The organism is Ruegeria sp. CL6, assembly GCF_056536465.1.
This window is the reverse complement of sequence record NZ_JBQFPR010000006.1, coordinates 1-56,121: the sequence shown is the minus strand read 5'-3', so window position 1 is coordinate 56,121 and position 56,121 is coordinate 1. Positions and strand designations below refer to the sequence as shown.

The 56,121-nt window shown below is 59.9% G+C and carries 56 protein-coding genes and 1 tRNA gene (1 of these 57 only partly in view); 28 read left to right on the top strand and 29 right to left on the bottom strand.

Translation table 11 applies throughout. From position 1 onward, the window contains the following. A protein-coding gene (locus ACR0LH_RS16505) for a hypothetical protein (protein ID WP_170388822.1) crosses the window boundary here: on the bottom strand, positions 1-172 show its start. Its footprint begins 173 nt before the window's first position; only the first 172 of its 345 coding nucleotides appear in the window; its start codon is at positions 170-172; its stop codon lies beyond the left edge, outside the window. A 97-nt stretch (positions 173-269) separates the two neighbouring features. Between ACR0LH_RS16505 and ACR0LH_RS16500 the strand changes: the two genes are divergently transcribed. Beyond that, positions 270-605, top strand: a complete 336-nt coding sequence (locus tag ACR0LH_RS16500) for a cupin domain-containing protein (RefSeq protein WP_480721718.1) — start codon at positions 270-272, stop codon at positions 603-605. A 51-nt stretch (positions 606-656) separates the two neighbouring features. On the opposite strand, the gene dapD is transcribed toward ACR0LH_RS16500, so the two are convergent. Together dapD and ACR0LH_RS16490 are read right to left on the bottom strand one after the other, a co-directional pair. Then, positions 657-1,484 (bottom strand): 2,3,4,5-tetrahydropyridine-2,6-dicarboxylate N-succinyltransferase, encoded by an 828-nt coding sequence (gene dapD / locus ACR0LH_RS16495; RefSeq protein WP_480721717.1) that lies wholly within the window; start codon positions 1,482-1,484, stop codon positions 657-659. 107 nt (positions 1,485-1,591) lie between these two features. Beyond that, entirely contained in the window at positions 1,592-2,509 is a 918-nt protein-coding gene (locus ACR0LH_RS16490; protein ID WP_480721716.1) for a threonine/serine dehydratase, read from the bottom strand. Positions 2,510-2,588: 79 nt separating this feature from the next. Between ACR0LH_RS16490 and ACR0LH_RS16485 the strand changes: the two genes are divergently transcribed. Further along, positions 2,589-3,431, top strand: coding sequence for an LOG family protein (locus tag ACR0LH_RS16485; protein WP_170485812.1), 843 nt, complete (start codon positions 2,589-2,591; stop codon positions 3,429-3,431). A 3-nt stretch (positions 3,432-3,434) separates the two neighbouring features. Continuing rightward, entirely contained in the window at positions 3,435-4,532 is a 1,098-nt protein-coding gene (locus ACR0LH_RS16480; RefSeq protein ID WP_480721715.1) for a cystathionine gamma-lyase, read from the top strand. On the opposite strand, the gene ACR0LH_RS16475 is transcribed toward ACR0LH_RS16480, so the two are convergent. Continuing rightward, complete coding sequence (locus ACR0LH_RS16475) at positions 4,533-4,919, bottom strand: hypothetical protein (protein ID WP_170388828.1); 387 nt, start codon at positions 4,917-4,919, stop codon at positions 4,533-4,535. 154 nt (positions 4,920-5,073) lie between these two features. On the opposite strand from ACR0LH_RS16475, the gene ACR0LH_RS16470 reads away from it, so the two are divergent. Next, complete coding sequence (locus ACR0LH_RS16470; RefSeq protein WP_480721714.1) at positions 5,074-5,991, top strand: DnaJ C-terminal domain-containing protein; 918 nt, start codon at positions 5,074-5,076, stop codon at positions 5,989-5,991. After that, the gene (locus ACR0LH_RS16465; protein WP_170388830.1) at positions 5,988-6,332 is read left to right on the top strand and encodes a hypothetical protein; all 345 of its coding nucleotides are present in this window, start codon (positions 5,988-5,990) and stop codon (positions 6,330-6,332) included. The genes ACR0LH_RS16470 and ACR0LH_RS16465 overlap by 4 nt, the downstream gene beginning before the upstream one ends. Before the next feature lie 4 nt (positions 6,333-6,336). On the opposite strand, the gene ACR0LH_RS16460 is transcribed toward ACR0LH_RS16465, so the two are convergent. The 5 genes from ACR0LH_RS16460 to ACR0LH_RS16440 form a co-directional block, all read right to left on the bottom strand. Beyond that, complete coding sequence (locus tag ACR0LH_RS16460) at positions 6,337-6,963, bottom strand: cytochrome P460 family protein (protein ID WP_170567315.1); 627 nt, start codon at positions 6,961-6,963, stop codon at positions 6,337-6,339. Between the two features lie 228 nt (positions 6,964-7,191). Beyond that, positions 7,192-8,382 (bottom strand): dual-specificity RNA methyltransferase RlmN, encoded by a 1,191-nt coding sequence (gene rlmN, locus ACR0LH_RS16455; protein ID WP_170570853.1) that lies wholly within the window; start codon positions 8,380-8,382, stop codon positions 7,192-7,194. A 79-nt stretch (positions 8,383-8,461) separates the two neighbouring features. Next, positions 8,462-8,839 carry a lysozyme inhibitor LprI family protein gene (locus ACR0LH_RS16450; protein ID WP_170567320.1) on the bottom strand — a complete coding sequence of 126 codons (378 nt, stop codon included), beginning with the start codon at positions 8,837-8,839 and terminating at the stop codon, positions 8,462-8,464. A gap of 149 nt (positions 8,840-8,988) precedes the next feature. Then, entirely contained in the window at positions 8,989-9,156 is a 168-nt protein-coding gene (locus tag ACR0LH_RS16445; RefSeq protein WP_170485818.1) for a hypothetical protein, read from the bottom strand. 134 nt (positions 9,157-9,290) lie between these two features. Beyond that, complete coding sequence (locus ACR0LH_RS16440; protein WP_170388835.1) at positions 9,291-9,827, bottom strand: invasion associated locus B family protein; 537 nt, start codon at positions 9,825-9,827, stop codon at positions 9,291-9,293. Between the two features lie 179 nt (positions 9,828-10,006). Between ACR0LH_RS16440 and ACR0LH_RS16435 the strand changes: the two genes are divergently transcribed. After that, on the top strand, positions 10,007-11,005 hold the full coding sequence (locus ACR0LH_RS16435; protein ID WP_480721713.1) for an asparaginase: 999 nt from the start codon (positions 10,007-10,009) through the stop codon (positions 11,003-11,005). A 3-nt stretch (positions 11,006-11,008) separates the two neighbouring features. Here ACR0LH_RS16435 and ACR0LH_RS16430 read toward each other — a convergent pair whose 3' ends face one another. The 8 genes from ACR0LH_RS16430 to hutI all read right to left on the bottom strand — a co-directional run bounded on the left by ACR0LH_RS16430 (position 11,009) and on the right by hutI (position 18,322). Continuing rightward, a complete protein-coding gene (locus tag ACR0LH_RS16430; RefSeq protein ID WP_170388837.1) occupies positions 11,009-11,329 on the bottom strand; it encodes a YciI family protein in 321 nt (106 codons plus the stop codon). A gap of 20 nt (positions 11,330-11,349) precedes the next feature. Next, complete coding sequence (locus ACR0LH_RS16425; RefSeq protein ID WP_480721712.1) at positions 11,350-11,778, bottom strand: SRPBCC family protein; 429 nt, start codon at positions 11,776-11,778, stop codon at positions 11,350-11,352. Beyond that, entirely contained in the window at positions 11,766-12,095 is a 330-nt protein-coding gene (locus ACR0LH_RS16420) for an ArsR/SmtB family transcription factor (RefSeq protein WP_170388839.1), read from the bottom strand. The genes ACR0LH_RS16425 and ACR0LH_RS16420 overlap by 13 nt, the downstream gene beginning before the upstream one ends. 44 nt (positions 12,096-12,139) lie before the next feature. After that, the gene (serB, locus tag ACR0LH_RS16415; RefSeq protein WP_480721711.1) at positions 12,140-13,018 is read right to left on the bottom strand and encodes a phosphoserine phosphatase SerB; all 879 of its coding nucleotides are present in this window, start codon (positions 13,016-13,018) and stop codon (positions 12,140-12,142) included. A gap of 72 nt (positions 13,019-13,090) precedes the next feature. Then, the gene (gene hutU, locus ACR0LH_RS16410) at positions 13,091-14,773 is read right to left on the bottom strand and encodes a urocanate hydratase (RefSeq protein ID WP_480721710.1); all 1,683 of its coding nucleotides are present in this window, start codon (positions 14,771-14,773) and stop codon (positions 13,091-13,093) included. Beyond that, the gene (gene hutG, locus ACR0LH_RS16405; RefSeq protein WP_480721708.1) at positions 14,770-15,588 is read right to left on the bottom strand and encodes an N-formylglutamate deformylase; all 819 of its coding nucleotides are present in this window, start codon (positions 15,586-15,588) and stop codon (positions 14,770-14,772) included. The genes hutU and hutG overlap by 4 nt, the downstream gene beginning before the upstream one ends. Then, positions 15,588-17,117, bottom strand: a complete 1,530-nt coding sequence (hutH, locus tag ACR0LH_RS16400; RefSeq protein WP_480721706.1) for a histidine ammonia-lyase — start codon at positions 17,115-17,117, stop codon at positions 15,588-15,590. The genes hutG and hutH overlap by 1 nt, the downstream gene beginning before the upstream one ends. Continuing rightward, positions 17,114-18,322: an imidazolonepropionase gene (gene hutI / locus ACR0LH_RS16395; RefSeq protein WP_480721705.1), complete on the bottom strand. Its 1,209-nt coding sequence runs from the start codon at positions 18,320-18,322 to the stop codon at positions 17,114-17,116. Before hutI ends, hutH begins: the two co-directional genes overlap by 4 nt. Positions 18,323-18,403: 81 nt before the next feature. On the opposite strand from hutI, the gene ACR0LH_RS16390 reads away from it, so the two are divergent. From ACR0LH_RS16390 to ACR0LH_RS16380, 3 genes are all read left to right on the top strand, one after another. Beyond that, entirely contained in the window at positions 18,404-19,759 is a 1,356-nt protein-coding gene (locus ACR0LH_RS16390; protein WP_480721704.1) for a formimidoylglutamate deiminase, read from the top strand. A 25-nt stretch (positions 19,760-19,784) separates the two neighbouring features. Further along, positions 19,785-20,489, top strand: coding sequence for a GntR family transcriptional regulator (locus tag ACR0LH_RS16385; protein ID WP_480721702.1), 705 nt, complete (start codon positions 19,785-19,787; stop codon positions 20,487-20,489). Between the two features lie 90 nt (positions 20,490-20,579). Further along, positions 20,580-22,097 carry a malonate--CoA ligase gene (locus ACR0LH_RS16380; RefSeq protein WP_480721700.1) on the top strand — a complete coding sequence of 506 codons (1,518 nt, stop codon included), beginning with the start codon at positions 20,580-20,582 and terminating at the stop codon, positions 22,095-22,097. On the opposite strand, the gene ACR0LH_RS16375 is transcribed toward ACR0LH_RS16380, so the two are convergent. From ACR0LH_RS16375 to ACR0LH_RS16365, 3 genes are all read right to left on the bottom strand, one after another. Next, positions 22,084-22,839, bottom strand: coding sequence for a metallophosphoesterase family protein (locus tag ACR0LH_RS16375; RefSeq protein ID WP_480721698.1), 756 nt, complete (start codon positions 22,837-22,839; stop codon positions 22,084-22,086). The two genes, ACR0LH_RS16380 and ACR0LH_RS16375, sit on opposite strands and share 14 nt — an antisense overlap. Positions 22,840-22,927: 88 nt before the next feature. After that, positions 22,928-24,523: a phosphoglycerate dehydrogenase gene (serA, locus tag ACR0LH_RS16370; protein WP_170485830.1), complete on the bottom strand. Its 1,596-nt coding sequence runs from the start codon at positions 24,521-24,523 to the stop codon at positions 22,928-22,930. Positions 24,524-24,580: 57 nt separating this feature from the next. After that, on the bottom strand, positions 24,581-25,735 hold the full coding sequence (locus ACR0LH_RS16365) for a phosphoserine transaminase (protein WP_480721697.1): 1,155 nt from the start codon (positions 25,733-25,735) through the stop codon (positions 24,581-24,583). 285 nt (positions 25,736-26,020) lie between these two features. Here ACR0LH_RS16365 and ACR0LH_RS16360 point away from each other — a divergent pair, with 285 nt between their 5' ends. The 8 genes from ACR0LH_RS16360 (at position 26,021) to ACR0LH_RS16325 (ending at position 37,684) form a co-directional block, all read left to right on the top strand. Next, entirely contained in the window at positions 26,021-26,605 is a 585-nt protein-coding gene (locus tag ACR0LH_RS16360) for an ANTAR domain-containing protein (protein WP_170388851.1), read from the top strand. Then, positions 26,602-27,774: a CmpA/NrtA family ABC transporter substrate-binding protein gene (locus ACR0LH_RS16355; RefSeq protein WP_480721695.1), complete on the top strand. Its 1,173-nt coding sequence runs from the start codon at positions 26,602-26,604 to the stop codon at positions 27,772-27,774. The genes ACR0LH_RS16360 and ACR0LH_RS16355 overlap by 4 nt, the downstream gene beginning before the upstream one ends. 277 nt (positions 27,775-28,051) lie before the next feature. Next, positions 28,052-29,419 carry a CmpA/NrtA family ABC transporter substrate-binding protein gene (locus ACR0LH_RS16350; RefSeq protein ID WP_170485832.1) on the top strand — a complete coding sequence of 456 codons (1,368 nt, stop codon included), beginning with the start codon at positions 28,052-28,054 and terminating at the stop codon, positions 29,417-29,419. Between the two features lie 100 nt (positions 29,420-29,519). Continuing rightward, positions 29,520-30,605, top strand: a complete 1,086-nt coding sequence (locus ACR0LH_RS16345) for an ABC transporter permease (protein ID WP_170388854.1) — start codon at positions 29,520-29,522, stop codon at positions 30,603-30,605. A 5-nt stretch (positions 30,606-30,610) separates the two neighbouring features. Continuing rightward, on the top strand, positions 30,611-32,296 hold the full coding sequence (locus tag ACR0LH_RS16340) for an ABC transporter ATP-binding protein (protein ID WP_480721694.1): 1,686 nt from the start codon (positions 30,611-30,613) through the stop codon (positions 32,294-32,296). A 5-nt stretch (positions 32,297-32,301) separates the two neighbouring features. Beyond that, the gene (nirB, locus tag ACR0LH_RS16335) at positions 32,302-34,734 is read left to right on the top strand and encodes a nitrite reductase large subunit NirB (RefSeq protein WP_480721692.1); all 2,433 of its coding nucleotides are present in this window, start codon (positions 32,302-32,304) and stop codon (positions 34,732-34,734) included. Next, positions 34,731-35,063, top strand: coding sequence for a nitrite reductase small subunit NirD (nirD, locus tag ACR0LH_RS16330; protein ID WP_170388857.1), 333 nt, complete (start codon positions 34,731-34,733; stop codon positions 35,061-35,063). The genes nirB and nirD overlap by 4 nt, the downstream gene beginning before the upstream one ends. Next, entirely contained in the window at positions 35,060-37,684 is a 2,625-nt protein-coding gene (locus ACR0LH_RS16325) for a molybdopterin-dependent oxidoreductase (RefSeq protein WP_480721691.1), read from the top strand. The genes nirD and ACR0LH_RS16325 overlap by 4 nt, the downstream gene beginning before the upstream one ends. A gap of 2 nt (positions 37,685-37,686) precedes the next feature. On the opposite strand, the gene ACR0LH_RS16320 is transcribed toward ACR0LH_RS16325, so the two are convergent. Both ACR0LH_RS16320 and ACR0LH_RS16315 read right to left on the bottom strand, forming a co-directional pair. Continuing rightward, entirely contained in the window at positions 37,687-38,784 is a 1,098-nt protein-coding gene (locus ACR0LH_RS16320; protein ID WP_480721689.1) for a Gfo/Idh/MocA family protein, read from the bottom strand. Positions 38,785-38,796: 12 nt separating this feature from the next. After that, a complete protein-coding gene (locus tag ACR0LH_RS16315) occupies positions 38,797-39,507 on the bottom strand; it encodes a GntR family transcriptional regulator (protein WP_170485839.1) in 711 nt (236 codons plus the stop codon). Positions 39,508-39,614: 107 nt separating this feature from the next. Between ACR0LH_RS16315 and ACR0LH_RS16310 the strand changes: the two genes are divergently transcribed. From ACR0LH_RS16310 to ACR0LH_RS16285, 6 genes are read left to right on the top strand one after another with little or no spacing between them, the layout of a single operon-like run. After that, a complete protein-coding gene (locus ACR0LH_RS16310; RefSeq protein ID WP_170415826.1) occupies positions 39,615-40,769 on the top strand; it encodes an LLM class flavin-dependent oxidoreductase in 1,155 nt (384 codons plus the stop codon). Then, complete coding sequence (locus ACR0LH_RS16305) at positions 40,769-41,659, top strand: aldo/keto reductase (protein ID WP_480721687.1); 891 nt, start codon at positions 40,769-40,771, stop codon at positions 41,657-41,659. The genes ACR0LH_RS16310 and ACR0LH_RS16305 overlap by 1 nt, the downstream gene beginning before the upstream one ends. Then, positions 41,659-42,174, top strand: a complete 516-nt coding sequence (locus ACR0LH_RS16300) for a flavin reductase family protein (RefSeq protein ID WP_480721850.1) — start codon at positions 41,659-41,661, stop codon at positions 42,172-42,174. The genes ACR0LH_RS16305 and ACR0LH_RS16300 overlap by 1 nt, the downstream gene beginning before the upstream one ends. A gap of 53 nt (positions 42,175-42,227) precedes the next feature. Continuing rightward, positions 42,228-42,815: a TRAP transporter small permease gene (locus ACR0LH_RS16295; protein WP_480721685.1), complete on the top strand. Its 588-nt coding sequence runs from the start codon at positions 42,228-42,230 to the stop codon at positions 42,813-42,815. Then, entirely contained in the window at positions 42,816-44,105 is a 1,290-nt protein-coding gene (locus ACR0LH_RS16290) for a TRAP transporter large permease (protein ID WP_170485843.1), read from the top strand. It abuts the gene before it with no gap. 25 nt (positions 44,106-44,130) lie between these two features. Further along, positions 44,131-45,192, top strand: a complete 1,062-nt coding sequence (locus ACR0LH_RS16285; RefSeq protein WP_170415834.1) for a TRAP transporter substrate-binding protein — start codon at positions 44,131-44,133, stop codon at positions 45,190-45,192. 30 nt (positions 45,193-45,222) lie between these two features. On the opposite strand, the gene ACR0LH_RS16280 is transcribed toward ACR0LH_RS16285, so the two are convergent. After that, positions 45,223-45,693, bottom strand: a complete 471-nt coding sequence (locus tag ACR0LH_RS16280) for a tetratricopeptide repeat protein (RefSeq protein WP_170485844.1) — start codon at positions 45,691-45,693, stop codon at positions 45,223-45,225. A gap of 42 nt (positions 45,694-45,735) precedes the next feature. Here ACR0LH_RS16280 and ACR0LH_RS16275 point away from each other — a divergent pair, with 42 nt between their 5' ends. Continuing rightward, complete coding sequence (locus ACR0LH_RS16275; protein WP_480721683.1) at positions 45,736-46,977, top strand: cytochrome-c peroxidase; 1,242 nt, start codon at positions 45,736-45,738, stop codon at positions 46,975-46,977. Between the two features lie 29 nt (positions 46,978-47,006). Here ACR0LH_RS16275 and gcvP read toward each other — a convergent pair whose 3' ends face one another. The 3 genes from gcvP to gcvT all read right to left on the bottom strand — a co-directional run bounded on the left by gcvP (position 47,007) and on the right by gcvT (position 51,455). Next, positions 47,007-49,862, bottom strand: coding sequence for an aminomethyl-transferring glycine dehydrogenase (gene gcvP / locus ACR0LH_RS16270; protein ID WP_480721682.1), 2,856 nt, complete (start codon positions 49,860-49,862; stop codon positions 47,007-47,009). A 111-nt stretch (positions 49,863-49,973) separates the two neighbouring features. Further along, entirely contained in the window at positions 49,974-50,339 is a 366-nt protein-coding gene (gene gcvH, locus ACR0LH_RS16265; RefSeq protein ID WP_170388869.1) for a glycine cleavage system protein GcvH, read from the bottom strand. Positions 50,340-50,357: 18 nt separating this feature from the next. Continuing rightward, positions 50,358-51,455 (bottom strand): glycine cleavage system aminomethyltransferase GcvT, encoded by a 1,098-nt coding sequence (gcvT, locus tag ACR0LH_RS16260; protein WP_480721681.1) that lies wholly within the window; start codon positions 51,453-51,455, stop codon positions 50,358-50,360. 268 nt (positions 51,456-51,723) lie between these two features. Between gcvT and ACR0LH_RS16255 the strand changes: the two genes are divergently transcribed. Genes ACR0LH_RS16255 through ACR0LH_RS16240 form a run of 4 tightly spaced genes read left to right on the top strand, consistent with a single transcriptional unit; the run spans position 51,724 to position 55,214 of the window. Next, a complete protein-coding gene (locus tag ACR0LH_RS16255) occupies positions 51,724-52,374 on the top strand; it encodes a histidine phosphatase family protein (RefSeq protein ID WP_170485847.1) in 651 nt (216 codons plus the stop codon). A gap of 12 nt (positions 52,375-52,386) precedes the next feature. Next, positions 52,387-53,001: a glutathione S-transferase family protein gene (locus ACR0LH_RS16250; RefSeq protein ID WP_480721680.1), complete on the top strand. Its 615-nt coding sequence runs from the start codon at positions 52,387-52,389 to the stop codon at positions 52,999-53,001. 14 nt (positions 53,002-53,015) lie between these two features. Next, positions 53,016-54,068 carry a saccharopine dehydrogenase gene (locus tag ACR0LH_RS16245; RefSeq protein ID WP_480721679.1) on the top strand — a complete coding sequence of 351 codons (1,053 nt, stop codon included), beginning with the start codon at positions 53,016-53,018 and terminating at the stop codon, positions 54,066-54,068. Between the two features lie 3 nt (positions 54,069-54,071). Continuing rightward, positions 54,072-55,214, top strand: a complete 1,143-nt coding sequence (locus ACR0LH_RS16240; protein ID WP_480721678.1) for a saccharopine dehydrogenase family protein — start codon at positions 54,072-54,074, stop codon at positions 55,212-55,214. 87 nt (positions 55,215-55,301) lie between these two features. On the opposite strand, the gene ACR0LH_RS16235 is transcribed toward ACR0LH_RS16240, so the two are convergent. The 3 genes from ACR0LH_RS16235 to ACR0LH_RS16225 form a co-directional block, all read right to left on the bottom strand. Then, positions 55,302-55,505 (bottom strand): hypothetical protein, encoded by a 204-nt coding sequence (locus tag ACR0LH_RS16235; protein ID WP_480721677.1) that lies wholly within the window; start codon positions 55,503-55,505, stop codon positions 55,302-55,304. 41 nt (positions 55,506-55,546) lie between these two features. Next, positions 55,547-55,777: a DUF1127 domain-containing protein gene (locus ACR0LH_RS16230; protein WP_480721676.1), complete on the bottom strand. Its 231-nt coding sequence runs from the start codon at positions 55,775-55,777 to the stop codon at positions 55,547-55,549. A 233-nt stretch (positions 55,778-56,010) separates the two neighbouring features. Next, positions 56,011-56,087: transfer RNA gene (locus tag ACR0LH_RS16225), tRNA-Met, on the bottom strand. Between the last annotated feature and the right edge of the window lie 34 nt (positions 56,088-56,121).

The window sequence follows — 56,121 nt, the reverse complement described above, 5'->3', positions numbered from 1 at the left end:
GTTTCAGGATCGCCACGGTCTCGCGCACCGCCTCTGCCTCATCCACGCCGCTGGCAAAGCACATCAACGCCGCACCGGTGGCGCCTTCGGGCAAACCGTCACCGTCCTTGCGGCCGATCTGCACAAGCAGGGTGTAAACTTGCTGACGAGAGGGTTTCTTTTGCTTTTCCATGCGGGGGCCATAGCCCCGTGCACTGTCCCGGTCAAGCGATTGCGATAGCGTAAGCGCCTCGTCATAGTGGCCCTGCCGTCAGCCAAAAAGGTGCTTCATGACCTATCCAGATTTCATCACCGATTTTCCCAGCCTAGATGTCCCCTTCCCCGAGGATGTCGTGCAGACCTCCGTGATCCGGTCCGATGCCGGGCTGGTGGCGTTTTTTACCTTTCTGAAGGATTTTGAACTGCCCATGCATTCGCATAAGGCCCAATGGGGAACGGTGATCGAAGGTGAGGTTGAACTGACCATCGGTGATGAAACCAAAACCTACCGCCCCGGCGACAGCTACTCGATCCCCTCGGGCGTCGAGCATGGCGGCAAGATCAAGGCTGGATCGCGGGTGATCGACGTGTTCGAGGAACCCGACCGCTATCCGGTGAAAGGCTAACAAAAAAGGCCGCAGCGCGGTGCTGCGGCCCTTGTTCGGTTGGCGCGGGGTTTAGTCGCGCAGCAACTCGTTGATCCCGGTTTTCGAGCGGGTCTTTTCATCCACCCGCTTCACGATCACCGCGCAGTACAGGCTAACATTGTTCTTGGACGGCATCGAACCGGCCACAACCACCGAATAGGGCGGCACTTCGCCATAGGTGACCTCACCGGTTTCGCGGTCGACGATCTTGGTCGACTTGCCGATAAACACGCCCATGCCCAGAACCGAGCCTTCGCGGACGATACAGCCCTCGACCACCTCGGACCGGGCACCGATAAAGCAGTTATCCTCGATGATGGTCGGACCCGCCTGCATCGGTTCCAGCACGCCGCCAATGCCGACGCCGCCGGACAGGTGGACGTTCTTGCCGATCTGTGCGCAAGAGCCGACGGTGGCCCAGGTATCAACCATGGTGCCCTCATCCACATAAGCGCCCAGGTTCACGAAAGACGGCATCAGCACCACGCCCGGCGCGATATAGGCCGACTTTCGGACCACGCAGTTGGGAACCGCACGGAACCCGGCCGAGCGCCACTGGTTTTCACCCCAACCGGCGAACTTGCTGTCCACCTTGTCCCACCAGCCACCGGCCTGTGGGCCGCCGTCCTGGATTTCCATATCCTTGATGCGAAAGCCCAGCAGAACCGCTTTCTTGGCCCACTGGTTCACATGCCAGTCGCCGCTCTCCTGCTTTTCCGCCACGCGCAATGCGCCGCTGTCCAGCGCGTTCAGCGTATCCTCGATCGCCTCGCGCTGCTCGCCGGTGGTGGCGGGGGTAATTGTGTCGCGCGCGTCCCAGGCGGCTTCGATGGCGGATTCGAGTTGAGCGTTGGACATGGGGGGCTCCCTGCAGAATCTGTTTACGTTGGTCTTGCCTATACGCAAGCAATGGACTGGCCGCAATGCGACGCAGAAGGCGCAGTTTGCGTCCGATTGCGCCGGTTTCAGCCGCCCAAAGGGTCAGGAGAGATATTGCCGCCGCAGATAAGCACCGCCACGCGCTCTTGCGGTTCGGGTTTGTAAGCGCCCGACAGCAACGCGGCCAAAGCTGTTGCGCCCGCCGGTTCGACCAGAATGCGATGGGCGCGCCACAGCACGTGTTGCGCCTTGGCGATGGCCTCATCTGACACCAGAACCGATGTCATGCCCTGCGCCAGTCCGAAACAGATCGACCCAATCCGCCGCGCGCCCAGCGCATTGGCCGCTATGCCCGAGACGGTGACATCCACAGGTTCCCCAGCACTCAACGCGGCGTTCAGCGCACAGGATGTCTCGGGCTCGACCGCCACAACCTTGCGCGCCCCTTGCAGCCATGCCAACGCGCCCGCGATCAGACCGCCGCCGCCGACTGCGATCAGAATAGTGTCAGCCTGCAACCCCTGCGCGTCCCATTCGGCGAAACAGGTGCCCTGACCAGCCACCGTCGCAGGCGCGTCGTAGGCGTGTATCTGCATCGCGCCGGTCGCGTCCTCATGCGCCTTGGCCGCCGTCAACGCGTTGGCGTATTCGCCCGACACCACGCTCAAATCCGCTCCCGTTTGCCGGATCAAAGCGATCTTGGACGGGCCGGCCAGTTCGGGCACGAAAATCTTGGCCGGATATCCCAGAGTCTGAGCCGCGTAAGCCGCCGCAGCGCCATGATTGCCACCTGACGCCGCAACGACACCTGCCTCGGGGACAGCCATGTTGAGCAACGTGTTGAACGCCCCGCGTGCCTTGAAACTGCCAGTGTGCTGCATATGCTCCAGCTTCATCTCAACCGGATAATCCAGCCCCAACGCGCGGCTTTCCATCACGGGCGTCACCTGCGAATACCCGGCGATCCGGTCGGCGGCTGCTGAAATTTCGCTCTTCCAATTCATTCTTGTTCTTCCGTGACTGGCACTCTGACCGCGAACCCTATAGCTGTTTTGGAAACACGCAAGCAGGGAAGCTTCACCCATGAGAGAAGACCGCCACAATCCGTTCCGCGACGCGCAGACCGACCGCTCGACCGCGAGCGAGGTGCCGGACACGCCGCAGACCCGCTCGCCCGCTTATCGCCTTGCCTTTGCCGATGACGAGTTCCTGTGTCGGGACGAGTTGCGCCCGGTGCGCCTGCAACTGGAACTGCTCAAGCCCGAGATGATCATGTCCGAGCGTGAGATTACCTCGACCATCGTCATGTTCGGCGGCGCGCGCATCCCGGAACCGTCGCAGAAACACACCGCCCGGACCGAAACGCTGGCCGGTCTGTCGCAATACTACGACGAGGCACGTGAGTTTGCCCGGCTGATGACCGAGAAATCGAACCTGACAGGCTGCCGCGAGAACGTGATCGTCACCGGTGGCGGCCCCGGCGTGATGGAGGCCGGCAATCGCGGCGCATTGGATGCGGGTGGCTGTTCCATCGGGCTGAATATCGTGCTGCCGCATGAACAGGCACCGAATGAATTCGTGACGCCCGAACTCAGCTTCAACTTCCACTATTTCGCCATCCGCAAGATGCACTTTCTGATGCGCGCCCGCGCCATCACCATCTTCCCCGGCGGCTTTGGCACCCTGGATGAGCTGTTCGAGTCGCTGACCCTGATCCAGACCGGCCGGATGGACCGCGTGCCCTTCCTGCTGTTTGGTCGCGCGTTCTGGGAAAAGGTGATCAACTGGGAGGCGCTGGCAGATGCTGGCACCATCTCGGACGAAGATCTGGACCTGTTCCGCTTTGTGGACACCGCGCAAGAGGCGGTCGAGATCATCGAGAACTGGGAACCCGCCCCGCCCCGCGACGACATTCCGGGGCGCTGAGCCATGACCCCCAAACCCGGAGAGATGCTGCACTTGCGCGGCAATACCCTGAACGCCGGTGATCCCGTGGCGCTGCCCCTGACACAAAGCAGCATGTACCACCTGCCCGGCGCGCCGGACGGTTTGGCAACCTATGGCCGCGTCGACAACCCCACATGGGTGCATCTGGAACATGTACTGGCCCATCTGGAAGACGCGCCCTGTCTAGCCTTCCCCTCGGGCATGGCCGCGATCTCGGCGGCGTTCTTTGCCACCATCAAGGCCGGGTCGCGCATTCTGATCCCGTCCGATGGGTATTATGTCACCCGCGTTCTGGCGGATCGATTTCTATCGGGTCTGGGAGTATCGGTCACCGAACGCCCCACGACCACCTTTACCGAGGGCGGGTTTGACGGGTTCGACATGGTCTTTGTCGAAAGCCCCTCGAACCCCGGTCTCGACATGATGGACCTGCCCGCGATTGCCCAAGCCGTGCGCGCGGGCGGAGGGATCACGATTGCCGACAACACCACCATGACCCCGCTGGGCCAGCGCCCGCTTGATCTGGGGGTGGATGTGGTTGTCGCGTCAGACACCAAGGCGATGGGCGGGCATTCCGATCTACTGATGGGTCATGTGTCCAGCCGCAACGCACAGATCATGGAACGGGTCGAGGAATGGCGGCGCGTGTCCGGCGCGATCCCCGGCCCGCATGAGGCGTGGCTGCTGCATCGAGGGCTGGAAACGCTGGACGTGCGATTTGACCGGATGTGCGCCTCGGCGCAAGTGCTGGCTGAACGGCTGGCAGATCACCCGGCGGTGAAGGCCATCCGCTTTCCCGGCCTACCCTCTGATCCCGCGCACAAGCTGGCCAAGGCTCAGACCGCGCGGTTCGGGTTCCTGCTGTCAATCACGCTGGACAGCGAGGAACAGACCGAAACCTTCATCACCTCTTGCCCGATGCTGCGGCCCGCCACGTCCTTTGGCGGTGTCCACAGCTCGGCCGAGCGCCGCGCGCGCTGGGGCGATGATGTGGACCCGGCGTTCATTCGCCTCTCGGTCGGCTGCGAACCGGTCGAGGAGCTGTGGCAGGCCATCAACAGCAGCCTGAATGCACTGTGATTACTTCTTCTTTGGCTCGCGCAGCTCGGTGAACACATAGATCGGCAGCACGATGCTGGCGATCAGCGCCCCCAGCCAGACCAGCAGGGTCGCAGCCAACAGGTTCGAGATGCCGCCCACAGTCAGGCCGTTGGTAATCAGGTCGGTCAGCAGCAGGCCAACGAATGTCACGATCAACGCGATACCACCTTTGATCGCGGGGGCGCGTTTTTCGCCCATCTTCAGGATCAGCGGTTCGGCAATCCACTGAACCAGCGTGAAGACGATCACCACAACGATGAACGAGATCGGCCGGATCGCAAATTCGGGCAGCAAAATCGCGGCAAGCAACAACCCGATGGCGTTACCGACCAACAGGGCCAGAATGGACTTGAGTCTGCGCGTCATTGAGGTCTCCGTCAGCAATCAATTAGAAACATGAAGATATTAGCAGGATTAAGAGATTTAGCGAGGCGTTTCAAAAGCCCCTTCCTTTTGGCCTATTGAAATCGCATGATAAAACGGAACTATCAAGATCAGACCCCCACCGATGAGAGGTGAGATGAGCGACGATCCTTATTCCGTCCTTGGTGTTGCGAAAGACGCCACCGCCGCCGAAATCAAGAAAGCCTATCGGCGTATCGCAAAGGAATGTCACCCGGACCTGAAACCCGGCGACGCCGAGGCAGAGGCCAAGTTCAAGGCCGCCGCTGCTGCCTATGACCTGCTGAAAGACCCCGACACGCGCGCGCGATATGACAATGGTGAGATTGACGCCTCGGGTCAGGAACGTCCGCAGCAGCAATATTACCGCGACTATGCCGAGGCCGCCGGAAACCCCTATCGCGGACGGGCCGCGGACCCGGACGATATGTCCGACATCTTTGCCGAGTTCATGCGGGGACGCGGCGGCTTTGGCCAGCGCACACAGGACTTTCACGCGCCCGGCCACAATCGCGGCTACAGTCTGAAAATCAGCTTTCTGGATGCCGTGTTCGGGGCAAGCCAGAAGCTAACGTTGCCCGATGGCGACCGGATCGAGGTCAAAATTCCAGCAGGCATAACCGACGGCCAGACAATCCGTCTGCGGGGCAAAGGCGACCCCGGTTTCGGCGAAGGGCCGCCCGGTGATGCTCTGGTCACAGTTTCGGTCGCGCCACATCCTGTATTCAAGCGACAGGGGGACGACATCCACATCACACTGCCAATCTCGATCGACGAGGCCATACTGGGCGGCAAAGTCCCGGCCCCAACCATAGATGGCGGTGTAAATGTCAGCGTCCCTGCGCGAACCAGCAGCGGCAAAACTCTGCGATTACGCGGGAAAGGCGTCAAGAAACGCGGATCAAACGAGCGCGGAGATCAATTGATCGAGCTGACAATCTCGATGCCTGACCGAATTGACGATGAACTGAGGGGCTTTTTCGAGACTTGGCGCGAGAGCCACAGCTATGATCCGCGCAAAGGAATGCCGTCATGACCCGTTCCCTGACCGAAGAAGAACTGATCGAAACCGTTTCCCGACTGACTTCTCTGCGCTTATCCGAATACCTCGCCGCCGAGATCGTCATCCCCGAGCAAACAGACCGGGGGCTCGTCTATCACAGTCTGGACGTGGCGCGTCTTGAACTGGCCTGCGAACTGCACGAGCAGTACGATATGGAGGCGGATGCCCTGGCCATGATGATCTCACTGATCGACCAGATGCATGGGCTGCGTGCTGAACTGCGCGAGGTTTTGAGCGCGGTCGAGGCCCAGCCGGACCCTGTACGGCAGACGCTGATCGAAGTCATCGGAGCAGCGCGTTTCAGCCGGAAGTGAATGGTCAGTTCCCCACCACGTATTCCTCAGGCACGAAAAAGGTGTAATCCCGGTCCGCGACGGCTTCGTGGCAATCGTGACAATAGGAAACGGCGCTGGCGCGATCGCCCATCGTGTCCCCAAAAAGCGACCCATCCGGCATGACCATTATATATCGCCAGTCTGCCGTGTCGGGGCTGGCACCCTCGGCCAGTTTTTCCATTATGAACAACGCGCCCGGGTGCGTATTGCCTTCGTCCGTAACGGTCATGCTGTCCTTGGCCAGCACGGAACCCATCGGCAGTTTCTCACCGTCCTGCAGAGTGCCATAGTTGTGCGCCATGCGGTTTGCATAACTGTTTACAAACCGCTGCCCGTGGGTTGCCGAAATATACGGCGCATCATTGAACAAGGGCCAGTTCTGGTAATTTCTGAGTTGTTCAAGCTGCGCGGCGGCATATCCTTGCGCCATTCGCTTCTGCAAAGACTCATAAATACGCAGCGCCTCATCCTTGGAAAGCTCTGCAGGATTCTCAATCGCGAGATGCGCGTCCTCGTCGCTTGACTGAGCCGCCACCTGCTTCGCAGCAAAGCCCGCAACGGCCAAGATGCAGAGCAAATTGAGATTATGTGCTATCAACCGTGAAAACATAATGATCGCCCAACTGGTCAATTCCGTTCATTTGAAAGCCGCGCCAGGTAAAGGAAAATAATAGCGGCAAAGAACAATCTCGCCAAACTCGGTTCAATACATTCACCGCAATGTGCGCAGCCGTGAAAGAAATTCACCCGCTTTGACCAGACAAATATATCAAATTGCGCATGCAATAGACAGCGTTCAGCGCAGGAAATCTGGTATCTGGTCGCGCAAATTTTAGGCTTACTGCCCTTCCAGACCCGCTTCGGCGGCAATCTGCCTACGGGATTTCCGGGCACGCTCGGTTGCTGACTTCAACTGACCACAGGCGGCCATGATATCCTCACCGCGAGTCTTGCGGATCGGCGAGGCATAGCCCGCTTGGTAGATGATATTCGCAAAGGCCCGAATGCGGTTGTTCGAGCTGCGCTTGTAGGGCGCACCGGGCCATTCATTGAAGGGGATCAGATTGATCTTGGCCGGGATTTTGTGGCGTTTGATGTGATCAATCAGACGATGTGCGTCTTCGTCACTGTCGTTCACACCATCCAGCATCACATATTCAAAGGTGATCCGCTCGGAATTCGACACATTGGGATAACTGGCCAGCGCCTGCAGCAATTCCTCGATATTCCAGCGTTTGTTGATCGGCACCAGCACGTCGCGGGTTTCGTCGGTCGTTGCGTGGAAGGAAATGGCAAGCAAACAGCCAATCTCTTCGGCGGTGCGCGCAATTTCCGGCACCACGCCCGATGTGGATAGGGTGATCCGACGACGCGACAGGGAAATACCCTCGGGGTCCATCGCGATCTTCATCGCGTCACGGACATTTTCAAAGTTATAAAGCGGCTCGCCCATGCCCATCAGGACGATATTCGACAGAAGGCGGGTTTCGTCCTTGGGTGCGCCGGGGGTCGGCCATTCCTCAAGATCGTCGCGCGCCATCATCACCTGACCGACGATTTCCGCCGCAGTCAGGTTCCGCACCAGTTTCTGCGTCCCGGTATGGCAAAAGGAACAGGTCAGCGTGCATCCGACCTGAGACGAAATACACAGTGTCCCACGGTCTTCTTCCGGGATGTAGACCACCTCGACCTCGTGGCCTCCTGCGATCCGCACAAGGTATTTGCGGGTGCCGTCCTCAGAGATTTGCCGCGTCACCACTTCGGGGATTTCGATGACAAAGTTCTCGGCCAGTTGCGCGCGATACGCTTTGGCGAGGTTGGTCATTTCGGAAAAGTCGCGCACACCCCACTGATAGATCCACTGCCATATCTGGCCGGTGCGCATCTTGGCCTGCTTCTCAGGCGTGCCATGTTCAATCAGCACCTCACGCAAACGATCGCGGGTTAACCCGACAAGGTTCACCTTCCCCTCAGGCAACTTGCGAGGGATGGTCATGACATCTTGAGTGATCGGCGCTTTGGGCGACATAGGGCTATCTCGGCAGATTCTGGCTTGGGATGCGCCTCTATATAGGACACAGCGCAAAGATCAAAAGGAATCGTACGGATCAATTTGCAAGCCGCAACAATTCGTCCACGCGCGCCCGGCCAAGCTCAACCCGGCAGGAGGTGATGGCGATGCCTGTCCCGGACCCGCCCCCGAAAGAAGCACCCACAGCGTCGCACTGCGCGTCCCTGTATCCTAACCAAGCGTCTTGTGAGGCTTCCAAAGCGGGTTGGGCGACGACACGTTGCGTCACCTCGTCCAACTCTTTTGCGGCCTGCATCGCAATCGAAAAACTTGTCTCCAACGCCAGCCCGACACGCTTTTCCATGTCGCCGACACATGTTCCGATTTCGACCTGAGAACTGGCGTCTCCGCACTCCAAAGCAGGATCCGCTACGGCGGAGGACGAGAACAGCAAGACAAAAAAGACGAGACGCATAGCCAACCCCGGGGAAATCATTGATGCAACGGCAGCTACAATAGCACGCAACCGGCAATGACCCCAAACGCGGTTCGGTCGCATCAGCTTGGCTCATGCGACCGAAGCCCGTAGGCTAATTCAGACTGGATTCTGGTGCCGAAAGACGATCAGACCCCGGCAGGCAGGATATCACAATCCGTAGCGTCCAGCGTTTGCACCGGATCTTGCGGACCGCACTGCTCGCCGGATACCGGGTAGGTATCAGCTTCTTTTTCACACGCACTAAGAAATACGGCAGCCGTCATCAACAACGCGGCAAGAGATTTATTCAGCATATCAAGTTCCTTCGTTCTCACTGAACCGATTAGTTCAGATAATTCGGGCCCTCTCTTTGATACGGATCAAATTAAGGGTCAATATCCGACCAAAGGAATTCCCATTGAAAAACGGAACGCGCTTTTGGCAAGGTTTATTGGCTGGTACAGCGCTTTTCGGCATCTTCGATCGCAGCCGTGAACCCCAACAGCGAGAAGGTGTCCTTGGTCTGCGTACCACGCTCGGACCGGGCGGTCAGAACAGCTTCGGTGCCGCGCTTCATGGCGGCAACCACTTTCAGGTCTTCGCCTTCGGTCGCGGGCCATGCCCATTCGCCTTCGGTGATCAACTCGAACTTGGTGCCGTCAACGTCCAGATTGACTGTCGAACCGGCTGCAAAGGGATAGCCGCCAGTGAATGTGACCTGACCCTTCACTTCGGCGTTGGGGCGGTAGAAAACAAACAGCAGGATGTCGCTGCGGCGCACCGAAACAACGCGCCCTCCGCGAGTGTTCACCGTTTCCTTCGGGGCGGACACGCTCCAGCATTCGGTAGGATCATCCTCGACGAACACGCTCCAGTCCGTTTTGGCTGCCACCCGATTGGTGCTGGTCGCCTGCTGAGCGGTTGCTGTTGTGGCCATCCCTGCCACGCAAAGGCCCGCGATCACGCGGACAAGCTTTGATCCCATCTGTCCAGCCTCCTAGCTCGACCTAATACCTCATACCCACCGGAGTCGCCTGCGAACCCTGCCTAGTTCGTCTGTAAGTTGCGTATTCCGGTGATTGTCGACATACACACACTAACGCAGGTTTCGCCACAGGCGAAAGGGCGATTGGCAGAATTTTGCGCATGTTACGGAGGGTCCAGATGACGCAGCCAGTACCAATGACAGAACTGTGGCGCGGTCCCTTGCTGGAAAGCCTACATCTGGGCCACGCAGTGATCTGCGGTGACAGCGGCCAGATCGTGCAAAGCTGGGGCGATCCGAACGCGGTGATCTATCCGCGATCCTCGGCCAAGATGATCCAGGGGCTGCCGCTGATCACATCCGGGGCGGCGGCGAAATACGGGCTGAATTCCGAGCATCTGGCGCTGGCCTGCGCGTCCCACAGCGGAGCACATATTCACACAGATCGGGTGTCGGCCTGGTTGGATCATCTGGGCCTAACCGAACATGACCTGCGCTGCGGTCCGCAAGAACCGCAGGACATGGCGGCGCGCGATGGTTTGATATTGGCGGATGACACACCCTGCCAGATCCACAACAACTGCTCTGGCAAGCATTGCGGGTTCCTGACCGTGACCCAGCATATGGGGGCCGGACCGGAATACCTTGAGATCGACCACCCCGTGCAACAAGCCTGCCTGTCAGCCATCGAAGAAACAACGGGCGAAACCAGCCCGGCCTATGGGATCGACGGCTGCTCGGCCCCGAACTTTGCAACCTCGCTGACTGGGCTAGCGCGGTCGATGGCGTGGTTCGCCAGCGCCGCAGACAGGTCGGATCGGGCCAGCGATGCGGCGGCGCAACTGACGGCTGCGATGATCAAACATCCTGAACTTGTTGCCGGGGAAAGCCGCGCCTGCACCGAGCTGATGCGCGCCATGGAGGGCCGTGCAGCAATCAAGACCGGGGCCGAGGCCGTCTTTGTCGCCATCGTTCCCGAAAAACGCATGGGGGTTGCCCTAAAGATCACCGACGGCACCACGCGTGCAAGCGAATGTGCCATTGCCGCCATTCTGGTCAGCCTCGGCGTGCTAGAGGCCGATCACCCGGCCACCCGCAAGTTCATGAACGCCACGCAATACAGCCGTCGCGGTCTGGAATGTGGGCTGATCCGCCCAGCGCCGGGGTTCCCCGACTAGGCGTCACATCTCGATCTCGTGCACCTCGGCCACCTCGACCGAGCCAGAGCCGTTCACCACCATTGGGCAGCCCTTGGCCATCTCGGTTGCGGCATCCATGCTGTCGGCCTTGATGACGGTGAAGCCCGAAGCCGGGTTTGCGCCGCCATTGTCGACCACGCCGCTGGAACTGACCGTATAAGACTGGCCAACCGGGTTTCCGGGGATTTCAAGCGCTGCGCCCATATTCTGGAACCAAGCACCCCAGGCGGCCATGGTCGCTTCGATCTCGGCCGGGTCGGTCGGGGTATGGCCACCGTGATAAACAAATAGAAATTGCGGCATTTTTTCCTCCCTAATGAAATCTAATTCAACTGTGCAGCAAGCTTGTTGAGCGTCGACGTCCAGCCTTTTTCGTGGTTGGCCGCGATATCGTCGTCACCCAGATCGCGGTGATCAATGATCAGCCGTGCGCCTTGGCCAGCGGGTTCAACCAATAGCGTGACGTGGCTTTCGGCACCGCGCCGGTCCTGATCGTCATGCCAGCCCCACGTAAACCCAACGGATTTGGGCGGATCGACATGCGTGACCTGCCCCGATACCTTGAAACGCTGGCCCTCTGCGTTCTGCATCACCGAATACCACGGGCCAAGGCGTGAAAAATCCAGATTGTGTTCGGGCACATGCACGCCTTCCGGCCCCCACCACTGCAACAGCTTTTCTGCATCGCTGATCCAGGCAAACAGGTCTTTGGGGTCAATCGGGAACCCTCGTTCCAGTTTCAGGTCGGCCATGACTGCTCCTTTTCGATAGCGTCGCCCAACCGATCAAGGCTGCTTTCCCAGAATTGCCGTTTCGAGATGGTCCATTCGGCAACAGCCCGCAGCCCTTCGGCCCGGATGGAATACATGCGCTGGGTGCCGTGCACGCGTTGTTGCACCAGACCTGCCTCGCGCAGCACCTTCAAATGCCGCGAGATCGCCGCACCGGACATGCCTCGCCCCTCGATCAGATCACCGGCTGGCAATTCTCCGTCCTGCATCAACTGCTCGACGATCGAAAACCGGGTGGCATCGGACAATGCGGAAAAGGCGGTCAGAAGTGTGTTCATGACCGCTTATTAACATTTTTGTTAAATTAAGGAAAGCCTCGATGTCACGACCGGGCGAACTCGGACCGGGCGTATCCCTGCAAATATAGCAGAGCGGTCAGATCGCCATGGTTGACCCGAACATCGCATTTCTCGGCGACCGAGGGCTTGGCATGCAATGCGACACCCGTTCCGGCGCGACCCAGCATCCCAAGATCATTTGCTCCGTCGCCCACGGCAATCACATCCGCCTCGGACAAACCCAACCGTGCCGTGATCTGTTCCAGAGCGTCCACCTTGGCCTGCCGTCCCAGAATTGGCCGCTGAACGTCGCCTGTCAGTTCACCGTTCTCGGCCAGCAAGGTGTTGGCCCGGTTCTCATCGAAACCCAAGACCTCTGCGACCTTTGCTGTGAAGGCCGTGAACCCGCCTGAGACAAGCGCTGCGTATCCACCGGTTGTACGCATGGTCGCAACCAACTCTTTGCCACCGGGCATCAGGGTGATCCGTTCGGCCAGCACTTTGGCGATCACGGCCTCGTCCAGCCCCTTCAAAAGACCGACGCGTTCGGTCAACGCGCCCTCGAAATCCAGCTCTCCGTTCATCGCGCGGGCGGTGATATCCTTGACGCGGTCGCCTACGCCTGCTTCGTCCGCCAGCTCATCGATACATTCCTGCTGGATCATTGTGCTGTCCATATCGGCCAGCAGCATCTTCTTTCGCCGCCCTTCGGTGGGCTGCACAACCAGATCAACGCCCATTTTCTGCAAATCTGCCCAGACGTCCCATTGATTGTCCGGCGCCTGAGACACCGAAAACTCGGCCGCCTCGTCCGGGCTGAGCCAAACGATGTCACCCCCGCCCCACGCATTGCGCAACGACTCTGCCAGTGTCTGGTTCAGCGTCGGCGCGTCGGGGTTGGTGATCAGTGTGGCAACGTACATCTTCGGTCTCCTGCAAGTTGCCCTGCGCATATCGCAGGTGCAGCATTTTCACCAGAGACAGATTGATGCGGCCTAGCCCAGAATTCCCGGCAACCGCAGGCCATGTTCACGCGCACATTCCTTTGCGATGTCATAGCCCGCATCCGCATGACGCCACACACCTGAGGCCGGGTCGTTCCACAACACACGCTCCAACCGCCGCGCGGCGTCCTCGGTGCCATCGGCGCAGATCACGACACCGGCGTGCTGACTGAATCCCATGCCCACACCACCGCCGTGATGCAGGGACACCCATGTCGCGCCGCTTGCAGTGTTGATCAGCGCGTTCAACAGGGGCCAGTCACTCACCGCGTCAGACCCGTCCAGCATCGCTTCGGTTTCACGGTTTGGGCTGGCGACCGAGCCGCTATCCAGATGGTCCCGACCAATGACGACCGGCGCTTTCAACTCGCCATTGGCCACCATTTCGTTGAAAGCCAAACCCGCGCGGTGCCGATCGCCCAACCCGATCCAGCAGATACGGGCAGGCAGCCCCTGAAATGCGATCCGGTCCCGCGCCATGTCCAGCCAACGATGCAGGTGCTCGTTCTCAGGGAACAGTTCCTTCATCTTGGCGTCGGTCTTGTAGATATCCTCGGGGTCGCCGGACAGCGCGCACCAGCGAAACGGACCGATCCCCTTGCAGAACAGAGGGCGGATATAGGCGGGAACAAAACCGGGGAAGGCAAAAGCATTCTCCAGCCCTTCATCCTGCGCCACCTGCCGGATGTTGTTGCCATAATCCAGCGTCGGCACGCCCGCGTTCCAGAAATCCACCATCGCCGCAACGTGCTGTTTCATCGACGCGCATGCGGCCTTTTCGACCGCTTTAGGGTCTGTTTCGCGCTTGTCGCGCCATTCGGCCATCGACCATCCCACCGGCAGGTACCCGTTGATCGGGTCATGCGCGCTGGTCTGGTCCGTGACAATATCGGGACGCATCCCGCCCTCGGCCATGCGGCGGTAGATCTCGGGGAAAACTTCGGCGGCATTGCCCAGCAAACCAACCGATTTCGCCTCACCCGCTTTGGTCCAACGGTCGATCATCGCCAGCGCCTCGTCCAGCGTGTCGGCCTTTTCGTCCAGATATTTAGTCCGCAGACGGAAGTCAATGCTGTCCGGGTTGCACTCGACCGCCAGACAACAGGCTCCGGCGAAAACAGCCGCCAGAGGTTGCGCGCCACCCATACCGCCCAAACCCCCGGTCAGAATCCACCGGCCCGTCAGATCGCCGCCATAGTGCTGACGCCCGGCCTCGGCAAAGGTTTCATAGGTGCCCTGCACGATGCCTTGTGTGCCGATATAGATCCACGACCCCGCCGTCATCTGGCCGTACATCATCAAGCCCTTCTTATCGAGCTCGTTAAAATGGTCCCAGGTCGCCCAATGCGGTACTATATTGGAATTGGCGATCAAGACGCGCGGCGCATCCTTGTGCGTGCGGATAATGGCCACAGGTTTGCCGGACTGGACGATCAAGGTCTCGTCCGCCTCTAGATCCTTCAGACCAGCGACGATCGTGTCGAAATCTTTCCATGTCCGCGCCGCGCGTCCGATACCGCCATAGACCACCAGCTCATGCGGGTTTTCGGCCACATCCGGGTGCAGGTTGTTCATCAACATCCGCAGCGGAGCCTCGGTCACCCAGCTTTTGGCATTCAACTCGGGGCCGGTCGGCGGATAGACATCGCGGGTGTTTTTGCGCGGATCGCTCATATGTGGGCTCCTGTGTTGGTGAGTTCGCCTGAAAGCGCCAATTCGCTTAAACGGGACAGCATATTGCGCAGATGAGGTCGCAGGGATGCGGCGCGGTCACCTCGCCATGTCCACGGGGGCGTTTCGTCCATATACGCCCGCTGCGCGATTTCCATCTGGATCGCATGAATGCCCTCGGACGGGCGACCGTAATGGCGCGTTGTCCACCCCCCCCGAAATCGACCGTTCAGAACGGATGAGTATCCATCAGCATCAGTCGCGACGTGATGCACAGCCTGCTCAACGGCGGGATGACAACTCTGACCGCCATTTGTGCCCGTATTGAACACCGGTAGTTCGCCCTCAAACAGATATGGGATCACGGATCGGATCGAGTGACAATCGAACAGGATCGCAACGCCGTGGCGATTACGGACCCGCTCCAACTCTTGCTGCAGGGCATCGTGATATGGCGCGTGGAACGCCTGCCGTCGGCTTTCCGTTTCGTCCGCCGAAGGGTCCTGACCCTCAACCCAAATCGGGCGCCCGTCAAAATCCGTCAAAGGCACAAGCGTCGTCGTATTCTGCCCCGGATACAATGACGCCCCGTCCGGTGCACGATTGGCGTCAATGACATAGCGATGGATGTTGGACTGAACGACGGAAACCCCGTCGAAAACCCCTTCATAGAGCCTGTTTATGTGCCAATCGGTATCGGCGAGGTCGCGGCCGGTGTCGTTCAGGCGCGCCGCAATATCGGCGGGCACAAACGTCCCGCCATGAGGTTGCCCCAGCACGATCGGGCTGTCGCCCCGTAGAACGCTGACCACTTGCATCAGTTAAGCTCCGGCATCGGGGTGCCCACCGCCCTCAGGATATCCCCGTCGGCGACCAGCCTTTTTGCGGCCTCAAGGTCCGGGGCCAGATAGCGATCATCCTTTAGCGGGTCGATGTCCGCGCGCAGCCGCTTGATGACCTGCTGCAATGGCGCGCTAGTCCTAAGCGGTGCGCGAAATTCCACGCCCTGAGCAGCGCACAGCAGTTCAACCCCCAGAATGTAGCTTAGGTTATCGACCATCCGCATCAGACGTCGCGCCCCATGCGCCGCCATCGAGACGTGGTCTTCCTGGTTGGCGGATGTCGGTGTGCTGTCTGTGACGCAGGGGTTCGCCAGATGCTTGTTTTCGCTCATCAACGCGGCTGTGGTGACTTCGGCGATCATCAGGCCCGAGTTCAGACCCGGTTCGGGCGTCAGGAAGGGCGGCAGATCAAAGCTAAGGGTCGGATCAACCATGAGCGCAATACGGCGCTGCGCGATAGCGCCGATTTCAGACAGGGCCAGCGCGATCATATCCGCCGCAAAACCCACGGGTTCGGCATGAAAGTTACCGCCTGACAGAATTGCATCCTCAAGCACCAGCGGATTGTCCGTGGCGGCGTTGGCCTCAATCTCAAGCGTGGCCGCCGCCTGACGCATGACACCCATCGCTGCGCCCGTGACCTGCGGCTGGCACCGGATGCAATACGGATCCTGAACGCGTGTATCCCCGTCACGATGGCTCTCACGTATTTCGGACCCGGCCAGAATTGATCGCATGGCTCCGGCGGCTTCGGTTTGCCCGCGGTGACCGCGCAGGGCGTGAATTTCGGGCCGCAGAGGGGCGGTAGAGCCCATGATCGCGTCCGTCGAAAGCGCTGAAATGGCCAGAGCGTTCTGGGCCGCGCGCCAGGCTTCAAACAATCCGGCCAACGCGTATGCGGTTGAGAACTGGGTTCCGTTAATAAAGGCCAACCCTTCTTTCGGTCCAAGTTCAACAGGCTCTAACCCAACCGATTTCAGCGCGTCGCCACCGGGCAATACGCGGCCATCGACATCGGCCTCACCCTCTCCGATCAACACGGCTGTCATATGCGCCAGCGGGGCAAGATCGCCAGAAGCACCCACAGAACCCTGCGCAGGAACAACCGGAGTAACCCCGCGCTCTAGCATATTTTGCAACAGCTCGATCATGTCCCAACGCACGCCCGACGCTCCGCGCCCGAATGAGATCAGCTTGAGCGTCATCATCAGCCGTGTAATGCGGCGGGGCACGGCAGGCCCGACGCCACAGCAATGGCTGAGGATCAGGTTGCGCTGCAGCTTGGCCGTGTCATCCGCTTTGATCTTATGGCTCGCCAGTTTGCCAAAACCGGTGTTGACGCCATAGACCGCCGCCTGTCCTGCGGCGGCTTCCTGAACGCGCGCCGCTGCCGCATCGACGACCGGTCTACACCCGTCTTTCAGAAAGGCCGAATCCTGCGTGCGATAGATTTCCGCGAGATCAGACAGCGAAACCTGCCCCGGCACCAAAGCGTAGCGCGTCATACCTGACCTCCAAATATGCGCGTGTGCAGAGGGTTGAAGCCGATCCGGTATGGCAACTCTGCCGGATGCTGAACATCCCACACCGCCAGATCAGCGCGCTGACCGACAGCGATCGTGCCGGCATCCCTTAGCCCAAGCGCCAGGGCTGCGTTCCGGGTGACCCCGGCCCATGCTTCTTCGGGTGTTAGGCGGAACAGGATGCAAGCCATGTTCATCGTCAGCAAGATCGAGGCCAGCGGAGACGACCCCGGGTTGCAATCGGTCGCCAACGCGATGGGTACTCGACTGTCCCTGAGCATCTGCACCGGAGGAACCTGCGTTTCACGCAAAGTGTAGAACGCCCCCGGCAAAAGCACTGCAACGGTACCAGCTTCTGCCATCGCGGATACGCCGTCGCTGTCCAGATACTCGATATGATCAGCGGACAAAGCCCCATAGCTGGCCGCCAGCTTTGCCCCGCCAAGATTAGAAAGCTGTTCGGCATGCAGTTTAACGGGCAGCCCAAGGTGCTTGGCTTCGTCAAAAACAACAGCAATCTGGTCGGGTGAAAAAGCTATTCCTTCACAAAAGCCGTCCACCGCATCCACCAGCCCCTCGGCCTGCGCCGCGCGCAGGGTTGGGAGGCAGACCTCGTTCAGATAGTCGTCTGGCCGGCCCGCAAAGTCAGGTGGCACGGCATGCGCGCCCAAAAAGCTTGTTCTGACCCGAACCGGGCGAACCTGCCCGATCTGTCGCGCCACGCGCAGCATTTTCAGTTCGGTTTCAGTATCCAGCCCATAACCGGATTTGATTTCGATGCAGGCGGCACCTTCCGCAATCAAAGCATCAACGCGGATCAGGGCATCTGCCAAAAGCTCTGCTTCGCTGGCCTTCCGAGTCGCCGTGACCGTCGACAGGATTCCGCCCCCCGCGCGGGCGATCTGTTCGTATGAGGCACCGTTCAGCCGCATCTCGAACTCTGCTGCCCGGTTACCGCCGAATACAATATGTGTGTGGGCGTCGATCAGGGCCGGTGTCATCAACCTGTCCCCAAAATCCGTGCTTGGCCACGCCGAGTATTGCTGAGGCAAGGCCGACTTGGGGCCGACCCACGCAATTCTCTCACCTTCGACCGCAACCGCCATGTCCCGGGCCAAACCATATGGCTCTGATCCCGGCACCATCGAGGCCACCTGAGAACAGAAAAGGACCGATTGTGCCGCCATGACGATTCCTTGGGGTTTCCGTTGCAATTTGTCATTTCGTATATGTATAATTATTTAAAGTCTACACAAATTGGGATACTGATGTCGATCCACGCCAAAACTGCCTTGTTAGGCTCTGATTGGGTCCATGATCTTTGGGTCAAGGTCGAGCATGGCCAGATATCGCAGATACAAACCGGGGTCGGGGCCAAGTCAGATGACGTGCGCGTGGATGTTCTGCTGCCAGCCTTGGCCAACCTGCACAGCCATGCGTTCCAAAGGGCCATGGCAGGCATGACCGAAGTGCGCGCAACCGGGCGCGAGAGCTTTTGGACGTGGCGCACGCTGATGTACCGCTTTCTGGACAGGCTGAACCCAAAGCAGGTTCAGGCCATCGCAGCGCTGGTCTTCATGGAGATGCAGGAGGCCGGATACGCCTCGGTGGGTGAGTTTCACTATGTCCACCATCAACCCGGAGGGCGGCCCTACGACACGCTTTCCGAACTCAGCCAGCGCGTCTTTGCCGCCGCAAGTCAGACCGGCATCGGATTGACCCATCTGCCGGTACTATACACCCATGGCGGCGTGCGGCAGGAGCCTCTGACCGGTGGGCAATTGCGATTTGGCAACTCGGCAGATCGGTTTCTAAGGCTGGTTGAAGAGTGCCAAAAGGCTCTGCCCCATTCGGATTCTGTAATCGGGGTCGCGCCCCACTCCCTGCGCGCGACCACGGCGCAGGACATTCAGACCCTACTCGACGCACGACCAAGCGGTCCTGTGCATATTCACATCGCTGAACAGATGCAGGAGGTCGCCGACGTCGAAGCCGCCCTTGGCGACCGTCCTGTTGGCTGGCTACTCAGCAACTTTGACGTGGATAGCCGCTGGTGCCTGATCCATGCGACGCACATGACCAACGCGGAAACGCAGCGGTTGGCGCAGTCCAAAGCCGTGGCTGGGTTGTGCCCGATCACCGAGGCCAACCTTGGGGACGGTATCTTCAACGGGGCGGAGTTCATCAGCAATGGTGGGCGATTCGGCATCGGATCAGACTCTAATATTAGGATTTCACTGCCCGAGGAGCTTCGGATGCTGGAGTATTCGGAACGCCTCCGCGACCGGGCGCGCACCATTATGGTTTCGCCAGAAGGATCGGTTGGCCATGCCCTTTATACCGGTGCCGCGGCTGGCGGCGCACAGGCGCTGGGGCGTAACAGCGGGGAAATCGCGGTGGGCAAAATAGCCGACCTTGTCGCCATCGATCGCACCCACCCGACGTTGTGTGCCTTGCGTGACGATCAGGTGCTGGACGGTCTGTGTTTTGCAGCCCCGGATGGGTTGGTGACAGACCTGTGGTCGGCAGGACGCCATATGGTGCGACAAGGGCGACACATTCATCGTGAACAGATCATCCCAGCGTACCGGGCAGCGATTGCGGAACTGCTAAGCGAACTCTAAGACAAGGCACCAAAGCCGAGGCCACATGACCCAATCCGCCGAAAACACCAGCTACAAAGACATCAAGAAGACCGTTCTGGCACGTATTCGGTCTGGTGAGTGGCAGCCGGATTCGCTGCTGCCGAATGAGTCGGAACTTGCCACCGAATTCTCGTGCACCCGCACCACCGTCAACCGGGCGCTGAGGGAACTGGCCGAAGAAGGATATCTGGAACGCCGCCGCAAAGCCGGTACGCGAGTCCTGAGCGCACCGCAACGTCAGGCGCGGTTCACCATCCCCATGGTCCGAGACGAGGTTGAGGCGTTGGGCGGAACCTATCGCTATGCGCTGGTGTCCTGCGATCAGAAAACAGCCCCCGACTGGCTGGCCGCGCGGCTTGCCCTATCGCCGGGTCAGGACGTCGTGCATGTGCGCTGCATGCACTATTCGGGCAACACGCCGTTTCAGTACGAAGACCGCTGGATCGTCACCGACAGCGTGCCGCAGGTGAAGCAGGCTGATTTCTCAGAGATCGGCCCGAATGAATGGCTGATCCAGACCGTGCCTTTTACCAATGTGGAACTGACCTTTCTGGCCAGCCGCGCCAATGCAGCTCTGGCTGACTTTCTGGATGTTGCCGAAGGGGAGCCGGTTTTCACAGGCGAACGTATCACATGGCTTGAGGGGCAGCCTGTAACCTTTGCCAAGATGTATTTTGCCGCCGGGTACCGCATGACCACTCAGTTCTGAGAGGTTCTGGGTTTTCGCAATTTTGACTTTACCGCCCCCGCATTCCAAGCCAGATTCAGAACCGGACAATCCGGCATAAGGACTGATGGCATGGGCAACCCGCTCTATGATCGCTTGTTTGGCATTCACGCGGGCAAAGATACCCCGTTCCTGCATATGCCAGATGGTCAGACGCTAACCCATGCCGCATTTCTGGACATGGCGGCGCGGATCGCGAACGCATTGACCGGATACGGCCTGGAACCCGGCGACCGAGTAGCCGTTCAGGTAGAAAAGTCGCCCGAAGCCTTGGCCGTCTATGCCGCTTGTGCGCAAACCGGGTTGGTCTTTCTGCCGCTCAACACGGGATACACGGTTGGCGAGCTGACTTATTTTATCGAAAACAGCGGTGCGTCGCTGGTCCTTTGTGATCCCCGGACCGAAGCGGACCTTGCGCCGATCGCCCAAGCGCAAAATGCGCGGCTTGAAACTCTGAGCGCTGACGGCAAAGGCAGCCTCATGCGGCGTGCGCTTGGCATGTTGCCCGCCTTTGAACCGGTTCGGCGGACCGAGGATGACTTGGCGGCCTTCCTTTATACCTCGGGCACGACCGGGCGGTCCAAGGGGGCGATGCTGTCGCAGGCCAACCTGCTGTCCAATGCCGACACTTTGGTGCAGGAATGGCGTTTCACCCGCGACGATGTGCTTTTGCATGCGCTACCGATCTTTCACACACACGGGCTGTTTGTGGCGACAAATGTGGCGCTGGCCTCGGGCGGGTCGATGATCTTTCTGCCAAAATTCGATCTGGACGACGTACTGCGCCTGATGCCGCAGGCCACATCCATGATGGGCGTCCCGACCTTTTACACGCGCCTGCTGGCGGATGATCGTTTTACCGGCGATCTGGCGCAGCACATGCGGCTGTTCATATCAGGCTCGGCCCCGCTGCTTGCAGAAACGCATGAAAGGTTCGAGGCCCGCACCGGCCATCGCATCCTTGAACGCTATGGCATGACCGAAACCAACATGAACACATCCAACCCCTATGACGGGGAACGCCGGGCCGGAACAGTTGGCTTTCCCCTGCCGGATGTCGAGCTCAAGGTCACCGATCCGGAAACCGGGGTCGAGCGTCCTCAGGGCGAAATCGGAATGATCGAGGTGCGCGGCCCCAATGTATTTCAGGGTTATTGGGGCATGCCGGAAAAGACTGCTGCTGAATTGCGCAAGGATGGGTTCTTTATCACCGGTGACCTCGGACATGTGGACGCGGACGGTTACGTTCACATCGTCGGGCGTGGCAAAGACCTGATCATCTCGGGCGGGTACAACATCTATCCCAAAGAGGTTGAGCTGGTGCTGGATGATCAACCCGGCGTGCTGGAAAGTGCCGTGATCGGCGTACCGCACCCGGACTTTGGTGAAACCGTTTTGGGGATTCTGGTACCGGAACCCGGCCAAACGCCCGACATCGCGTTGGTTGAGGCTAATGTACAGAAAGCCTTGGCTCGTTTCAAGCATCCGCGCAAGCTGATCGTGCTGGACGAACTGCCCCGCAATACGATGGGCAAAGTTCAGAAAAACATCCTGCGGGACAGGTATCAGGATCTGTTTACACAGGCATAAGCGGCACCCGCCCGCGATCCGTCAAACGCCAGCACTGCTGCCCTTGGAAAACGGCCGATGTCAACGGTTGGCCGTAACCTGCGCCCGTATCCAGATTGACCCGATTGCCGCAATGTTCGACCTGATCCACCGGCGTATGCCCATGTACGATCAACCACGGATGCGCTCTCTTATCCTCAAGAAATTCGTGCCGAATCCAAACCAGATCATTCTCGGACTGCTTGTCCAGTGGCACACCGGGACGAATTCCGGCATGAACGAACAGCAGGTCATCTTCCACGTGGTAATGCGGCAGCGCATTGATGAAATCCAGATGCGCCTGCGGCACCGCGTGACGCGCGCGTTCATGGACTTGATAAATGCGATCTGCGTCGTCGACCGTGACCCCGTAAGAGGCCAACGTCTCGCGCCCGCCCAGACGCGGATGCAACCAGCTAAGCGTGATCGGCAGATGCGTATCGGCGATCTCGGCCGCCTGAACGAACCGCGCCATCATCCTGTCGTGGTTCCCCTTGATCATCACCCAGTTCCGCCCCGCGCGCAGACCTTCGATCAAAAGGTCCAGCACGCCGCGACTGTTCGGTCCCCGGTCCACATAATCGCCAAGGAATACGACACGCGCATCGGCACCGCCATCCTCCTCGATCCGCGAAAGCGCGTCGTGCAACATATCAAGCTGCCCGTGGATATCTCCTATCGCGTAGATTGGGGTCATCACTGCCTCGCCTTTCTTGTGGGTCATGCGATTGTGGCCCATTCAGGTAAACGCAAAAAGACAATGCCCGCGCTTTTTGGGCGCGGGCATCAAGTTGGTTGTTATTCAGAGCCGTTTAAGCAACATCGAATTGCAACGGCTTGATCTGGGTGAACAGACCGGTTTCTGCCAGCTTTGCGCGCGCGTCGGCCGGGACGGGTTCATCCACATACAGCAGCGCGATCGCTTCTCCGCCCGCTTCGGTCCGACCAAGGGTGAAGTTGGCAATGTTGACGTCGCTCTCTCCCAGCGTCTGACCCAGTGCGCCGATGATGCCGGGCACGTCTTCGTTGGTGGTATAGAGCATATGCGCACCCACCTCGGCGTCGATATTGATGCCTTTGATCTGGATGAAGCGCGGCTTGCCGTCGCTGAAAACAGTTCCGCCGATGGACCGCTCGCGCTTTTCCGTAACGACGGTCACCTTGATGTACCCCTCGAACGCGCCCGATTTGTCCTGATTGGTGGTCGAGATCTTGATGCCGCGTTCCTTGGCGACAACCGGGGCCGAGACCATGTTCACCTCGGGATTGAATTTCTTCATGATCCCCGCCACGACCGAACAATTCAGGGCCGCAAGATTCATTTCAGCCGCGACACCGTCATAAAGGATGTTGATCGCCTTGATCGGTTCATCCGTCATCTGACCGATGAAGCTGCCCAGATGTCCGGCCAGCTTGATCCACGGCCCCATGACCTTGGCTTCCTCAGCCGTTACGCTGGGCATGTTCAGCGCGTTTTCCACGGCTCCGGTCAGCAGATAATTCGAGATCTGCTCGGCCACCTGCAGCGCCACGTTTTCCTGCGCTTCGGTCGTTGCCGCGCCAAGGTGAGGCGTGCAGACCACGTTGGGCAAGTTGAACAGGGCGTTTTCCTTGGCCGGTTCTTCGCTGAACACGTCGAAGGCCGCGCCAGCGACATGACCCGATTGCAGCAGCTCGGCCAACGCGTCCTCATCGACCAGACCGCCACGGGCACAGTTCACGATGCGAACGCCCTTCTTGGTCTTGGCCAGGTTCTCACGGCTGAGGACATTGCGGGTCTGGTCGGTCAGCGGCACGTGCAGCGTGATGAAATCAGCCCGCGCGAGCAATTCATCCAGCTCGACCTTTTCGATACCCATCTTGGCGGCTTTCTCCTCGCCCAGATAAGGGTCATAGGCGACCACTTTCATTTTCAGACCCAGCGCACGCTCGCAGACGATCCCGCCGATATTGCCCGCGCCGATGACGCCAAGGGTCTTGTTGGTCAGCTCGATCCCCATGAATTTCGACTTTTCCCACTTGCCCGCATGGGTCGAGGTGCTGGCCTCGGGGATTTGCCGCGCCACGGCGAACATCATCGCAATCGCGTGTTCGGCGGTGGTGATCATGTTGCCGAACGGCGTGTTCATCACGATCACGCCCTTCTTGGACGCCGCTTCCTTATCGACATTGTCGGTGCCGATTCCGGCACGGCCGATGACTTTCAGATTGTCGGCTTTTTCCAGCAGGGTCGGCGTAACCTTGGTGGCCGAACGGATGGCAAGGCCGTCATACTGACCGATCACCTCGGCCAGTTTGTCCTTGTCCTTGCCCAGATCGGGCATGAAATCCACATCAATGCCGCGATCGCGGAAGATCTGCACGGCGGTTTCGCTGAGCTTGTCAGATACGAGTACTTTGGGGGCCATATTCTCTGGTCCTTGAATTGTATGGAGGGTCCGGGCCGGATGCGGCCCGGTAAAATATCAAGCAGCTTCGGTTTGCGCCGCGATCTCGGCTTCAAAAGCCCAGGCCAACCACGGCAGCATCGCCTCGATATCCGAGGTTTCGACCGTACCGCCGCACCAGATGCGCAGGCCAGCAGGGGCATCGCGATAGGCTCCGATATCCAGCGCGATGTTCTCGGCCTCCAGCCGTTTGGCCACGGCTTTGGCGAATGTCGCACCATCTTGAATACGCGGATCGGTGAATTTCAGGCAGACGGACGTATTCGACTGCGTCGCTGCATCCTCGGCCAGGTTTGCGATCCAGTCATTCTGATCACAGAACGCATGCACAGCACCCGCATTGGCATCGGCCCGGGCGATCAGCCCTTGCAGGCCGCCAACCGAGCGCGCCCAGTCCAGCGCGAACAGGTAGTCCTCAACCGCCAGCATAGAAGGCGTGTTGATCGTGGCCCCGGTAAAGATGCCGTCGATCAGCTTGCCGCCCTTGATCAGGCGGAAAATCTTGGGCAGCGGCCATGCGGGGGTGTAGCTTTCCAACCGCTCCACTGCGCGGGGGCTGAGGATCAGCATCCCGTGGGCCGCTTCGCCGCCCAGCACTTTCTGCCAGCTAAAGGTGGTTACATCCAGCTTGTCCCACGGCAGGTCCATTGCAAAGGCGGCGCTTGTTGCGTCACAAATCGTCAGACCCTGACGGTCATCCGCGATCCAGTCGCCATTGGGAACCCGCACGCCCGAAGTCGTGCCGTTCCACGTAAACACCACGTCATTGGCAAAATCGATCGAGGCCAGATCAACGATCTGTCCGTAGTCGGCGGTCTTCACCTCGGCGTCGATCTTCAGTTGCTTGACCACGTCGGTGACCCAGCCTGCACCGAAGCTTTCCCAAGCCAGCATCTCGACCTTGCGTTCGCCCAGCAGCGACCACAACGCCATCTCAACCGCGCCAGTGTCCGACGCGGGAACGATGCCGATCTTGTAATCTGCCGGAATGCCCAGCACCTCGCGCGTGCCTTCGATGGCCGCCTTCAGCTTGTCCTTGCCAACAGCGGCACGGTGCGACCGGCCCAATGCGGCATCGGCCAGCTTGCTCAGATCAAATGTGGGGGGTTTGGCGCAGGGGCCCGAGGAAAAACGCGGATTCGCCGGCCGCGTGACCGGTTGTTCGATAGTCATCTGTATTATCCTTCCAGATACACGCCCCTCGTTGGGGAGGGGTGTCCCACCGCCACTCCTAGAAACCCTGCCGCAATGCAGCAAGTAGAAAAGACACTTCATTGCCGAAAAACGACACGTCTACGGACATAAAACGCGATCAAAAGTTTCCGATAGGCGTCGGCTGCGAGGCCATTTGCCGACTCGCCGCTGGCAATTGACTGTTTTTTAGGCACTCTGCTCGTGGCTTCAACGGATTGCCCTCTGATCTCTTGTGATCAGACGAAGGGCCGGTGAAAAGGTGCCATGCCTGACACCCTGACCATTGTAGTCGTAGAAGAAGACCGCGAACGTGCAATCGCTATCGTAGATGCCCTCAAAGCGTCCGGCGCATATGATGTGCATGTCATCGGGAACGTATCGAGCCTTGCGCGCAAGATCGCGGCTCTGACGCCGGATGTGGTGCTGATCGACATCGACAACCCGACCCGAGATATGCTCGAGGAACTCACGCTGGCTTCTGGCCCGCTAGAGCGACCGGTGGCAATGTTCGTCTCGGGCGCGGCGGGCGATCTGGCATCAACGGCGATTGAGGCCGGGCTTTCGGCCTACGTCGTGGACGGGATGCAGCCTGACCGATTGAAACCTGTTCTGGACGCTGCCATCGCCCGTTTCCAGATCGTGCGTCAGATGCGTCGGGAACTGGCCGAGACCAAGCGCGCGCTGGAAGAACGAAAGGTTATAGACCGCGCCAAGGGTCTGCTGATGAAGGCGCGCGGGGTCGAAGAAGAAGAAGCCTACGCCCTGCTGCGCAAGGCCGCTATGGATCAAGGCCGCCGGGTGGCAGACGTGGCCGAGGCTTTGGTCACCGCATCGGGGTTGCTGTCATGAATGCTGTTACACTCCCCGTTGCCTACGTCCCGCTGGTAGATGCAGCGCCCCTGATTGTTGCCCACGAAATGGGGCTGGCCCGAGCGGAAGGGATCGAGCTGGAATTGATTGCCGCGCCGTCGTGGTCATCCGTCCGGGACATGCTGGCGTTTGGGCGCGTGGATGCCGCGCATTTGCTTTCCCCTGTTCCCGTGGCGATGGCCTTGGGGCTGGGCGGGGTGACACAGCCGCTGTCGGCCGTTTCGGTCCTGTCGGTCAATGGTGACGTTATCGGCATCAGCCGCGCGCTGGAAAACCGCCTGCGGGAAACCGGCTATGATTTCGACTTCCACGACCCGTTCAAAGCCGCCGCTGCGCTGGCCTCGGTAACCGACCGTCCTTTGGTCTTTGGTGTGCCATTTCCCTTTTCCCTGCATGTCGAGTTGCTGCACTGCTGGATCGAAGCCACCGATTTGTCCCGCGTCGGCATAGAGGTGCGCACGATTCCCCCGCCATTGATGGCCCAGGCGCTGGCCGAAGGCGATGTTGACGCGTTCTGCGTGGGCGAACCGTGGGGCTCGGTCGCCATGGAATCCCAAGCGGGTGCTCTATTGTTGCCGGGTCAGGCGATATGGGCCTTTGCGCCGGAAAAAGTGCTGGCCGTTCGCACCGAATGGGCAGACACGGAACCGCATTTGCTGGGCAAGCTGATGCGCGCGGTGTGGCGCGCCGGCCGCTGGCTGCACCGCCCGGGCAGCAACACTGCCGCCGCCGAGATTCTTGCGCGCGACACTTATCTGAACCTGTCCTCTGAACTTATCGACCGCGCATTGTCGGGCCGTTTCACGATTTCAGGACAGGCCGAACAGCGCGAGGTTCCCGGATTCGTCGAGTTCCACGATGGAGCTGCGAACTTTCCCTGGCGCAGCCAAGCCAAGTGGATCGCCCAGCGCCTGGCACAGCGGTACAATCTTGATCCGCACATGGCGCTTGCACAGGCGGGCAGTGTTTTTCGCAGCGATATTTATCGAAGTCAGCTTGCTGGAATCGGTGCCGATCTGCCCGGTGCGTCAGAAAAGCTGGAGGGCGCGATTCGGGAAACGACCCCCGTGGCGTCGCATAACGGGCAATTGTCGTTGAAGCCGGATGCTTTTTTGGATGGGCGCATTTTTGACCCACAGGACATCTGATGCACAAAAATTATGCAACGCCCTGCGCCAGATGGTGCAAACGCAGAATTTGACGCCGCGTCGCAGCAAATGCACTTGAACTGAACCGCCCGGTTTCGCACCCTGCCTCCATCGGTACGCAATGGCGTGTACCCTTAGAATTCCTCCCAAAGATTGGGAACGACTGAGCAGAGCCGCTCACTCTCTGGCCCCTCCTCCCGGCCAGAGCGTGCAGCGGCTTTTTGTTTTTTACCCCCCTCCCGGATGACCGGGACCAACAGAAAAGGGACAGACCCACATGAAGCGATTCCTCGCTGGCCTTGTCGCCACCACCGCCCTGATCAGCCCAGCCCTGGCCGAGACGCTGGAACTGGAGAAAGACGAACTGACCTTCGGCTTTATAAAACTGACCGACATGGCTCCGCTGGCCGTAGCCTACGAGAACGGCTATTTCCTCGAAGAGGGTCTGTTCGTGACGCTGGAAGCGCAGGCCAACTGGAAAGTGCTGCTGGACGGCGTGATCGACGGGCAACTGGACGGTGCGCATATGCTGGCCGGTCAGCCTCTGGCCGCGACCATCGGCTACGGCACCGAAGCGCATATCGTCACCCCTTTCTCGATGGACCTGAACGGCAACGGCATCACGGTGTCGAACGAGATCTGGGAAGAAATGAAGCCGAACATCCCCACCATGGATGACGGTCGCCCGCAGCACCCGATCTCGGCCGAGGCTCTGGCCCCGGTGGTCGAGAAGTACAAGTCCGAAGGCAAGCCCTTCAACATGGGCATGGTTTTCCCCGTTTCGACCCACAACTATGAACTGCGCTACTGGCTGGCGGCTGGTGGCCTGCATCCGGGGTATTACAGCCCCGAGAATGTAACAGGCCAGATCGGTGCGGACGTGTTCCTGTCGGTAACCCCTCCGCCACAGATGCCTGCAACACTGGAAGCGGGCACCATCTATGGGTACTGCGTGGGTGAACCGTGGAACCAGCAAGCCGTGTTCAAAGGCATCGGCGTGCCGGTCATCACCGACTATGAACTTTGGAAGAACAACCCAGAAAAAGTCTTCGGCATCACCGCTGAATTCGCCGAGGAATATCCGAACACGACGCGCGCTGTGACCAAAGCTCTGATCCGTGCTGCGATCTGGCTGGACGAAAACGACAACGCCAACCGCCCCGCAGCGGTCGAAATGCTGAGCCAACCGGAATATGTGGGTGCCGATTACGACGTGATCGCGAACTCGATGACCGGGACGTTTGAATATGAAAAGGGCGACAAGCGCGAAGTACCCGACTTCAACGTGTTCTTCCGCTACAACGCGACTTACCCGTTCTATTCGGACGCCATCTGGTACCTGACCCAGATGCGCCGCTGGGGTCAGATCGCCGAGCCGCAGACCGACGCATGGTATGATGAGGTCGCCAAGTCCGTTTATCGCCCCGACATCTATCTGGACGCCGCCCGTATGCTGGTGGACGAAGGTCTGGCGAATGAGGCCGACTTCCCCTGGGACAGCGATGGCTACAAGGCTCCGACGCCTGCCGAAGATATCATCGACGGCATCCCCTATGACGCACGCCAACCCAACGCCTATCTGCAAAGCCTGCCGATTGGCCTGAAAGGCGAGCAGGTCGTCGTAGGCACCGAAGTTCAGGGCTAACTCCCCTCGCTCCCCGGCCCTGCGTGGTCGGGGGGCACCAATCCCAATACAGAATTCCACCCCCGCCCGGCGCCATGTGTCCGGGCCAGGAGACCGCAAGATGACAGCAATCGACCACGATACGCTATCCAACGAGGCCGAACGCGAAGCCCGCAAAGCGCGCCTTTTCACCCGGATCAACGCCGCCGACAAATGGTTCCAGGTTCTGGGCCTTGCCTGGATCACACCTATTCTAAGGGCAACCGCAGGCGACAACCCCCGCGCACAAATGGGCGAAATCTGGCGTCTGCTGGCGGTGCCGTTGCTGGCCATCTGCGCCTTTTTGCTGCTCTGGGGTACGCTAGCGCCCAAGGTGCAGACCTCGTTGGGCGCGGTCCCCGGACCGGCACAAGTCTGGGACGAAGCTGTCAGCCTGCATCAGGACGCGCAGGCCAAGGCCGCCAAAAAAGCCAAGTTCGAGGCGATGGTTGAAAAGCGCAACCAAAAGCTGATCGAAGCGGGTCAGGCGGACAAGGTCAAGAATGTCGCCTATACCGGCGCGCCGAGCTATTACAACCAAATCTGGACCTCGATCAAAACGGTCTTCTTCGGCTTTCTGATCGCGACCATCGTCGCCGTTCCGCTTGGTATCGCTGCCGGTCTGTCGCCCACGGCGAATGCTGCGCTGAACCCGCTGATCCAGATTTTCAAACCCGTCTCGCCACTGGCCTGGTTGCCGATCGTCACCATGATCGTCTCGGCCGTTTACGTGACCAACGACGGCTGGTTCGCGAAATCCTTCCTGATCTCGGCCATCACGGTGACGCTGTGTTCGCTGTGGCCGACGCTGATCAACACCTCGCTGGGTGTGGCGTCGATCGACAAGGATCTGGTGAACGTGTCCAAGGTTCTGAAAATGAACACCTACACCAAGATCACCAAGCTGGTGCTGCCTTCGGCCCTGCCGCTGATCTTCACCGGTTTGCGCCTGTCGCTGGGTGTCGGCTGGATGGTCCTGATCGCGGCCGAGATGCTGGCGCAGAACCCCGGTCTGGGCAAATTCGTCTGGGATGAGTTCCAGAACGGCTCGTCCAGCTCGCTGGCCAAAATCATGGTGGCTGTCTTCACCATCGGCATCATCGGCTTCCTGCTTGACCGGGTGATGTACGCGCTGCAGTCGCTGTTCACATTCTCGAACAACCGGTGACCGATATGGCTGTGATCGACTTCAAGAATGTCAGCAAATCCTTCGGGACCGGCACCGCCGCGACGGATGTGCTGAAAGACATCAACCTCTCGGTTCAGGAAGGTGAGTTCGTGGTTTTGCTGGGCTTTTCCGGCACAGGCAAGACCACGCTAATCAACCTGATGGCGGGGATCGAGTTCCCGTCGAAAGGCACTGTCACCTACCGCGAGAAACCCATCACTGGCCCCGCTCCCGAGCGGGGGGTGATCTTCCAGAACTACTCGCTGATGCCTTGGCTGACGGTGACGGGCAATGTGCGGCTGGCCGTGGACGCAGTCTTCCCCAAGATGCCCAAGGCCGAGAAAGAGGAAAAGGTTGCCCATTTCATCAAGATGGTCGGCCTGAGCCACGCCGCCGCCCGCCGCCCTGCCGAACTGTCGGGCGGGATGCGCCAACGGGTAAACGTCGCCCGCGCGCTGGCGATGGACCCCGAGGTTCTGCTCTTGGACGAGCCGCTTTCGGCCCTGGACGCGCTGACCCGTGGCAATCTGGCGGAAGAGATCGAAAGAATCTGGGAGGCCGACCGCAAGACCTGTGTCCTGATCACCAATGACGTGGACGAGGCGATCCTGCTGGCTGACCGCATCATCCCGCTGAACCCCGATGGCACGCTTGGGACCGAGTTCAAGGTCTCGATCCCCCGCCCGCGCGATCGTTCCGCCATGAACCATGACGAAACGTTCAAGGCACTGCGTGGTGAGGTTACGAAATACCTGATGGACGTAGGTATCGAGGCCAAGGTCGAAGGCACCAAGACCCTACCCGACGTGACCCCGATCCACGGCATCCCCAATGCGCTGAAAGAGGCGCAGGAGGGCTTGATCGAGGAGCGCTATCTGGACTTCAGCCAGTTGCACAAGGTCTACCCCACACCCAAAGGCCCGCTGACCGTGGTCGAGGACTTTAACCTGAAACTCAACCGGGGTGAGTTCATCTCGCTGATCGGTCACTCGGGTTGCGGCAAGTCCACGGTTCTGACCATGGCCGCAGGTCTTAACGGAATCTCGAAAGGCGCGATCAAACTGGATGGCCGCCACGTCGAAGGCGCAGACCCCGAACGCGCGGTTGTATTCCAGTCGCCCTCGCTGTTCCCATGGTTGACCGCCAAGGAAAACGTCTCGGTCGGTGTAGACCGCGTCTATCCGCGTGCAAGCCAGGCGGAACGGCAGGATGTGGTTGAATACTATCTGGAACGGGTCGGCCTGGCCGATGCGATGGACAAATCCGCGGCCGAGCTTTCAAACGGGATGCGTCAACGAGTGGGCATTGCCCGCGCCTTTGCCCTGTCGCCGAAGCTGCTGCTGTTGGATGAGCCCTTCGGGATGCTCGACAGTCTCACCCGGTGGGAGCTGCAAGAGGTTCTGATGGAGGTCTGGTCACGCACCAAAGTCACCACCATCTGCGTCACGCATGATGTGGACGAGGCGATCCTTCTGGCCGACCGCGTGGTGATGATGACGAACGGTCCGCAGGCCACGATCGGCAAGATTACCAATGTCGATCTGCCCCGCCCGCGCACCCGCAAAGCACTGTTGGCCCATCCCGATTACTACGAATACCGGCAAGAAGTGTTGGATTTCCTTGAGGAATACGAGCACGGGGCCAAACCCAAGCCCAAAAGCCCTACCCCCAATGCCATTGCCGCGGAGTGAATGACATGAAACAGAAACTTGTGGTTATCGGCGCAGGTATGGCCTCGGGCCGGGTGCTGGAGCACCTGACCGACGCCGCCCCCGATGCCTTTGACATTACCCTGTTCAACGCCGAGCCGCGCGGAAACTACAACCGCATCATGCTCAGCCCGGTTCTGGCCGGCGATCAGACCTACGAAGACATCGTCACCCATGACGACGATTGGTATGCCGAGCGAGGTATCACTTGTCGGTTTGGCGAGAAGGTCGCCAAGATCGACCGCGATCTGAAGATCGTCGAAGGTGAAAACGGTCATGTGCCCTATGACAAGCTGATCTTCGGCACCGGCTCGAACCCGTTCATGATCCCGATGCCGGGGCATGATCTGGACGGCGTGATCGCCTATCGCGATCTGGAAGACACCGAACAGATGATGGGTATGGGCGCAGGCAACAAGGTCGTCGTGATCGGCGGCGGTTTGCTGGGCCTTGAGGCCGCCGCAGGCATGGCCGCGCGTGGGGCTGACGTGACCGTGGTGCATATCATGGGCCATCTGATGGAGCGTCAGCTTGACCCCGCCGCAGGTTATCTGCTGAAGAAATCGCTGGAAGAAAAAGGCATCACAGTTCTGCTGAATGCCAAATCGACCGAGATCGCAGGCAAGGATGGCAAGGCCCGGGCGCTGTTGCTGGACGACGGCACCGAGCTTCCTTGTGACCTGTTGGTGATGGCAGTGGGCATCCGCCCGAACACCGCTCTGGCGCAGGAAACCGGTCTGGCGGTTGGACGCGGTATTCATGTGGACGATCAGATGATCACCTCGGACGCCGACATCTATGCCGTTGGTGAATGTGTCGAACATCAGGGCGAAATTTTCGGCCTTGTCGCGCCGCTCTACGATCAGGCCAAGGTGCTGGCACAGACTCTGCTGGGTGACGAGGCCGCGTTCAAACAGCGCTCCTTGTCGACCAAACTGAAAGTCACCGGATGCGATCTGTTCAGCGCTGGGGACTTTGCCGAAGGTGACACCCGCGAGGACATCGTGTTCCGCGACCCAGCCCGTGGTGTCTACAAGCGGCTGGTTCTGGAAGACGACAAGCTGGTCGGTGCGGTGATGTATGGTGACACCGCCGACAGCAACTGGTTCTTCGGCCTGATCCGCGACGCCGAGGACGTATCCGAGATGCGCGAGACGCTGATCTTTGGTCCGGCTTATCAGGGGGGCGGCTCTGCGGACCCTCTCTCAGCCGTTGCAGCATTGCCGCCTGAGGCGGAAATCTGTGGCTGCAACGGCGTTTGCAAATCCGACATCACCACCGCAATCGAAGGCGGCGCAACCGATCTTGGCGCAATCCGCGCTACCACCAAAGCCAGCGCCTCCTGCGGGACATGCACTGGACTGGTCGAGCAATTGCTGCAGGTCACACTGGGCGACGACTTCCAGATGCCCACCGCGCAGCCCATCTGCGGCTGCTGCGACCTGACCCACGAAGACGTCCGCCGCCTGATCAAGTCGCAAGAGCTGAAAAGCCAAGAGGCCGTCTGGCAGGAACTAGGCTGGAAAACCCTCAACGGCTGCCATGTCTGCCGCCCGGCGGTGAACTACTACCTGCTGGCCGACTGGCCGGTGGAATATCAGGACGACCCGCAAAGCCGTTTCGTCAACGAACGCAAACACGCAAACATCCAGAAGGACGGCACGTTCAGCGTCGTGCCTCGCATGTGGGGCGGCATCACCAACCCGGCAGAGCTACGCGCCATCGCAGATGCAGCCGAGAAGTACGATGTTCCGACGGTCAAAGTCACCGGCGGTCAGCGTATCGACCTGCTGGGCGTGAAAGGCGCGGACCTGCCCTATATCTGGTCCGATCTGAACAAGGCCGGTCTGGTCTCGGGTCACGCCTATTCCAAGGGTCTGCGCACGGTTAAAACCTGTGTCGGCACCGATCATTGCCGGTTCGGGACACAGGACAGCACCGGGCTGGGCGTCAAGCTAGAGAAGATCCTCTGGGGCTCGTGGGCGCCGCACAAGTTGAAGTTGGCGGTCTCGGGCTGCCCGCGTAACTGCGCCGAGGCGACCTGCAAGGATATCGGTGTGGTCTGTGTCGACAGCGGCTATCAGATCAGCATCGGCGGTGCTGCTGGAATGGACGTCAAGGAAACCGAGCTACTGGTTCAGGTGCCAACCGAGGACGAGGCAATCGAGGTCGTCATGGCCGTCACCCAAGCCTATCGTGAGGGCGGTAAGTATCTGGACCGCCTGTATAAATGGATGGCGAAGGTCGGCCTCGACTGGATCAAGGAAACGGTGGTGGACGATCTGGACAACCGCCGCGCGCTGGTCGAGCGGTTTGAACTCAGCCAATCCATTTACCGCAAAGACCCGTGGGCAGAACACGCCAAAGAAGCCCAGCGCTTTGCGCCCATCGCTGATCTGACACTGGAGGCCGCAGAATGAGCTGGATCGACATTGGACATATCGACGACATCCCCCTACGCGGCGCGCGCGTGGTGAAGACGCCCGTTGGGTGTATCGCCTTGTTCCGCACGGCTGAGGACGAAGTTTTTGCGGCCTCGGACACCTGCCCGCACAAGGGTGGCCCTCTGTCCGAAGGCATCGTGCATGGCCAGTCGGTCACCTGCCCACTGCACAACTGGGTGTTCGACCTGAACTCTGGTCAGGCGCAGGGCGCGGATGAGGGTCAAATTGCCACTTATCCGGTGCAGCTGGACGGCGAGCGTATCTTGCTGGACAGCGCCTCGCTTGAGCGAAGGAGCGCCGCGTGAAAGACCTCGGTTCCTGCGCGACCCGCTCGACCTGCCCCTATTGCGGAGTCGGATGCGGCGTCTTGTTGCAACAGGACGACGCAGGCGGTTTGACAGTCACCGGCGACCCTGAGCATCCAGCCAACTTAGGTCGGTTGTGCTCCAAGGGGTCGGCTTTGGCCGAAACCGTCGGGCTGTCCCAACGTCTGCTTTCTCCGATGGTGTCGGGGCAAGAAACAGGGTGGGACGACGCGCTGGACCTTGTCGCGAACCGGTTTCAAGAAACCGTTGCCGAACACGGGCCTGACTCGGTGGCATTTTATGTTTCGGGTCAGTTGCTGACCGAAGACTACTATGTCGCCAACAAGCTGATGAAAGGGTTCATCGGCTCGGCCAATATCGACACCAATTCGCGGCTATGCATGGCCTCGACTGTTGCAGGGCACAAGCGCGCTTTTGGCACCGACACCGTGCCAGGCACCTATGAGGATCTGGACGAGGCTAATCTGGTGGTTCTGGTCGGGTCCAATCTAGCATGGTGCCACCCGGTTCTGTATCAGCGCCTGATGGCGGCACGGCAGTCACGCGGGACCAAGATTATTGTAATCGACCCGCGCCGGACGGCCTCGTGTGACAGCGCCGATCTGCACCTGCCGCTGGCAGCGGGCAGCGATGTGGCGCTGTTCAATCACCTGCTGACACAGATTGACACGCGTGGACTGGTCGATACCGATTTTGCGAAGCATACCAACGGTATTCGCGAAGCTCTGGACAGCGCGCTGGCCGACGATGTCTCGGTCACGGGACTGGACGCTGAAGATATCGCCAAATTCTGCGATCTGTGGATCGGCACCGAAAAGGTCGTCACGATCTTCAGTCAGGGCGTGAACCAGTCGACCTCGGGCAGTGACAAGGTCAACGCGATCCTCAACTGTCATTTGGCCACGGGACGCATCGGCAAACCGGGCTGCGGGCCGTTGTCGGTCACAGGTCAGCCAAACGCCATGGGCGGGCGCGAGGTTGGTGGGCTTGCCAATATGCTTGCCTGCCACCTGGATATCGAAAACGCCGACCATCGCGCCGCCGTGCGTGAATTCTGGTCCGCGCCGCACATGCCCGAGGCTCAGGGTTTGAAAGCGGTTGATATGTTCCGTGCCGTTGGTGACGGTCGGATCAAGGCATTGTGGGTGATTCACACGAATCCGGTTGTCTCGATGCCCGACGCCGACGCTGTTCGGGACGCAATTGCCGCCTGCCCGTTTACCGTAGTTTCCGACATCACAGCCCGATCCGACACGGCGCGGTTGGCTGATGTTCTGCTGCCAGCCGCTGCTTGGGCCGAGAAGGATGGCACTGTCACCAACTCTGACCGCACCATCAGCCGTCAGCGTTCGGTGTTGCCCAAGCCCGGTCAGGCCCGCGCTGATTGGGACATCCTGGCCGAAGTTGGACGCCGGATGGGATGGAAATCTGCGTTCGACTATCAATCTCCCAGAGAGATATTCCTTGAATATGCCGCCCTGTCTGGCGTCGCCGCGCACTTTGGGCGGGACTTTGATATCTCGGGCCTCGCCGATCTGGATGCGACCGGATATGACGAGTTGAAACCCACCCGCTGGCCGGTCACTGCCGCTCGGCAAGGCGGTAGGTTCTTTGCCGATGGTCAGTTCTTCCATCCAGACGGCAAAGCCCGTGTGCTACCCGTCTCTTGGCGTCCGCCTGCCGCCAGAACCGAGCCTCGATACCCTTTCTGGCTCAACACTGGGCGGTTGCGGGATCAGTGGCACACAATGACACGCACGGGATTGTCTTCGCGCCTGTCTGCGCACTTGCCCGAGCCATTTCTGGATATTCACCCAGAGGATGCCCAAAGCACCGGAATCCGCCCTGCCGATCTGGTCGAGGTGCTCAGCCCACAAGGGACGGCCATTCTGCGCGTCAGGATCAGCAACAGCGTGACCCAAGGACAGGTTTTTGCACCGATTCACTGGACCGGAGAAACCGCGCCGTCTGCCCGGATTGACACCGTAGTTGCCGCCGCAACAGACCCGGTTTCGGGCCAACCTGAAAGCAAGGCGTCAGTGGTGAATGTCACCCGATTTGCAGCCAGATGGTATGGGTTTGCGGTCTCGGATCGTGAGATGACCCCCTCTTGCGAGTACTGGGCGCAAACGCCAACGAAATCCGGGTATCGCGCTGAACTGGCAGGCTTGCAAATGGCGGACGATTGGCAAGCCGCCGCACGCGAACTGTTCCGGCTGCCAAATGCGGAAATCACCGCGGTTGAAGACCCCGCCCGAGGTGTCGCGCGGCTGGCGTTCCGCGAAAACGGTCAGTTGGTTGCAGCGTTGTTTGTCTCGCCGGAACCCGTCGCCGTGATGCGCGACTATCTGGCGACTCTGCCGCAAGTTCCCGATCTTTTGTCTGGTCGCGCCCCAGCCGATATGCCGGACCCTGGCCCGGTGCTGTGTTCCTGTTTTGATGTGGGCGTGAACACGATCCTGACAGCCATCGAGTCGCAAGGATTGTTGAGCGTCGAAGCCATTGGCGAGGCACTTCAAGCCGGGACCAACTGCGGATCGTGCCGCCCCGAACTGGCGGCACTTCTGGCGTCTGCACAACAGAAGGAAGCCGCGGAATAATCCTAGCTGGAGAACCGGACCGTTTCCCCGGTTTCCAGCGCTTTCTGCGCGGCCAGCCCCATGCGCACGGCCCACATCCCGTCCTGCAAGGTCACCTCGGGGGCGGGTTTCTCACCGCGCAAAACGGACAGAAATCCCTGGTGCTGGTAGAAGGTCGACCCGTTGTGATCGCCCGCCGCCAGAAGACGCGGATCGACGGGGATGTCCTTGGCGACCGGCCCCTTGGGATTGCGTGGGCTGACGATCAGTTGCGGCACCGGCGCGTCACCCAGATGGTCGGGCCAGAAACGCCCCGGTCCGGGCACCAGCGCCTCGATCTTGGCGTCTGGACCGACCGCCGAGATTTCCTCCTGATACCGCGCGCCTTCAGCGAACATACATAGCTCCAGCATGGCACGCGCACCCGAAGCGAAATCGACCATGACAAAGCCGTGGTCCAGAATGTCGGGTGTCTCGCCCTCGTAAGCCTCGTCCAGATGATTGACCGCCTGCCCGCCGCTGGCCGTCACGCGCACCGGGTCCGATTGCAGGATCAAACGCATGAGGTCGAAGAAGTGACAGCATTTCTCAACAAACGTGCCGCCCGTATTGCGGTTGAAGCGGTTCCAGTTGCCGACCTTGTCCAGAAAGGGAAAGCGGTGTTCTTTGATGGTCAGCATTTTGACCCCGCCGGTCACCTGCGCCTCATCAATCAGGGCAGCGATCGGCGGCATATAGCGATACTCCATCGCGACCCAGATAGGATGGGGATAATCGCGCTGGATGGCCTCTAGCCGCGCCGCATCCGCCGGGTCGGTGAACAGAGGTTTTTCCACCAGCAAGGGCAAGGGCCGCGCCTGTGCGATCTGCTCAATCTGATCCACGTGCAGATGGTTGGGGCTGGCGATCACAATGCAATCCAGCTCGTCCACGGCCAGCAGGTCTTGGACCGACGCCACCATCTGCGCATCGGGCGCAATCGCTTGCGCGGCGCTGGCCATAGCCTCATCTGGCTCAAATATCGCCGACACCTGCGTGCGCTCTAACAGAGCAATATTGTGCAGGTGCTCTTGCCCCATCATGCCGCATCCGATCAGCCCGTAATGGATGGTCCGGGTCATGCGCGTTTCCTTCTATTTCAGACGTTGGACATAGGTGGCCCGATCCGGATCGAACCACGTTTTTGAAAACTCGACCGGTTCCGGCCCTTCGGACCAACTAAACCGCTCGATATAGCCAGCCGTTTCGCCAGCGGGTTTTGTAAAAGTCTCAGGCGTCCAGTCAGGCAGCGCACGGACCGAAACGCGATCCTCGGCCCGTGTGATCCAGAAGCCAAGCTGCTGCTGGTAATAGCGGTATAGCGAATCCGAAAGCAGCGTCTGATTGATCTGCCCCGCCGAATCGTCCAGCCAGATTTCCTCGACCGCGATGATTGTGTCATTCAAATAGCGCATCCGGCGCACCCGCGACCCCTTGGTCGAGGTACCGAATTCCGGCAGGTCGGCGGGTTTTTCCAGATGGTCCACTGACAAGATATCGGCGCGCGGCAGGCCCCCGCCTTGGGGCAGCTCCAACCGGAACATCGCATAGACGCTGTTCTGCGTTCCGGTCTCGCGGATGTAATTGCCCGAGCCTTGGATACGCTCCAACATCCCTTTTTTCTCAAGCTCCGCCAGCGATTTTCGCAGCGTCCCGACCGAGACATTGAGGTTCGTGGCCATCTCGCGCTCGGGCGGCAAACGCTCACCATCAATCAGGCGGCCCGCGGCGATGTCGCGGATCAGAAGCTCGGCGATCTGCACATAGATCGGCAGCGCGTTGGGGTTGCGGCTGTTGGCAGTCATTTCAGGGTGCTTCACCGAGTCGCGGGAAAAATTGATACACTATTGATCTACATCAATGCGATTGCTACGCAAGAGGAAAGTCAAAAGATGCACGGAGAACGAATCAAATGACCATCGTCCCCATCACATCCCCCGATCTGGATGCGGCCGAGGTATCGTGGTTCGCCGCGCTGTGTTCGGACGATTACCAGTTTCTGGGCGTGCCGGACGGCGACCTGCGGTCGAGCTGGGCGCATTGTTCCGGCATCGTCAAAGAAGCCGAAGCGCAAGGGTTCCGCAACATCCTGTGCCCGTCGTCCTATCAGGTCGGTCAGGACACGCTGAGCTTTGTCGCTGGTTGCGCGCCGATTACGGAAAAGATCAACCTGCTGGCCGCCGTGCGCTGCGGCGAAATGCAGCCCATCATGCTGGCCCGGACCATCGCGACGCTGGATCACATGTTGCAAGGGCGGCTGACGGTGAACATCATCTCGTCCGACTTCCCCGGCGAGAAAGCCGACAGCGCGTTCCGCTATCAGCGCTCGCGCGAAGTGGTCGAGATCCTGAAACAGGCGTGGACTCAGGACGAGATCAACCATGCGGGCGAGGTTTACAATTTCTCGGGCCTGACCACCGATCCGGCCAAGCCTTATCAGACCGGCGGTCCGCTGCTGTACTTCGGAGGGTATTCTCCGTCCGCGCTGGACCTGTGTGGCGAGCATTGCGACGTCTACCTGATGTGGCCCGAAACCAAGGATCAACTGGCAGAGCGGATGAAGGCAGTCCACGCGGTGGCTGAAAACTATAACCGCACGCTGGACTACGGGTTGCGCGTGCACATGATCGTCCGCGATACCGAGGCCGAGGCGCAGGAATATGCGGATTACATCGTCTCGAAACTGGACGACGAATATGGCCGGGCGATCCGGGAACGGGCGCTGGACGCAACCTCTCTGGGTGTGGCGCATCAGGCCAAGAACCGCGATCTGGCGGATGAGTATGGCTATGTCGAACCCGGTCTGTGGACTGGCGTAGGCCGCGCGCGATCCGGCTGCGGCGCGGCTTTGGTCGGGTCAACCGATCAGGTCATGTCCAAGATCGAAGAATACCAAAAGATGGGCATCCGCGCCTTCATCTTCTCGGGCTATCCCCACATGGATGAGGCAAAGCACTTTGGTGCACGTGTCATGCCCAACCTGAAAACCTGCTCGCTGCCCGAAGCCTATGGGCGCGTGCCTGCAATGACCCCGGCCACCCCGCTGGGCAACGGAGTTCGTCGCTGATGCAACGTGTAAAACTATCCGACACGCTGGAAATGAGCCGCCTTGTCTACGGCATGTGGCGGCTGGGCGATGACAGCGACACGTCGGCAGCTCATGTCGAGGCCAAGATTCAAGCCTGTCTGGATCAGGGCATCACCAGTTTCGATCAGGCGGATATCTATGGCGATTACGGGGCCGAGGCGGTGCTGGGCAATGCCCTACGCGCCAATCCCGCGCTGCGTGCGAAGATGGAGATCGTCACCAAGTGCGATATCGTGGCTCCGATCGGGCGCTATTCGGACGCGAAGGTCAAATACTACGACACCTCGCGCGCCCACATCCTGAAATCGGTCGAGACCTCTTTGACCGAGATGGCGATCGACCATATCGATCTGCTGCTGATCCACCGCCCCGATCCGTTCATGGATCACCACGAAACCGGAGCCGCGCTGGATGAGGTTGTCTCCAGCGGCAAGGTCGGCGCGGTCGGCGTATCGAACTTCCGCCCCTGGGACTGGTCGCTGCTGCAATCGGCGATGAAGACCCAATTGGTCACCAACCAGATCGAGATTTCTCTGGGTCAGATCGGCCCCTTTACCAATGGCGATCTGGCCTTTCACCAGCAGCATGGTCAGCCCGTGATGGCGTGGTCGCCGCTTGGGGGCGGGCTGCTGATGGCCGGAAACCCTCCGGTCGGCAACGTTGCAGACGAGATCGCGGCTGAATTCGGCGTAGACCGCGCGGCGGTGGCCGTTGCGTTCCTGCTGGCGCACCCGGCAGGTATCCTTCCGGTGATGGGCACCAACAATCTGGCCCGGATCAAGACCATCTCGGACGCACTGAAAGTCAATCTGGATCGCGAAAGCTGGTTCCGCCTGTACGAGGCGGCACTGGGGCATGAGGTACCATGATGAACGCAATCTCAAAGGACATGACCCACACATTCGTCCCACATAAGGACGACACCCGCACTTTGCGCGACGCCTTTGGCCGGTTCGCCACCGGCGTTACCGTTGTCACCTGCAGCAGCGATGACGGCCCTGTCTGCATCACCGCCAACAGCTTTTCGTCCCTGTCGCTGGATCCGCCGCTGATCATGTGGGCCGGAGACCGCAGCTCGCGACGTTTCCCCTATTTCCACAAGGCACGCCATTTCAGTGTGCACGTGCTATCGTCGGAACAGGCCGAGCTGTGTTTCGGGTGCTCGAAAGACGCGTTTGCGCTGCGCGACATTGATCACGACCGGTGCGGCAACGGAACACCGCTGCTGCCGGACTGTCTGGCGCGGTTTGAATGTGAACAGCACGCCTATCACGATGCAGGCGACCACGTGATTGTCGTGGGCAAAGTTCTCAAGGTCAGCATGGCGGATGGAGACGCGCTGACCTTCTATGCCGGGAAACTCGGCCAATTCGCGCAGCACTAAGCGCGATCTGACGACCGTGGGGCAAACCCGCGGCTGGACAAGGGAGGATCCGCATGAGCGGACTGGCATCGGTGCTTGCGCCGATTGCATTCGTGAACGAAACCGTGCTGCGTTTTGGCCGCGCGGTTGGCGTTGTTGCGATTGCATTGATGGTGATCGCAATCCTGATTCAGGTGTTCTTCCGATACGTTCTTGGCAACGCCCTACCCTGGCCGGACGAGGCCGCGCGGTTCTGTATGTTGTGGATGACCGGCCTGATGGCCCCCACTGCGTTCCGGCGTGGCGGGTTCGTGGCGATCGACATGGTGCCCATGATGCTGCCGCGTGCTCTGGGCCAATTGCTGACCTTGTTTTTGCTGATCGTCTCGCTGGCCGTTCTGCTCGTCGCGGTCAATATCGGCTGGTCCGAAGTCACCGGATTTGGCGGCAAGTTCGCGACGGCCGCGCTGTATATCCCTACCTCCTTCGGGTTCGACGAATGGTACCGCGTCCCGCGTAGCTGGATGATGGCCTCGCTGCTGGTCGGGGTGATCCTACTGATCGCGGTGAATATCGAGTTGATCCTGCGGTCCATCGTGACTCTGATGGGGGGCGGAGACCTGCTGCCCGATATCGCAGACGGACCGGTGGGGGCTGAATAGATGCTGATCTGGTTCCTGCCCACCTTCCTGATTTTCCTGATGATCGGCCTGCCGGTCTTTTTCGCGCTTTTGGCCGCGCCCGGCATTTTGCTGTGGCTGAATGGTCAGACCAACGACATCACGTTGCTGTACCGGAACGTCTACAACGGCATGGACAGCTTCCCGCTGATGGCGATCCCCTTTTTCATGCTGGCCGGAGAGCTGATGAACCGCGGCGGCATCACCATCCGTCTGGTCGAGTTCTCTCAGGCGTTGATGGGTCACTTCCGGGGCGGCCTGGCCCATGTGAACGTGCTGAGTTCGATCCTGTTCGCCGGTCTGTCCGGCTCGGCGGTGGCAGACACCTCGGCGCTGGGGTCGATGCTGATCCCGGCGATGGAGAAGCAGGGCTATACCCGTAAATTCGCCGCCGCGATCACCGCGGCCAGTTCGGTGATCGGGCCGATCATTCCACCCTCGGGGATTATGATCATCTATGCCTATGTGATGGGTGAAAGCGTGGCGGCCCTGTTCCTTGCGGGTATCGTGCCGGGCGTGATGGTCGGCGTTGGTCTGATGCTGATGATCAAGGTCATGGCTGACAAATACGACTTCCCCGTTGCCAGCCGCAAATACACGTGGCCCGAGCGTCGTCAGGCCAGCCTCAAGGCATTCTTTCCGCTGCTGACGCCCGTGATTATTCTGGGCGGTATCCTTGGTGGTATCTTTACCCCGACCGAGGCCGCAGCCGTGGCCGTAGGCTATGCCTTCATCATCGGCTTCTTCGTCCTGCGCACGCTGACCCTGAAAGAGGTGCCCGAGATTCTCAGCAATGCGGGTCTAACCTCGGCGGTCGTCTTGCTGCTGGTCGGTGCGGCGATGGCGTTCAAGACGGTTGTCAGCCTGAGCCACGCACCGGAACAACTGGCAGCGCTGATCCTTGGCCTGTCGGAAAACCCGTTGATCCTGTTGTTCCTGATCAACCTGCTGCTGTTTGTCGTCGGCATGTTCCTGGACGCAGGCCCGGCGATCATCATCCTTGGCCCCATCCTTGCGCCAATCTTCACCAGCCTCGGCGTGGACCCGATCCACTTTGCCATTATCATGAGCGTCAACCTGACCGTCGGCCTTGCGACGCCACCCATGGGGCTGGTCCTGTTCGTCGCCGCCGCCGTGTCACGTGAAAAGGTCGAGACCATTGCCAAGGCGATCCTGCCGTTTCTGGCTGTCGAAATCATAGTGATCTTCCTGATCACCTATGTCCCCGCACTATCCATGACGATCCCGAGGATAACGGGATTTGCAAACTGAACTGAGTATCACAGGGAGGAAACGAATGCTCAGAGACTTTATCAAAACCGCTGCGGTGGCCACCTCGGTGCTGGCCGCATCCGCACTTGCCGCCACCGCCGCAGATTTCACCCTGCGCGCCACTGCGAACTCGAATGAAAATGACGAAGACTATGACGGCCTGATCGTCTTCAAGAACTATGTCGAAGCCGCATCGAACGGCGCGATTGAGGTGGAACTTTTCATCGGAACCCAGCTTTGCTCGAACGGCGCTGAATGTCTGCAAGGCGTGGCCGACGGCACCATCGACATCTACATCTCTACCTCGGGCGGTGCGTCGGGCATCTTCCCCTATGTTCAGGTTCTGGACCTGCCCTACCTGATGGCCGATGACCGCGTGGCCGAGCACGTGCTGTCCGGCGATTTCACACGCAAGATGCGCGAAATGGCCCTTGAGGATTCCGGTGGCGCGATCCGCCTGATGACCATCGGCAACACAGGCGGCTGGCGCAACTTTGCCAACACGCAGCGTCGGATTGCTGAGCCTGCTGATATGGAAGGTCTGAAGATCCGCACTGTGGTCGCCGACCTGCCGCAGGAACTGGTCAAAGCGCTGGGTGCGTCGCCCACGCCTATCCCGTGGCCTGAGCTGTTCACCAGCTTCCAGACCGGTGTGGTTGAGGGTTCCAAGAACGGCATCACCGACATCATGGGCATGAAATTCCCCGATGCGGGTCTGCAATATGTCACGCTGGACGGCCACGCCTATATGGGTGCGCTGTGGTGGATGAATAACGCCAAGTTCCAGGAGATGCCCGAAGACTTGCGCCGTGTGGTGGTCGACGGGTTCTATGCGCTGCAACAAGCCACGTTTGCCTCGCCCAAGCGCAAGTCGATCCAGGCCTATGAGGACTTTGTCGCCGGTGGCGGTGACCTCTATGTGCCTACCCCCGATCAGAAGGCCGCATTCAAAGAGGCCGCAACCCCCGTCTACGAGTGGTTCCAGACCAATGTTGGCCGCGGGGATGAGGTGTTCAACGCACTGACCGAGGCGGTTGCCGAAGCTGAGGCCGACATCAATGCGTCGCGCGATGCGGACCTGAACTAAGCGAACAGGGCCGGGCGCTGCGTCCGGCCCTCACCGAAACGGGTACATCCACCCTTTGTAGTCATTCACCAGAACATGCGCCCTTTCGATCTGCTCCGGCGACATTTTCTTGACCACTTCTTCAAGGCTGATCGCCGCATCGGGATCGCCGCCGATGGCGCTGAGCGTGTACCACATATAGGCCCGCACCAGATCGGGCGCGGGCATGCCCAAACCCAGCTCATAATACCAGCCGATACCCGACTGAGCACCCGGATGCCCTTTCATCGAGGCACGCAGATACCATTCAAACGCACGTTCATAGTCCTGCTCGACCCCCAGCCCGAGACCGTACATCACGCCGATCAATTCCTCGGCCTCGGCGTTGCCGGACCGCGCCGCTGGCAGCAGTTCCTCGCGCGCGGCTTCAAATTCACCGGCTTCCATCATGTCGCGGGCCTGTTCCAGTTCGGCCAGCGCCGGGGATGCAAAAAGGCAAAGGGCAAATACAAGCTGGCGCATGGGGCTTTCTTCCTTTTCGTCAGTGCGGCAGCAGCGCAGGATTTGCCGCGTCCGCTGACCGATGATGACTTTATCCCCTTTGATATGGAACAGGCCGCCATCGGTCATCAACTGTTTTACGATCCCATCCTGTCAGGCAATCAGAACATCGCCTGCGCCCATTGCCACCATCCCGATTTCGGCACCTCCGACGGGGTGTCTCTGGGCATCGGTGAAGGCGGCCAAGGTCTGGGGCCAGATCGTACGCCCGGCGCCGGAGCGGAAAAAATCCGCAAACGCATTCCGCGCAACTCGCCCGGTCTTTGGAACCTTGGGGCCAAGGACATTCACACGGTCTTCCACGATGGCCGCCTGAGTATCTCGGACGTTTTCGGCAACGGATTTAACTCCCCTGCGCAGGAGTGGTTGCCTGAGGGTCTGAACTCACTACTGGCCGCGCAAGCATTGTTCCCGCTGACCTCGCAGTTTGAAATGGCCGGAAATGTCGGTGAAAATCAGGTGACCGGAGCCGTTGCTGACCGGATTGATCTGGGCTGGCCGATCCTTGCCAAACGGGTGCGCACCGATCCGCGCTATGGCCCAGCGATGGTCGCCGCCTTTGATGAGGTCTACACGGCCGAGGACATCACGATCACTCAGATCGCAAACGCGCTGGCCGCGTTCATGGCAGTTGAGTGGCGCAGCACGGACAGCCCGTTCGATCAATATCTTGCAGGCGACGCCAACGCCCTGACACCTGCCCAGAAGGACGGGATGGCCCTGTTCTACGGCAAGGCCCAGTGTTCCACCTGCCATTCCGGTCCGTTAATGTCAGATCAACAGTTCCACGCGCTGGCCTTGCCGCCCTTCGGTCCGGGCCGCACCCGGCAATGGGACCCCTACGTGCGCGACGTCGGGCGCATGGGGGAAAGCGACCGGCTAGAGGACGCTTATCGCTTTCGCACACCGATGCTGCGCAATGTAGATCTGACCGCGCCATATGGACATAACGGGGCTTTCCCCGATCTGGAAAGCATGATCCGCCATCATCTGGACCCGGAACGCAGCCTGTCACAATGGACGCGCGACATGGCAGCTTTGCCCAAGGTGCCCTGGCTGCACAAAGCCGATTTCGTGGTCTGGGATGACAGGTTGGAAATGGAACGTCAGCGCCGCGCGATCGACATCACGCCGCTTACGCTATCGGACGCGGATATCCAAAACCTCGTGGCGTTTCTGAACGCGTTGACCGGGACGAGCGTGGACACGCCGGCATTCGGCGTGCCCGACAATTTCCAACCCTAAGAAAAACCCCGCGCGTGGCGGGGTTCTCGTTACTCTGCGGCTTCCTCATAGTCCGACATGGGCGGGCATGTGCAGACGAGGTTTCGGTCCCCGTACGCGTTATCGACGCGGTTGACCGGCGACCAGTATTTGTCGACGCCCATGGAACCCGGAGGGAAACACGCCTGTTCACGGGTATAGGGGCGGTCCCAGTCGCCGACCAGATCACGCACCGTGTGCGGGGCGTTTTTGAGCGGGTTGTTTTCCGCGTCGATCTTGCCATCGATTATATCCTGCGCCTCGGCCCGGATGGACAGCATGGCGTCGCAGAAGCGGTCCAGCTCATCCTTGGGTTCCGACTCGGTGGGTTCCACCATCAGGGTGCCCGCGACCGGCCAGCTCATCGTTGGGGCGTGGAAGCCTGAATCGACCAGACGCTTGGCAACATCGTCCACGGTCACATGCGCCTCGGCGTCCAGCGGCCGGGTGTCGAGGATGCATTCATGCGCCACCCGACCGGTCTCGGAGGTATAGAGGATCGGATAGGCATCCTTCAGCCGTGCGGCGATGTAGTTGGCGTTCAGGATGGCCACTTTCGTGGCCTGCGTCAGACCCGCACCACCCATCAGCAGCACATAGGCCCATGAGACCGGCAGGATCGAAGGCGAGCCAAAGGGCGCGGCGGAGACCGGGCCGACTGCGGTGCCATATTCCGGGTGGCCGGGCAGGTGTTCCTCAAGGTGCGCCTTGACGCCGATCGGACCCATACCGGGGCCGCCACCGCCATGCGGGATGCAGAAGGTCTTGTGCAGGTTCAGGTGGCTGACGTCACCGCCAATATCCCCCGGACGCGACAGGCCGACCATGGCGTTCATGTTGGCGCCGTCGATATAGACTTGGCCGCCGTGGTCATGGGTGATCTGGCAGACCTCCTGCACGGTGGTCTCGAACACGCCATGAGTCGAAGGGTAGGTGATCATGCAACCGGCCAGATGATCGGAATGCTTCTCGGCCTTGGCGCGGAAGTCATTCAGGTCGATATTGCCGTTCTCATCCGATTGCACCGGCACAACCTGCCAGCCCACCATCTGCGCCGAGGCCGGGTTGGTCCCGTGCGCCGAGGTCGGGATCAGGCAGACATTGCGGTGCCCTTCGCCGCGCGCAAAGTGATAGTTACGGATGGTCAGCAAGCCCGCATATTCCCCCTGCGCGCCCGAGTTGGGTTGCTGCGAGATCGCGTCATAGCCGGTGATCTGGCACAGCTTGTCGTTCAGGTCGGCAATCATCTCATGATAGCCCTGCGCCTGATCTTCGGGAACAAAGGGGTGCAGGTTGCCGAATTCGGGCCATGTGACTGGGATCATTTCGATCGTGGCGTTCAGCTTCATGGTGCACGAGCCCAGCGGAATCATCGCCCGGTCCAGCGCCAGGTCGCGGTCAGCCAGACGACGCATATAGCGGGTCATCTCGGCCTCGGCCCGGTTCTTGTGGAAAATCGGGTGGGTCAGGTACGGCGTTTCGCGCAGGGCGTAATCGGGCAGGCGGTATTGCTTGTTCGAGCTGTCATCATTGCGGTCGATACCGAAGGCACCCCAGACGGCCTCAATCGTTTCGGCACGGGTCTGTTCGTCCAGGCTGATGCCGACCTTAGTCTCGCCCACCTTGCGCAGGTTAACGCCTCGGGCGACGGCTGCCTCCATGACTGTCTTTTGCAGGTGGCCGACCTCAACCGTGATCGTGTCAAAAAACACTTCGGGTTCAACGGCAAATCCGGCTTCCTCCAGCCCAACGGCCAGACGCGAGGTTTTGCGGTGCACCGATTGCGCGATGGCCTTGATCCCATCCGGGCCGTGATAAACCGCATACATCGAGGCAATAACGGCCAGCAGCGCCTGCGCGGTGCAGACGTTCGAGTTCGCCTTTTCACGCCGGATATGTTGTTCGCGGGTTTGCAGGGCAAGCCGGTACGCCTTGTTGCCCCGGCTGTCGATGCTGACACCGATGATCCGGCCCGGCATCGCGCGCTTGAGCTTGTCGGTGGTCGCCATATACGCGGCGTGCGGGCCACCGTACCCCATCGGCACGCCGAAACGCTGGGTCGAGCCGATGGCGATATCCGCGCCCATTTCACCGGGCGATTTCAGCAGCGCCAGCGACAGGATGTCGGCAGCGACGATAGCGATGGCCTTGTGTTCATGCAGCGCCGCGATCTCGGCCGAGAAATCACGGACATGGCCGTGGGTGCCGGGGTATTGGAAGATCGCGCCAAAGACCGCGCCCGCTTCCAGTTGGTCCGGATCGCCCACCTGCACGTCGATGCCCAGAGGTTCAGCCCGGGTTTTGATCACCGCAATGGTCTGCGGGTGGCAGTTGCGGTCGACAAAAAAGGCCGCATTGTTGGCCTTGGACCGACCGCCGCGTTTGGCCATCGCCATGGCCTCGGCTGCGGCTGTGGCTTCGTCCAGCAGCGAGGCGTTGGCTACGTCCAGCCCGGTCAGGTCGCTGACCATGGTCTGGAAGTTCAGCAGCGCCTCAAGACGCCCCTGGCTGATCTCGGGCTGATAGGGGGTGTAGGCGGTGTACCAGGCCGGGTTTTCCAGAATGTTGCGCAGGATCGGCGCAGGCGTTGTCGTGCCGTAGTACCCCTGACCGATCAGCGAGGTCAGAACCTTGTTCTTGCTCGCAACCTCTTTCATGTGAAAGAGCGCGTCGCGTTCCGTCATTGCCGGACCCCAATCCAGCGGTTCGGTCTGGCGGATCTCAGGCGGAACGGTGGCGTCGATCAGTTGGTCCAGCGTCTTGAAGCCGATCACCTTGAGCATGTCGCGCATCTCGGTCGGGCTGGGTCCGATATGGCGACGGTTGGCGAAGTCATAGGCTTCGTAATCGGTCAGTTTGAAGGCCATCGTTGCGCTCCTGTCATATGGTCAGGTCCGGCGGAGAGTGAGGGAGCCTCCGGCGGGGATATTTTTAGCCAGATGAAGGGGCGGATCCTTGCAAGGAGCCGCCCTTCGGGTTTAGCCGATGAAGTCTTTGTAGCCGGCTTCGTCCATCAAATCTTCGAGCTGCGAGGCGTCAGTGATCTTGATCTTGTAGATCCAGGCTTCGCCCTCGGGATCTTCGTTCAGCGCGCCGGGATTGTCCGCCAGCGTTTCGTTCACCTCGATGATCTCGCCATCAACTGGCGCGTAGAGTTCCGAGGCCGCCTTGACGGATTCAATCACGCCGATCTCGCCGTCTTTGGCGAATTCTTCGCCTACTTCCTGCTGCTCCACGAAGACCACATCGCCCAATTGCTCGGCCGCGTGTTTGGTGATGCCCAGCGTAGCTGTGTCGCCGTCAACATCGATCCACTCGTGCTCTTCGGAATAATAGGTTGCCATCTTGTCTCTCTCCTGACTTCAACGCTTGTAATTCTGGGTGACGAAGGGCAGCGCCGCGATCTGCGCGGGTTGCGGCTTGCCTCGGATGATCAGGTTCACGGTCTCGCCCGGCGCGGCATGACCGGCAGAGACACAACCCATCGCGACCGGCCCGCCGACCGTTGGGCCAAACCCGCCGGACGTGATCTGGCCGATCGTGTTGCCCTCGGCACATTGGATTTCAACGCCCTGACGGGCAGGCGCGCGGCCCTCGGGCTTGATGCCGACCAGCTTGCGCGCGGGGCCATCGGCCAGTTCGCGCTGAATACGGTCTGCGCCCGGAAATCCACCCTCTTCCTTGCGGCGTTTCTGGATGGCCCATCCCAGCGACGCTTCGATGGGTGAGGTCGTCTGGTCGATGTCGTTACCATACAGGCACAGCCCAGCCTCCAGCCGCAGACTATCGCGTGCGCCAAGGCCAGCCGGTTCGCAATCTTCGTGCGCAAGAAACGCGCGCGTAATCTCGATCGCGCTGTCCTCGGGGATCGAGATTTCATATCCATCTTCGCCGGTATAACCCAGACGCGAGATCCGGCATTCTACGCCGTTGATATCGGCAACGGTGGTTTCCATGAACTTCAGGTCTCGTGCCGCCGGGCAGAGCGCACCGACAACATCTTCGGCCTTGGGGCCTTGTACAGCCACCAACGCGCGGTCGAAAATCTCGATCACTTCGACGCCGTCCAGATTATCGCGCATATGCGGAATGTCCTGATGGCGCAGCGCTGCGTTCACGACGACAAAATAGTGATCGCCCGCATTCGACACGATCAGGTCGTCCATGATTCCGCCTTCGGCATTCGTGAAAAAACCGTAGCGCGCCTTGCCTTCTTTCAGCGTCGCATAGGCTTGCGGGCAGAGCGTTTCCAGCTTCTCGCCCACATTGTCGCCACGCAGGATCACCTGCCCCATGTGGCTGACATCGAACACAGCCGCCTTTTCCCGGCACTGTTTGTGCTCACCCATTATCCCCAGCGGGTACTGAACCGGCATTTCCCAGCCCGCAAAATCGACCATCTTTCCGCCAAGCTCGACGTGAAGATCATAAAGCGGAGTGCGTTTCGGTGCGTCAGTCATATCCGTGACCCTTCCAAACCCGTTGTCAGTCAATGCTGTACAAAAAGCAATGGTCGCCCAGCCGGTCGCATACGGGGGCATACAGCAGATTTGTAGCGTATAGGAAACTTTTTTCCGTTACGCAACACTCGCGCTGCACGAAATGTATCACGACTAGGTCAGCGTTGGGCAAGACATTCTGACAAAAAGAATTATTTTCCAACACCGGTCGAACGGCTCTGGCCCCGACCGGTAACCTGCCCTAAGACTCCGCCCAAGAGGGACGGTCATGTCACATATTACACTGGTGCGTCACGGCCAAGCGAACACTGCCGCGCGTGACGAAATAAACTATGACAAGCTCAGCGAGTTGGGCCACCAGCAGGCCCGCTGGTTGGGCGCTCATCTACAGGATACGCGCGCGCATTATCCGCGGGTTTTTTGCGGAACGCTCACGCGCCACGTCGAAACTGCCGCCAGCATGGGTTTGCCAGAGCCGACCCGGGACGCGCGGTTAAACGAGCTTGAGTATTTCACCATTGCCAAGCTGTTTGAAGAACAACACGGTATTGCAGTTCCGACCGACCGCGAGGGGTTTGTCGAGCATCTGCCGCGCACCTTTGACGCATGGGCCAAGGGTGAAATCACCGGTGCGCCGGAAACCTTCGAGGAGTTTGAAAACCGCGTGTCTGGTGCGCTGCGCGACATCGGCACTGAAGGTGGTCCTGCGATTGTCGTGACCTCGGGCGGGTTGATCTCGATGGTGGTGCGGCAGGCGATGGGGTTGGATATTCCATCCATGGCGCGGGTGGCGCTTGCCATCATGAACACCTCAGTGCATCGTCTGCACCCGATCGGCACGCAGCTTGCCCCGGTGCTGTTCAACGCAGTTCCGCACCTGGAGGCCCCAGACCGGCAATTCGCCCAGACTCACCTGTAACCGGAGGCTCCGATGCAGCTTTATTATGCCCCCCGCACGATCTCGGTCGCTGTCGCCATCGCTCTGGAAGAAGCTGGGCTTGAGTATGAGGCGATCAAGCTGGATTTTGCGGGCGGCGAGCAGACCAAGCCCACCTACAAGCAGATCAATCCCAAAGGCCGCGTGCCTGCGCTGGTGGTTGATGGGGGTATTCTGACCGAAACGGGGGCGCTGCTGGATTATATCGCTGCTGTTGCGCCGCAGGCCGGGTTGGTTCCGTCTGACCCGATTATGGCCGCGCGGATGCGTGAGGTGATGTATTACCTTGCCTCGACCATGCATGTGAACCACGCGCACAAGATGCGAGGGGCACGCTGGGCCGACAAGAAGTCCAGTTGGAAGGACATGCAGGGCAAGGTGGCGCAGACAATGACTGCGTCATGCGACTATATCTCGGCGAACGGTTTGCGCGGGCCATTTGTATTGGGTGAGGCGATCTCGCTGGCTGACGTCTACCTCTACGTGGTGTGTAGCTGGCTAGAGGGCGACGGCGTGGACGTCGCAGCCTTTCCCAAAATCATCGCATTTCGCGAGGCGATGGAGGCGCGGCCGTCGGTGCAGGCCGTACGCGCCGCCGGAATGCTCTGACAAAAGGAACGACAATGACACATCTCTGGGTCCGGGCAGAACAGCGCCCGAACGAGGAACGGGTTGGGTTGACCCCCGAAGGCGCCGCAGCCCTGATCGCCGAAGGTATCCGTGTGACGGTCGAGGAAAGTTCCGTGCGCGCGATCTCGCTGCAGGGTTACAAGGATGCAGGCTGCGAGATCGCCTCCGAGAATTCATGGCCCGACGCCCAGTTGGATGCGATCATCTTCGGCCTCAAGGAACTGCCCGAGGACGGCACGCCCCTGCCCCATCGCCACATCATGTTCGGCCATGCCTATAAGGGGCAGCATTCAGGGCGCGCGTTACTGGAGCGTTTCAAGGCCGGGGGCGGTACACTTTATGATCTGGAATATCTGGTCGGCGAAGACGGCCGCCGGGTCGCCGCCTTTGGCTATTGGGCAGGCTACGCGGGCGCGGCGGTGACGCTGAAAACATGGGCCGCACAGCAACGCGGGCAGGAATGCCCTCCGGTCGGGGTTTATCCGAACAAAGACGCGCTGAACGCCGAATTGCTGGCCGAGCTAGACGCCACCGGCATCCGCCCCCGCGCCATCGTTATCGGAGCTTTGGGGCGCGTGGGCACGGGCGCCGCGGATATGTGCGAGGCGATGGGCGTTTCCGTTACCAAATGGGACATGGCCGAGACCGCCAGCGGCGGGCCTTTCCCGGAAATCCTTGATCATGACCTGTTCCTGAACTGCATCTTCGCGCGTCCCGGCACGCCGGTCTTTGTCCCGCGTGAGGCACTGAACGCGCCACGTAAGCTGACCGCCATTGGCGATGTGGCCTGTGACCCGGACAGCGACTACAACCCGGTGCCAGTCTATGACCGCGCAACCACTTGGGACGCCCCCGCCCTGCGCGTGGCCACAGATCCGATTATGGATGTCATGGCGATCGACAACCTGCCGTCAATGCTGCCTGTCGAAAGTTCCGAAGACTACGCGGCGCAACTGCTGCCCTCCCTGCTGACCCTGACCGATCTGGACAGAGGTGTCTGGGGTCGGGCAGAAGCAACCTACAAAACTCATATCGAAGGGATCTGAGCGATGACGATTCACTGGTGTGGCACCGGCCTGTCGGCCATCCCCGGCCTGCGCCGCCTGATCGAAGGCGGCTACAAGATCACTGTCTGGAACCGGACCATCGACAAGGCCCGCGCCGAAGTCGGTGACCTGACCGACGATATCCGCGCCTTTGACATCGACGCTTTGGGCGCAGTGCTGGAAAAAGGCGATGTGATCGTATCCATGTTGCCGGGCGACTGGCACGTGCCGCTGGCAGAACTGGCGATCTCGAAACAGGCCAATTTCGTCTCATCCTCCTACATCGCGCCTGAAATGCGCGCGCTGGACGACAAGGCCCGCGCAGCCGGGGTCGCCTTGGTCAATGAAGTCGGACTTGATCCGGGTATCGACCATCTGATGGCACACGCCCTGGTCGACGACTATCGCGCCTCGGATGCGTTCGACCCACAAAACCAGCTGAGCTTTATCTCTTATTGCGGCGGTGTCCCGAAGAACCCCAACCCATTCCGGTACAAGTTCAGCTGGTCTCCTCTTGGGGTACTCAAGGCGCTGCGCTCGCCGTCGAAGTCGATACGCGACTACGCCCCGCTGGACGTCGCCCGCCCGTGGGACGCGATCAGCAGCTATATCGCACCGCTGCCCACCCCAGAGAGCTTTGAAGTCTACCCGAACCGCGACTCGATCCCTTTCATGGCCCAGTACCATTTCGAGGATCACTGGCCGGTCAAGGAATTCGTCCGAGGCACATTGCGCCTGAACGGTTGGGCGGATGCCTGGTCGGACGTGTTCACGGAAATCGAAACACTCTCTGGCCCTGAAGGGGATGCGCGCCTGAAAGAGATGTCGGATCAATTCTGGACTGAAAACGCCTATGACGAAGGCGAGCCAGACCGCGTGGTTCTGTGCGTGGGCCTGAAAGCTGAAAAAGACGGCGTCGAGGTCTGGCACAAGACCTATGTGATGGACGCCTGGGGCGACAAACGCGGAACCGCAATGGCTCGGCTGGTGTCGATCCCTGTGTCTCTGGCCGTTGAGTCTGTCTTGAAACGCGAAATTCCTGCCGGGGTACACGCTGCCCCAAGCGACCCCAAATTGGTGCAAGGCTGGATGGCAGAGATCGACAAGCTGGCTCAGCACTTGCAGATCGTTGAGCACAAAGCCTGACAAAAAAACGGTCATTCCAGGATCGCTGGACTGACCGTTATTGAACTTGCCAGTTTCGCTTAACCTATTGCGGAACACCCAAGGCTATCAAATATACCTTTGAATCGTGTCCTCAATGTCAGCGCGATTGATCCCGAACTCGGACAATTGTTTATCGCTGAAACGGTCCAGATATTGGGCAGCACGAACAATATCGCAGCGAATAGCCCGAATTCTCATCGCCCTGTCGAATAAGAGCAAGGCACTCGCAGACGGTGCCGTCTGGTCGGTTAGGCGAACAGCATCAAACATTTCTCAGTACCTCCTTTACCTAAACTCAGCGGCGCTCATTCCTACGATTGGCGATAGGGATTGCCAAAATAGACGCTCTGGTATGCCCTTTGCTTTATCTGTTCACGTGGGACGCCGATGTCGTTCAATTGACGATCGCTCAATCGCTCCAGCTCTTTTACAGTGTTGGCGAAAACCCTGCGCCTGAACTGTTCTGTTCTTGCTTCGGCATAGTCCGAAATCATAGCTGAAAACACGTTTCTGTATGGTCTTAGAACCTGTGCACCTTCCATAGAACTCTCCTCGAAAACCGAACTGCGTTTCTGGTTACAGTTCAAACTTGGGAGTTGGTTCTAAATTTTTCTGAACCGGAACATTAAGGTCCGTTTAGGCGGTTTGACCTATGTTTCGTCAGCATGTGGGCAACGGGCACCGCGCTTATAAGGCTGACGCGGTGAAGACGTTAAGCGATTGATCCGGTGGATCAATTGTAGTCTGCACGGGCTGTGTTGGGGTTTTCTGACGCTGGTTGCGGGAGTAGGATTTGAACCTACGACCTTCAGGTTATGAGCCTGACGAGCTACCGGGCTGCTCCATCCCGCGTCAGAGTCAGATTTGTATCATCGTTAGAGAGAAT

Coding starts and splice junctions, on each gene's coding strand:
- ACR0LH_RS16500 (WP_480721718.1), top strand. CDS start 270: ATGACCTATCCAGATTTCATCACCGATTTTCCCAGCCTAGATGTCCCC.
- dapD (WP_480721717.1), bottom strand. CDS start 1,484: ATGTCCAACGCTCAACTCGAATCCGCCATCGAAGCCGCCTGGGACGCG.
- ACR0LH_RS16490 (WP_480721716.1), bottom strand. CDS start 2,509: ATGAATTGGAAGAGCGAAATTTCAGCAGCCGCCGACCGGATCGCCGGG.
- ACR0LH_RS16485 (WP_170485812.1), top strand. CDS start 2,589: ATGAGAGAAGACCGCCACAATCCGTTCCGCGACGCGCAGACCGACCGC.
- ACR0LH_RS16480 (WP_480721715.1), top strand. CDS start 3,435: ATGACCCCCAAACCCGGAGAGATGCTGCACTTGCGCGGCAATACCCTG.
- ACR0LH_RS16475 (WP_170388828.1), bottom strand. CDS start 4,919: ATGACGCGCAGACTCAAGTCCATTCTGGCCCTGTTGGTCGGTAACGCC.
- ACR0LH_RS16470 (WP_480721714.1), top strand. CDS start 5,074: ATGAGCGACGATCCTTATTCCGTCCTTGGTGTTGCGAAAGACGCCACC.
- ACR0LH_RS16465 (WP_170388830.1), top strand. CDS start 5,988: ATGACCCGTTCCCTGACCGAAGAAGAACTGATCGAAACCGTTTCCCGA.
- ACR0LH_RS16460 (WP_170567315.1), bottom strand. CDS start 6,963: ATGTTTTCACGGTTGATAGCACATAATCTCAATTTGCTCTGCATCTTG.
- rlmN (WP_170570853.1), bottom strand. CDS start 8,382: ATGTCGCCCAAAGCGCCGATCACTCAAGATGTCATGACCATCCCTCGC.
- ACR0LH_RS16450 (WP_170567320.1), bottom strand. CDS start 8,839: ATGCGTCTCGTCTTTTTTGTCTTGCTGTTCTCGTCCTCCGCCGTAGCG.
- ACR0LH_RS16445 (WP_170485818.1), bottom strand. CDS start 9,156: ATGCTGAATAAATCTCTTGCCGCGTTGTTGATGACGGCTGCCGTATTT.
- ACR0LH_RS16440 (WP_170388835.1), bottom strand. CDS start 9,827: ATGGGATCAAAGCTTGTCCGCGTGATCGCGGGCCTTTGCGTGGCAGGG.
- ACR0LH_RS16435 (WP_480721713.1), top strand. CDS start 10,007: ATGACGCAGCCAGTACCAATGACAGAACTGTGGCGCGGTCCCTTGCTG.
- ACR0LH_RS16430 (WP_170388837.1), bottom strand. CDS start 11,329: ATGCCGCAATTTCTATTTGTTTATCACGGTGGCCATACCCCGACCGAC.
- ACR0LH_RS16425 (WP_480721712.1), bottom strand. CDS start 11,778: ATGGCCGACCTGAAACTGGAACGAGGGTTCCCGATTGACCCCAAAGAC.
- ACR0LH_RS16420 (WP_170388839.1), bottom strand. CDS start 12,095: ATGAACACACTTCTGACCGCCTTTTCCGCATTGTCCGATGCCACCCGG.
- serB (WP_480721711.1), bottom strand. CDS start 13,018: ATGTACGTTGCCACACTGATCACCAACCCCGACGCGCCGACGCTGAAC.
- hutU (WP_480721710.1), bottom strand. CDS start 14,773: ATGAGCGATCCGCGCAAAAACACCCGCGATGTCTATCCGCCGACCGGC.
- hutG (WP_480721708.1), bottom strand. CDS start 15,588: ATGCAAGTGGTCAGCGTTCTACGGGGCGACAGCCCGATCGTGCTGGGG.
- hutH (WP_480721706.1), bottom strand. CDS start 17,117: ATGACGCGCTACGCTTTGGTGCCGGGGCAGGTTTCGCTGTCTGATCTC.
- hutI (WP_480721705.1), bottom strand. CDS start 18,322: ATGGCGGCACAATCGGTCCTTTTCTGTTCTCAGGTGGCCTCGATGGTG.
- ACR0LH_RS16390 (WP_480721704.1), top strand. CDS start 18,404: ATGTCGATCCACGCCAAAACTGCCTTGTTAGGCTCTGATTGGGTCCAT.
- ACR0LH_RS16385 (WP_480721702.1), top strand. CDS start 19,785: ATGACCCAATCCGCCGAAAACACCAGCTACAAAGACATCAAGAAGACC.
- ACR0LH_RS16380 (WP_480721700.1), top strand. CDS start 20,580: ATGGGCAACCCGCTCTATGATCGCTTGTTTGGCATTCACGCGGGCAAA.
- ACR0LH_RS16375 (WP_480721698.1), bottom strand. CDS start 22,839: ATGACCCACAAGAAAGGCGAGGCAGTGATGACCCCAATCTACGCGATA.
- serA (WP_170485830.1), bottom strand. CDS start 24,523: ATGGCCCCCAAAGTACTCGTATCTGACAAGCTCAGCGAAACCGCCGTG.
- ACR0LH_RS16365 (WP_480721697.1), bottom strand. CDS start 25,735: ATGACTATCGAACAACCGGTCACGCGGCCGGCGAATCCGCGTTTTTCC.
- ACR0LH_RS16360 (WP_170388851.1), top strand. CDS start 26,021: ATGCCTGACACCCTGACCATTGTAGTCGTAGAAGAAGACCGCGAACGT.
- ACR0LH_RS16355 (WP_480721695.1), top strand. CDS start 26,602: ATGAATGCTGTTACACTCCCCGTTGCCTACGTCCCGCTGGTAGATGCA.
- ACR0LH_RS16350 (WP_170485832.1), top strand. CDS start 28,052: ATGAAGCGATTCCTCGCTGGCCTTGTCGCCACCACCGCCCTGATCAGC.
- ACR0LH_RS16345 (WP_170388854.1), top strand. CDS start 29,520: ATGACAGCAATCGACCACGATACGCTATCCAACGAGGCCGAACGCGAA.
- ACR0LH_RS16340 (WP_480721694.1), top strand. CDS start 30,611: ATGGCTGTGATCGACTTCAAGAATGTCAGCAAATCCTTCGGGACCGGC.
- nirB (WP_480721692.1), top strand. CDS start 32,302: ATGAAACAGAAACTTGTGGTTATCGGCGCAGGTATGGCCTCGGGCCGG.
- nirD (WP_170388857.1), top strand. CDS start 34,731: ATGAGCTGGATCGACATTGGACATATCGACGACATCCCCCTACGCGGC.
- ACR0LH_RS16320 (WP_480721689.1), bottom strand. CDS start 38,784: ATGACCCGGACCATCCATTACGGGCTGATCGGATGCGGCATGATGGGG.
- ACR0LH_RS16315 (WP_170485839.1), bottom strand. CDS start 39,507: ATGACTGCCAACAGCCGCAACCCCAACGCGCTGCCGATCTATGTGCAG.
- ACR0LH_RS16310 (WP_170415826.1), top strand. CDS start 39,615: ATGACCATCGTCCCCATCACATCCCCCGATCTGGATGCGGCCGAGGTA.
- ACR0LH_RS16305 (WP_480721687.1), top strand. CDS start 40,769: ATGCAACGTGTAAAACTATCCGACACGCTGGAAATGAGCCGCCTTGTC.
- ACR0LH_RS16300 (WP_480721850.1), top strand. CDS start 41,659: ATGAACGCAATCTCAAAGGACATGACCCACACATTCGTCCCACATAAG.
- ACR0LH_RS16295 (WP_480721685.1), top strand. CDS start 42,228: ATGAGCGGACTGGCATCGGTGCTTGCGCCGATTGCATTCGTGAACGAA.
- ACR0LH_RS16290 (WP_170485843.1), top strand. CDS start 42,816: ATGCTGATCTGGTTCCTGCCCACCTTCCTGATTTTCCTGATGATCGGC.
- ACR0LH_RS16285 (WP_170415834.1), top strand. CDS start 44,131: ATGCTCAGAGACTTTATCAAAACCGCTGCGGTGGCCACCTCGGTGCTG.
- ACR0LH_RS16280 (WP_170485844.1), bottom strand. CDS start 45,693: ATGCGCCAGCTTGTATTTGCCCTTTGCCTTTTTGCATCCCCGGCGCTG.
- gcvP (WP_480721682.1), bottom strand. CDS start 49,862: ATGGCCTTCAAACTGACCGATTACGAAGCCTATGACTTCGCCAACCGT.
- gcvH (WP_170388869.1), bottom strand. CDS start 50,339: ATGGCAACCTATTATTCCGAAGAGCACGAGTGGATCGATGTTGACGGC.
- gcvT (WP_480721681.1), bottom strand. CDS start 51,455: ATGACTGACGCACCGAAACGCACTCCGCTTTATGATCTTCACGTCGAG.
- ACR0LH_RS16255 (WP_170485847.1), top strand. CDS start 51,724: ATGTCACATATTACACTGGTGCGTCACGGCCAAGCGAACACTGCCGCG.
- ACR0LH_RS16250 (WP_480721680.1), top strand. CDS start 52,387: ATGCAGCTTTATTATGCCCCCCGCACGATCTCGGTCGCTGTCGCCATC.
- ACR0LH_RS16245 (WP_480721679.1), top strand. CDS start 53,016: ATGACACATCTCTGGGTCCGGGCAGAACAGCGCCCGAACGAGGAACGG.
- ACR0LH_RS16240 (WP_480721678.1), top strand. CDS start 54,072: ATGACGATTCACTGGTGTGGCACCGGCCTGTCGGCCATCCCCGGCCTG.
- ACR0LH_RS16235 (WP_480721677.1), bottom strand. CDS start 55,505: ATGTTTGATGCTGTTCGCCTAACCGACCAGACGGCACCGTCTGCGAGT.
- ACR0LH_RS16230 (WP_480721676.1), bottom strand. CDS start 55,777: ATGGAAGGTGCACAGGTTCTAAGACCATACAGAAACGTGTTTTCAGCT.